55 protein-coding genes (2 of these 55 cut by a window edge) are annotated in these 56,767 nt (G+C 68.3%); 22 read left to right on the top strand and 33 right to left on the bottom strand.

The features are described from left to right. Positions 1-94 carry the beginning of a phosphoribosylformylglycinamidine synthase subunit PurS gene (gene purS / locus DL991_RS14730; protein WP_125784867.1) on the bottom strand. The gene continues 146 nt to the left of window position 1, outside the view, so the window shows 94 of its 240 coding nt (coding positions 1-94); the start codon lies at positions 92-94; its stop codon lies beyond the left edge, outside the window. 66 nt (positions 95-160) lie between these two features. On the opposite strand from purS, the gene DL991_RS14725 reads away from it, so the two are divergent. Beyond that, positions 161-949, top strand: a complete 789-nt coding sequence (locus tag DL991_RS14725; protein WP_125784866.1) for a hypothetical protein — start codon at positions 161-163, stop codon at positions 947-949. Between the two features lie 105 nt (positions 950-1,054). Beyond that, on the top strand, positions 1,055-2,635 hold the full coding sequence (locus tag DL991_RS14720) for a GMC family oxidoreductase (RefSeq protein WP_125784865.1): 1,581 nt from the start codon (positions 1,055-1,057) through the stop codon (positions 2,633-2,635). 102 nt (positions 2,636-2,737) lie between these two features. Here DL991_RS14720 and DL991_RS14715 read toward each other — a convergent pair whose 3' ends face one another. Both DL991_RS14715 and DL991_RS14710 read right to left on the bottom strand, forming a co-directional pair. Then, positions 2,738-4,240, bottom strand: a complete 1,503-nt coding sequence (locus DL991_RS14715; protein WP_125784864.1) for an aldehyde dehydrogenase family protein — start codon at positions 4,238-4,240, stop codon at positions 2,738-2,740. Between the two features lie 33 nt (positions 4,241-4,273). Further along, positions 4,274-5,416, bottom strand: a complete 1,143-nt coding sequence (locus DL991_RS14710; protein ID WP_125784863.1) for an MFS transporter — start codon at positions 5,414-5,416, stop codon at positions 4,274-4,276. A 61-nt stretch (positions 5,417-5,477) separates the two neighbouring features. Between DL991_RS14710 and DL991_RS14705 the strand changes: the two genes are divergently transcribed. Both DL991_RS14705 and DL991_RS14700 read left to right on the top strand, forming a co-directional pair. Further along, on the top strand, positions 5,478-6,422 hold the full coding sequence (locus DL991_RS14705; RefSeq protein WP_125784862.1) for a DUF5937 family protein: 945 nt from the start codon (positions 5,478-5,480) through the stop codon (positions 6,420-6,422). 33 nt (positions 6,423-6,455) lie between these two features. Continuing rightward, positions 6,456-7,091 (top strand): MBL fold metallo-hydrolase, encoded by a 636-nt coding sequence (locus DL991_RS14700; protein ID WP_125784861.1) that lies wholly within the window; start codon positions 6,456-6,458, stop codon positions 7,089-7,091. Here the strand turns inward: DL991_RS14700 and DL991_RS14695 are convergent. From DL991_RS14695 to DL991_RS14680, 4 genes are all read right to left on the bottom strand, one after another. Beyond that, a complete protein-coding gene (locus DL991_RS14695; protein WP_125784860.1) occupies positions 7,088-8,227 on the bottom strand; it encodes a DUF418 domain-containing protein in 1,140 nt (379 codons plus the stop codon). The two genes, DL991_RS14700 and DL991_RS14695, sit on opposite strands and share 4 nt — an antisense overlap. Positions 8,228-8,297: 70 nt before the next feature. Further along, positions 8,298-9,029: a TetR/AcrR family transcriptional regulator gene (locus tag DL991_RS14690; protein ID WP_125784859.1), complete on the bottom strand. Its 732-nt coding sequence runs from the start codon at positions 9,027-9,029 to the stop codon at positions 8,298-8,300. Beyond that, positions 9,026-9,742, bottom strand: a complete 717-nt coding sequence (locus tag DL991_RS14685) for a DUF2334 domain-containing protein (protein ID WP_199753950.1) — start codon at positions 9,740-9,742, stop codon at positions 9,026-9,028. Before DL991_RS14685 ends, DL991_RS14690 begins: the two co-directional genes overlap by 4 nt. Before the next feature lie 50 nt (positions 9,743-9,792). After that, on the bottom strand, positions 9,793-10,674 hold the full coding sequence (locus tag DL991_RS14680; protein ID WP_125784858.1) for a phosphoribosylaminoimidazolesuccinocarboxamide synthase: 882 nt from the start codon (positions 10,672-10,674) through the stop codon (positions 9,793-9,795). Positions 10,675-10,709: 35 nt separating this feature from the next. Between DL991_RS14680 and DL991_RS14675 the strand changes: the two genes are divergently transcribed. Next, the gene (locus DL991_RS14675) at positions 10,710-11,516 is read left to right on the top strand and encodes an S-adenosyl-l-methionine hydroxide adenosyltransferase family protein (RefSeq protein ID WP_125784857.1); all 807 of its coding nucleotides are present in this window, start codon (positions 10,710-10,712) and stop codon (positions 11,514-11,516) included. Here the strand turns inward: DL991_RS14675 and DL991_RS14670 are convergent. The 10 genes from DL991_RS14670 to DL991_RS14625 all read right to left on the bottom strand — a co-directional run bounded on the left by DL991_RS14670 (position 11,399) and on the right by DL991_RS14625 (position 20,088). After that, the gene (locus tag DL991_RS14670) at positions 11,399-12,286 is read right to left on the bottom strand and encodes an MOSC domain-containing protein (RefSeq protein ID WP_199753949.1); all 888 of its coding nucleotides are present in this window, start codon (positions 12,284-12,286) and stop codon (positions 11,399-11,401) included. The genes DL991_RS14675 and DL991_RS14670 overlap by 118 nt on opposite strands. Positions 12,287-12,690: 404 nt before the next feature. Next, positions 12,691-13,431, bottom strand: a complete 741-nt coding sequence (locus DL991_RS14665) for an amino acid ABC transporter ATP-binding protein (RefSeq protein ID WP_125784856.1) — start codon at positions 13,429-13,431, stop codon at positions 12,691-12,693. Then, positions 13,428-14,186, bottom strand: coding sequence for an amino acid ABC transporter permease (locus DL991_RS14660; protein ID WP_125784855.1), 759 nt, complete (start codon positions 14,184-14,186; stop codon positions 13,428-13,430). The genes DL991_RS14665 and DL991_RS14660 overlap by 4 nt, the downstream gene beginning before the upstream one ends. After that, a complete protein-coding gene (locus tag DL991_RS14655; RefSeq protein WP_125784854.1) occupies positions 14,187-14,969 on the bottom strand; it encodes an ABC transporter substrate-binding protein in 783 nt (260 codons plus the stop codon). An 8-nt stretch (positions 14,970-14,977) separates the two neighbouring features. Beyond that, positions 14,978-15,751: an ABC transporter substrate-binding protein gene (locus DL991_RS14650; protein WP_125784853.1), complete on the bottom strand. Its 774-nt coding sequence runs from the start codon at positions 15,749-15,751 to the stop codon at positions 14,978-14,980. A 5-nt stretch (positions 15,752-15,756) separates the two neighbouring features. After that, positions 15,757-16,584, bottom strand: a complete 828-nt coding sequence (locus DL991_RS14645) for an ABC transporter substrate-binding protein (RefSeq protein WP_125784852.1) — start codon at positions 16,582-16,584, stop codon at positions 15,757-15,759. A 163-nt stretch (positions 16,585-16,747) separates the two neighbouring features. Continuing rightward, entirely contained in the window at positions 16,748-18,178 is a 1,431-nt protein-coding gene (gene purB / locus DL991_RS14640; RefSeq protein WP_125784851.1) for an adenylosuccinate lyase, read from the bottom strand. Positions 18,179-18,252: 74 nt separating this feature from the next. Further along, positions 18,253-18,855 (bottom strand): TetR/AcrR family transcriptional regulator, encoded by a 603-nt coding sequence (locus tag DL991_RS14635; RefSeq protein ID WP_125784850.1) that lies wholly within the window; start codon positions 18,853-18,855, stop codon positions 18,253-18,255. A gap of 23 nt (positions 18,856-18,878) precedes the next feature. Further along, entirely contained in the window at positions 18,879-19,583 is a 705-nt protein-coding gene (locus DL991_RS14630) for a hypothetical protein (protein WP_125784849.1), read from the bottom strand. Then, positions 19,570-20,088, bottom strand: coding sequence for a SigE family RNA polymerase sigma factor (locus DL991_RS14625; RefSeq protein WP_125784848.1), 519 nt, complete (start codon positions 20,086-20,088; stop codon positions 19,570-19,572). The genes DL991_RS14630 and DL991_RS14625 overlap by 14 nt, the downstream gene beginning before the upstream one ends. A gap of 135 nt (positions 20,089-20,223) precedes the next feature. Between DL991_RS14625 and DL991_RS14620 the strand changes: the two genes are divergently transcribed. The 3 genes from DL991_RS14620 (at position 20,224) to DL991_RS14610 (ending at position 22,765) form a co-directional block, all read left to right on the top strand. Further along, positions 20,224-21,252, top strand: coding sequence for a low specificity L-threonine aldolase (locus DL991_RS14620; RefSeq protein ID WP_125784847.1), 1,029 nt, complete (start codon positions 20,224-20,226; stop codon positions 21,250-21,252). Positions 21,253-21,254: 2 nt separating this feature from the next. Beyond that, the gene (locus DL991_RS14615; protein ID WP_125784846.1) at positions 21,255-21,845 is read left to right on the top strand and encodes an HAD family phosphatase; all 591 of its coding nucleotides are present in this window, start codon (positions 21,255-21,257) and stop codon (positions 21,843-21,845) included. A 92-nt stretch (positions 21,846-21,937) separates the two neighbouring features. Next, positions 21,938-22,765: an SAM-dependent methyltransferase gene (locus tag DL991_RS14610; RefSeq protein ID WP_125784845.1), complete on the top strand. Its 828-nt coding sequence runs from the start codon at positions 21,938-21,940 to the stop codon at positions 22,763-22,765. On the opposite strand, the gene DL991_RS14605 is transcribed toward DL991_RS14610, so the two are convergent. The 9 genes from DL991_RS14605 to purD all read right to left on the bottom strand — a co-directional run bounded on the left by DL991_RS14605 (position 22,762) and on the right by purD (position 30,799). Then, positions 22,762-22,947 (bottom strand): hypothetical protein, encoded by a 186-nt coding sequence (locus DL991_RS14605; RefSeq protein WP_125784844.1) that lies wholly within the window; start codon positions 22,945-22,947, stop codon positions 22,762-22,764. The two genes, DL991_RS14610 and DL991_RS14605, sit on opposite strands and share 4 nt — an antisense overlap. An 85-nt stretch (positions 22,948-23,032) precedes the next feature. After that, entirely contained in the window at positions 23,033-24,220 is a 1,188-nt protein-coding gene (locus tag DL991_RS14600) for a pyridoxal phosphate-dependent aminotransferase (RefSeq protein ID WP_125784843.1), read from the bottom strand. A gap of 99 nt (positions 24,221-24,319) precedes the next feature. After that, positions 24,320-25,450, bottom strand: a complete 1,131-nt coding sequence (locus DL991_RS14595) for a transglycosylase SLT domain-containing protein (RefSeq protein ID WP_125784842.1) — start codon at positions 25,448-25,450, stop codon at positions 24,320-24,322. Between the two features lie 45 nt (positions 25,451-25,495). Further along, entirely contained in the window at positions 25,496-25,813 is a 318-nt protein-coding gene (locus tag DL991_RS14590) for a hypothetical protein (RefSeq protein WP_199746184.1), read from the bottom strand. Positions 25,814-25,980: 167 nt separating this feature from the next. Next, positions 25,981-26,751 carry an ESX secretion-associated protein EspG gene (locus tag DL991_RS14585; RefSeq protein WP_125784841.1) on the bottom strand — a complete coding sequence of 257 codons (771 nt, stop codon included), beginning with the start codon at positions 26,749-26,751 and terminating at the stop codon, positions 25,981-25,983. Positions 26,752-26,755: 4 nt separating this feature from the next. Beyond that, positions 26,756-28,411, bottom strand: a complete 1,656-nt coding sequence (locus tag DL991_RS14580; RefSeq protein WP_125784840.1) for a PPE domain-containing protein — start codon at positions 28,409-28,411, stop codon at positions 26,756-26,758. 10 nt (positions 28,412-28,421) lie between these two features. After that, positions 28,422-29,063 carry a DUF3558 domain-containing protein gene (locus DL991_RS14575; protein ID WP_233598853.1) on the bottom strand — a complete coding sequence of 214 codons (642 nt, stop codon included), beginning with the start codon at positions 29,061-29,063 and terminating at the stop codon, positions 28,422-28,424. Beyond that, positions 29,014-29,400 carry a PE domain-containing protein gene (locus DL991_RS14570; protein ID WP_125784839.1) on the bottom strand — a complete coding sequence of 129 codons (387 nt, stop codon included), beginning with the start codon at positions 29,398-29,400 and terminating at the stop codon, positions 29,014-29,016. Before DL991_RS14570 ends, DL991_RS14575 begins: the two co-directional genes overlap by 50 nt. Before the next feature lie 136 nt (positions 29,401-29,536). After that, entirely contained in the window at positions 29,537-30,799 is a 1,263-nt protein-coding gene (gene purD / locus DL991_RS14565) for a phosphoribosylamine--glycine ligase (protein WP_125784838.1), read from the bottom strand. 317 nt (positions 30,800-31,116) lie between these two features. On the opposite strand from purD, the gene DL991_RS14560 reads away from it, so the two are divergent. Both DL991_RS14560 and DL991_RS14555 read left to right on the top strand, forming a co-directional pair. Continuing rightward, on the top strand, positions 31,117-32,235 hold the full coding sequence (locus tag DL991_RS14560; RefSeq protein WP_125784837.1) for a glycerophosphodiester phosphodiesterase: 1,119 nt from the start codon (positions 31,117-31,119) through the stop codon (positions 32,233-32,235). A gap of 580 nt (positions 32,236-32,815) precedes the next feature. Continuing rightward, entirely contained in the window at positions 32,816-34,351 is a 1,536-nt protein-coding gene (locus tag DL991_RS14555; RefSeq protein ID WP_125784836.1) for an amino acid permease, read from the top strand. Here DL991_RS14555 and DL991_RS14550 read toward each other — a convergent pair. Together DL991_RS14550 and DL991_RS14545 are read right to left on the bottom strand one after the other, a co-directional pair. Continuing rightward, a complete protein-coding gene (locus tag DL991_RS14550; protein WP_125784835.1) occupies positions 34,335-35,552 on the bottom strand; it encodes an aromatic acid/H+ symport family MFS transporter in 1,218 nt (405 codons plus the stop codon). The genes DL991_RS14555 and DL991_RS14550 overlap by 17 nt on opposite strands. 138 nt (positions 35,553-35,690) lie before the next feature. Then, on the bottom strand, positions 35,691-36,626 hold the full coding sequence (locus DL991_RS14545) for an LLM class F420-dependent oxidoreductase (RefSeq protein ID WP_125784834.1): 936 nt from the start codon (positions 36,624-36,626) through the stop codon (positions 35,691-35,693). Between the two features lie 122 nt (positions 36,627-36,748). Here DL991_RS14545 and DL991_RS14540 point away from each other — a divergent pair, with 122 nt between their 5' ends. Next, on the top strand, positions 36,749-37,243 hold the full coding sequence (locus tag DL991_RS14540) for an OsmC family protein (RefSeq protein ID WP_038521494.1): 495 nt from the start codon (positions 36,749-36,751) through the stop codon (positions 37,241-37,243). 69 nt (positions 37,244-37,312) lie between these two features. Here DL991_RS14540 and DL991_RS14535 read toward each other — a convergent pair whose 3' ends face one another. Next, entirely contained in the window at positions 37,313-38,599 is a 1,287-nt protein-coding gene (locus DL991_RS14535) for an adenylosuccinate synthase (protein ID WP_125784833.1), read from the bottom strand. Between the two features lie 54 nt (positions 38,600-38,653). Here DL991_RS14535 and DL991_RS14530 point away from each other — a divergent pair, with 54 nt between their 5' ends. The 7 genes from DL991_RS14530 to DL991_RS14500 all read left to right on the top strand — a co-directional run bounded on the left by DL991_RS14530 (position 38,654) and on the right by DL991_RS14500 (position 46,510). Continuing rightward, positions 38,654-39,334: a hypothetical protein gene (locus DL991_RS14530; protein WP_233598852.1), complete on the top strand. Its 681-nt coding sequence runs from the start codon at positions 38,654-38,656 to the stop codon at positions 39,332-39,334. A 349-nt stretch (positions 39,335-39,683) separates the two neighbouring features. Further along, positions 39,684-40,322: a DUF1524 domain-containing protein gene (locus DL991_RS14525; RefSeq protein ID WP_125784832.1), complete on the top strand. Its 639-nt coding sequence runs from the start codon at positions 39,684-39,686 to the stop codon at positions 40,320-40,322. Between the two features lie 208 nt (positions 40,323-40,530). Beyond that, positions 40,531-42,138, top strand: coding sequence for an ABC transporter substrate-binding protein (locus DL991_RS14520; RefSeq protein ID WP_125784831.1), 1,608 nt, complete (start codon positions 40,531-40,533; stop codon positions 42,136-42,138). Then, positions 42,135-43,085: an ABC transporter permease gene (locus DL991_RS14515; RefSeq protein WP_125784830.1), complete on the top strand. Its 951-nt coding sequence runs from the start codon at positions 42,135-42,137 to the stop codon at positions 43,083-43,085. The genes DL991_RS14520 and DL991_RS14515 overlap by 4 nt, the downstream gene beginning before the upstream one ends. Then, on the top strand, positions 43,078-43,890 hold the full coding sequence (locus DL991_RS14510) for an ABC transporter permease (protein ID WP_125784829.1): 813 nt from the start codon (positions 43,078-43,080) through the stop codon (positions 43,888-43,890). The genes DL991_RS14515 and DL991_RS14510 overlap by 8 nt, the downstream gene beginning before the upstream one ends. After that, positions 43,887-45,464: an ABC transporter ATP-binding protein gene (locus DL991_RS14505; RefSeq protein ID WP_125784828.1), complete on the top strand. Its 1,578-nt coding sequence runs from the start codon at positions 43,887-43,889 to the stop codon at positions 45,462-45,464. The genes DL991_RS14510 and DL991_RS14505 overlap by 4 nt, the downstream gene beginning before the upstream one ends. After that, on the top strand, positions 45,461-46,510 hold the full coding sequence (locus DL991_RS14500; RefSeq protein ID WP_125784827.1) for an LLM class flavin-dependent oxidoreductase: 1,050 nt from the start codon (positions 45,461-45,463) through the stop codon (positions 46,508-46,510). Before DL991_RS14505 ends, DL991_RS14500 begins: the two co-directional genes overlap by 4 nt. A 349-nt stretch (positions 46,511-46,859) precedes the next feature. Here DL991_RS14500 and DL991_RS14495 read toward each other — a convergent pair whose 3' ends face one another. Further along, positions 46,860-48,755: an FAD/NAD(P)-binding domain-containing protein gene (locus DL991_RS14495; RefSeq protein WP_233598851.1), complete on the bottom strand. Its 1,896-nt coding sequence runs from the start codon at positions 48,753-48,755 to the stop codon at positions 46,860-46,862. Positions 48,756-49,248: 493 nt separating this feature from the next. On the opposite strand from DL991_RS14495, the gene DL991_RS14490 reads away from it, so the two are divergent. After that, positions 49,249-50,502: an MFS transporter gene (locus tag DL991_RS14490; RefSeq protein ID WP_125784826.1), complete on the top strand. Its 1,254-nt coding sequence runs from the start codon at positions 49,249-49,251 to the stop codon at positions 50,500-50,502. Between the two features lie 202 nt (positions 50,503-50,704). After that, complete coding sequence (locus tag DL991_RS14485; RefSeq protein ID WP_125784825.1) at positions 50,705-52,024, top strand: GGDEF domain-containing protein; 1,320 nt, start codon at positions 50,705-50,707, stop codon at positions 52,022-52,024. Here DL991_RS14485 and DL991_RS14480 read toward each other — a convergent pair. Then, the gene (locus DL991_RS14480) at positions 52,021-52,602 is read right to left on the bottom strand and encodes a TetR/AcrR family transcriptional regulator (RefSeq protein WP_199746205.1); all 582 of its coding nucleotides are present in this window, start codon (positions 52,600-52,602) and stop codon (positions 52,021-52,023) included. The two genes, DL991_RS14485 and DL991_RS14480, sit on opposite strands and share 4 nt — an antisense overlap. Positions 52,603-52,736: 134 nt before the next feature. On the opposite strand from DL991_RS14480, the gene DL991_RS14475 reads away from it, so the two are divergent. After that, a complete protein-coding gene (locus DL991_RS14475; RefSeq protein WP_125784823.1) occupies positions 52,737-53,963 on the top strand; it encodes a lipase family protein in 1,227 nt (408 codons plus the stop codon). A gap of 68 nt (positions 53,964-54,031) precedes the next feature. On the opposite strand, the gene DL991_RS14470 is transcribed toward DL991_RS14475, so the two are convergent. Next, positions 54,032-54,439 carry a DUF3151 domain-containing protein gene (locus DL991_RS14470; RefSeq protein ID WP_125784822.1) on the bottom strand — a complete coding sequence of 136 codons (408 nt, stop codon included), beginning with the start codon at positions 54,437-54,439 and terminating at the stop codon, positions 54,032-54,034. A 231-nt stretch (positions 54,440-54,670) separates the two neighbouring features. Here DL991_RS14470 and DL991_RS14465 point away from each other — a divergent pair, with 231 nt between their 5' ends. Continuing rightward, on the top strand, positions 54,671-55,888 hold the full coding sequence (locus tag DL991_RS14465) for a hypothetical protein (protein WP_125784821.1): 1,218 nt from the start codon (positions 54,671-54,673) through the stop codon (positions 55,886-55,888). 355 nt (positions 55,889-56,243) lie between these two features. On the opposite strand, the gene fbaA is transcribed toward DL991_RS14465, so the two are convergent. Further along, positions 56,244-56,767 carry the 3' portion of a class II fructose-bisphosphate aldolase gene (gene fbaA / locus DL991_RS14460; protein WP_125784820.1) on the bottom strand. The gene runs 505 nt beyond the window's last position, so 524 of the gene's 1,029 nt are visible here — the last part of the coding sequence; the start codon falls outside the window, past its right edge; the stop codon is at positions 56,244-56,246.

Genomic DNA, 56,767 nt, shown 5'->3' with positions numbered 1-56,767 from the left:
TGAAGCCGAGACGACCGGCGGCGCCGAGCGCGGCCTGCCCCTGCGGGTCGAGGATTTCGGGCTTGGGCATGACGTCGACAACGACTCGGGCCACGGCAGGCTGCTCCTTATTCACGCAGGTCGTGGGTACCGCCCGAGCCTACTTCACTACGGTTGCCGCATGACCTACGGGCAACCGCAGTACGGGTACAACCCGCCGCCGAAGAAGTCGAAGGCCTGGCTTTGGATCACTCTCGTGCTGGTCTTCGTCCTGATCGCGGGCGGTGTCGCGTTCACCGGCTTCGTCTCGCCGGGGTTCTTCAAGGCCAAGGCGGACACCACCTCGCGCGCGACGCCGGAGCAGCTGAGCCAGTCGTTCGTGAACGGCGTCGCCGAAGACCGTGTCAGTCAGCTCTGGTGCTCGATCCGCTCGAAGCGGTCCTACACCTTCGAGCAGACCATGGCCGTCTCGGACGGCGCACAGTTGAGCACGCCCGCGCACCAGCGTGCGGCGCAGGAGTACTCGGCCGCGTTCACCGCCGCGGGTCAGACCGTCGGGATCGCGATGATCCCCGGCGAGGGCGGCTGGTGCGTGCGTGACGCCAAGGTCGGCGGCGAGCCCGAGCCGCTGCCGGGCATCGAGACGAAGCCGTCGCCGCGGCCCGACGTCAAGACCGGGGAAGAGGCGGGTAACAAGTTCGTCGACGCGATCAACACGCGTGACATCCCGGCGGCGTTGTCCGTGCTGTGCGAGAAGGTGCCCGACACGACCCGCGACGGCGTGCAGCAGATCATCCACGGCGAGGCCAGGTACACCGTCGGGAAGGCCGACCTGCTGACCACGGCCGAGCAGACGATCCTGCATCTCGCGGGCGAGGTCGACGGCGTCCGGCGGCCCGGGCGGATCGAGACCGACGACAGTGCCGAAGGCGGGCCCTGCGTGGCTTCTTTTTCACCCGACTCCGACTGAGCTCGCATCAGTCCTTCGACTGGGGGATGCTCGGAGCGCGTCGCTGGGCGAAGATGAGCCCATTGGCAGCACGCCAACACCGGGTGAGCAGCAGCAGGAGGCACCGTGGCCGATCAGGACTCCTTCGACTACGTCATCGTCGGCGCGGGCAGCGCGGGATGCGTGCTGGCGAACCGGCTGAGTGAGGATCCGTCAGCGCGGGTGCTGCTGCTCGAAGCGGGTGGCGAGGACGACGCGGACGAAATCCACATCCCCGCGGCGTTCCCCGGTCTGTTCAAGACGAAGTGGGACTGGAACTACGAGACGGTCGAGCAGAAGCACACCGGCAAGACCCTGTACTGGCCGCGCGGGAAGACGCTCGGCGGCTGTTCCTCGATCAACGCGATGATCTACATCCGCGGCAACCGCGCGGACTACGACGGCTGGCGTGACGGACACGGCGCCGAGGGCTGGGGTTTCGACGACGTCCTGCCGTACTTCAAACGGGCGGAAGGCAACCAGCGGCTCGGCGGACCGCTGCACGGGACCGACGGGCCGCTGCATGTCGAGGACCGCCGCTTCACCCACGAGCTGTCCCACGCCTGGGTGGATTCCGCGGTCGCCTGGGGCCTCAAGCGCACCGACGACTTCAACGGCGAGTCGCAGGAAGGCGCCGGCGTCTACCAGGTGACCTGCAAGAAGGGCCGCCGCTGGTCGACGGCCGACGCGTACCTGCGGCCCGCGTTGTCGCGTCCGAACCTCACCGTGCGGACCAACGCCCAAGCCACGCGCGTGGTGTTCGAAGGTACCCGCGCCATCGGTGTGTCCTATTTGGACGAAGGTGTCGAGACGACGGCGCGCGCGTCGGCCGAAGTCCTGCTGAGCGGCGGCGCGGTGAACTCGCCGCAGCTGCTGATGCTCTCCGGGGTCGGCCCGGCGGAACACCTGCGGGAACACGGGATCGACGTCGTGGCCGCGCTTCCCGGTGTCGGCGAAAACCTGCACGACCACCCCGCCTGCGGGATCATCTGGTCGACCCGCGGCACCACCGACCTGGTGGACGCGGCGACGCCGGGCGGACTGGTGCGCTACCAGCTCACCAAACGCGGGCCGCTGGCCTCGAACATCGGCGAGGCGGGCGCCTTCTTCCCCGCGGCGGACGGCGTCTCACCGCCGGACATGCAGATCCACGTCGCGCCGACGTTGTTCTACGACAACGGAATGCGCGAGCCGACGGTACCCGGCTTCACGTCGGCGGCGACCCTGGTGGACGTCGCGAGCCGAGGGCGGCTGCGGTTGAAGTCGTCGAATCCCCTGTGGAAGCCCGAAATCGATCCGGCTTACTACGCCGAGTCCGTGGACATGGAGAAGATGCTGGCCGGGATGCGGGCGCTGGTGGAGATCGGGAAGTCCGGTCCGCTCGCGCGGTACCTGGACAAGCCGTTCCTGCCGGAGCGCCACGACCTGACCGACAGCGAACTGGCCGACTACGTGCGCGAGAAGACGCAGACGCTGTACCACCCTGTCGGGACCTGCTCGATGGGAACGGGCGAGAACGCCGTCGTCGACCCGTCGCTGAAGGTGCGCGGGGTGGACGGGCTGCGAGTGGTGGACGCGTCGGTGATGCCCGTGGTGCCGCGCGGGAACACGAACGCGCCGACGATCATGGTGGCGGAGAAGGCCGCGGACCTCATCCGGGGTTCGTGACGTTCCCTTTCACGCCTCCGTAAATGCTAGGAACGGTCCTTTCCTTGCAAATTTCGCAAGGAAAGGACCGTTCCTAGCACGAGGGGGTTGACAGGCGGCAGGTCAGCGTTTCCCGTGCAGCACCGTGATCAGCTTCGCCACCAGCGCGTCGGTCTTTTCCTTGCGGGAGAACGAGGTCAGCACGATCGGCGCGGTGAAGCGCTGCCGCGCGACGGCCTTCGGCCGGGCGAATTCGCGCAGGCCTTCCGGGCCGTGGATCCGGCCGAAGCCCGAGTCGCCGACGCCGCCGAAGGGCAGCGAAGCGATACCGGCGAAGGAAAGCGGCGCGTTGATCGACGTCATGCCGGTGCGCAGGCGGGCGGCCAGTTCCAGGCCGCGCGACTTCGAGAACACCGTCGAACCGAGGCCGTACTTCGTGTCGTTGGCCTTCTCGACGGCCTCGTCCATGTCGCGGACCTTGGCGATGGTGACGGTCGGGCCGAACGTCTCCTCCTTGACCGCCGAGGAGTCCTCCGGCACGTCGACGAGCACCGTCGGCTGCACGTAGCGGTCGCCGACCGCGTCGACGCCGCCGACCAGCGCCTTGCCGCCACGTTCGATGGCGTCCGCGATGTGGCGTTTGATCACCGCGAGCTGCGAAGGCATCGTCACCGGGCCGTACTGCGCGGCCGCGTCCGAACCGGCCCGCACGTCCTTCGACTTCTCGACGACCTTCGCGACGAACTCGTCGTGCACGCGTTCGTGGACGTACACGCGCTCGACACCGATGCAGGTCTGGCCCGAGTTGGAGAACGCGCCCCAGACGGTCGCGTCGGCGGCGGCCTCGAGGTCGGCGTCCGCGTCGACCAGGACCGCGTCCTTGCCGCCCGCCTCGATGATCACCGGGGTCAGCGTCTCGGCGGCCGCGGCCATGATCTTCTTGCCCGTGCCGGTCGAACCGGTGAAGGCGATCTTGTCGACGCCTCCGCTGACGAGCGATGCGCCGGTCTCGCCGAAGCCGGTGATCAGCTGCAGCACCGGCCATTCCGGGACGACCTCGTTGAAGGCGTCGACCAGCCATTTCCCGACGCCGGGTGTGTACTCGCTCGGCTTGAAGACGACGGCGTTGCCGGCGGCGAGGGCGTAGGCGATGGAGCCGAGCGGTGTGAACACCGGGTAGTTCCAGGGGCCGATCACGCCCACGACGCCGAGCGGCTGGTATTCGACCGTCGCCGCCTGGTTCGACATCATCAGCCCGGCCGCGCGGCGCTGCTTGCCGAGGATCTTGCGCGCGTGCTTGCCCGCCCACGCGATGTGCTCGATGGCGAGGACGCTCTCCAGCTGGGCGTCGGCGATCGGCTTCCCGGTCTCGTCGCGCACGACCTGGCACAGCTGCGGCAGCCTGCGGGTGATGACGCCCTTCCAGCGGCGCAGGCGTTCGGCGCGGCCGTCGAAGCCGAGCCCGGCCCACCATTCGGCGGCGTCCTTCGCGCGGGCGATGGCGGCGCGGACGTCCTCCCTGGTGTGCACCGGGTAGGTGCCCACGACCTCGTCGGTCGCCGGGCTGAGGGAATCGAAGGTCTCCCCCACGCTGTGCGCGGTCGGCTTCGGCTGGACTGCGGTCATCGACTTCTCCCGTGTCTCGGCTCAAAGCCCAGGCTACGACGTTACTGACGGCGTGCCAATAGCTCGCCTGGGGCGTGCCACCAGCATCGCACAGGAGACGAGGGCCGCAAGGACACCGAGGAGCGGGGCCAGCCAGACCGGCAGCACCCCGATCGCCAGCGAGCCCAGCCCGAAGCCCGACGCCTGCACGGTGAAGGCCAGCGAGAACCCCTCCGACCGGCGGCGTTCCGGCAGCAGCTTCTGCAGATTGACCGACGAGACGGCCATCAGCGGACCGGTGCAGAGCCCGATCAGCGCGACCCCGCCGAGCAGCCCGGCCCAGCCGAAGCCCGCCGAAACCACGATCCCGCCGAGCACGAAACCGGCAAGGAACAGCCGCGGATCGCCGGCCTTCCCCAGCGCCGCGTAGAGCGCGCTCCCGCCGAGGCTGGCGCCGCACAGCACCACGATGACGATCGCCGTCGCCGAGTCGGGTGCGCCGAGACGCTGGACGAGCGGCAGCAGGCCGACCTCGATGGTCGACAGCAGGAGCCCGACGGTGAACAATCCCGCCAGCCAGGGCACACAAGCGGCGACCGGGATCGACTGGCGCTCGACTGTCCTTTGTGGAGCCCTAGGGGCGTTTCGCCGAGGTACGAGCAACGCCGCGAGCAGCGCGACGACGGCCATCGCGAGAATCGGGACGACCGGACCGGACGTCGCCAGGAGCGCCACCAGCAGCGGTCCGCCGACGATGACCCCTTCGAGGATCATCGCGTCCACCGAAACCGCCCTGGGCAGTTCCTCGTCGGTCACCGTCGCGGCGAGCAGTGTCCGGAAACCGCCGTTCAACCCGCCCGCGACCAGCCCCGGCGGGATCGCCAGCGCGAGCAGCACCCAGTCCGGGGCTCCGGCGGAAGCGACCGCGGCCAGCAGGAACAGTCCCGCGGCGACCAGCGGAAGCAGCACGACGAGACCGCGCGCGGGGCCGACGCGGTCGAGCAGCCGTCCCGTCGGCACGGCGCCGACCATCTCGGCGGCGACGAAAACGGCCATCATGATCCCGCCGAGCCGGTACGAACCGGTCGTCGCGGTGGTCAGCACCGTGAAGGCCAGTGGCGCCATCATGCCGGGCAGCCGGTTCAGCTGCACCCCCGCCGACCAGCGCCAATACCCGGAATTACGCAGCAACGTCATGCCACGAACACTGCCGAACACAGTCTGGTGCCGACCATTGATTAGGGCATAGCCTAATCCGATGATCGAGCTGATCCTGACCGCCGAGAGCGCCAACCGCGTCCGCTTCGGCATCTCCCCGCTCGACGAGACCATGGGCGCGATGCAGACGCTGCTCGGACGGCGCGGGCATCCCAGTCATCTGCCATGGCTGCGCGAGGCCGCCGCGAAACTGCCGGACCTGCCCATCGACGGCTTCGCGAAGGTGATGAGCGCGCGGCACTACATCACCGACTTCCTCAGCCCGCCGCCGAGCGGGCCGGAGACCACCGCGTCCGCCCAGCTGGCCGAAATCCGCCGCACGCCACCGGAGCAGGTCGCGCACGAACTGTCCAAAGTAGACGCGGACCTGAGCGGCCTGCCCGAAGATCCCGGCGAGGCAAGGGATCTACTGGCCTGCCAGATGGAGATCGCCTGGACCGAGCTGGTCGAGCCGCACTGGCCACGGATGCGCCGCTTCCTCGTCGCCGACATCGAGGAGCGCTCGCGACGACTGGCCGCCGGCGGGATCGCACTGGTATGCGAAGACATCCACCCGCGCGTGCGGCTCGTCGACGACGTCCTGGTGATCGAGATGAAGGAACGCGGCCGCGTCCACCTCGACCGACGCGGATTGCTGCTGATCCCCGGCGTCTTCGCGTGGCCTTCGGTCGGGGTGATCACGATGGAGCCGTGGCAGCCTTCGCTGCTGTACCCGGCGCGCGGGGTGGCCGAACTCTGGTCGGATCCCGAACGCCCGCCCGACGCGCTCGCGGGAGTGCTCGGCCGGACGAAGGCCGCCTTGCTGACGACGCTCAACGAACCCGCGAGCACCACCGAACTGGCGCGCAGGCTGGGCTTCTCCGCGCCGACGGTCTCTCAGCATCTGACCGCGATGCGCGCGGCGGGCCTGCTCGACACGCGGCGGCGCGGCCGCGAAGTGCGCTACCTGCGCACCGAACTTGGCGACGCCCTGATCCGGGCATAGGCTGGAAATGACCGACCGCGAAGGAGAACCCTGATGCGTATTGTCCATTTTGGACACGCTTGCACCCTTCTGGAGACCGAGGGCGCGCGGATCCTGATCGACCCCGGCACCTTCTCGGCGGGCTTCGAAGGCGAGCGTGAGCTCGACGCCATCCTGATCACCCACCAGCATTTCGACCACCTCGACGTGGACAGGCTGCCCGCGCTGCTGGCGGCGAATCCCGGCGTGCGGCTGATCGTCGACCCCGGTTCCGCCGAGGCGGTGGGGAAGCTCGGCGCCGAGTTCCAGATCGCGAACCCCGGCGACGCCTTCGAAATCGGTTCCAGCGCCGTCAACGTCGTCGGCGGCCGGCACGCGGTGATCCACGAGGAGATCCCGGTGATCCCGAACGTCGGCTACCTCGTCGACCACGGCGCGTTCTACCACCCCGGCGACTCGTTCTTCGTGCCGGAACAGAAGATCGACGTCCTCGGCCTGCCCACCGGTGCCCCGTGGCTCAAGGCAGGCGAGGCGGTCGACTACCTGCGTGCGGTGTCGCCGCGCCTCGCCGTCCCGATCCACGAAGCCGTCCTGGCGCGGCCGCAGATGCACTACGGCCTGTTCACCAACCTCGCCCCGGAAGGCACCGAGGTGAAGGTGCTGGATGTCGGGGAGCCGGTGAAGCTCTAGCGGTAAGCCAGTTTCCGCACCAGGATCTCCGCCGGTCCCCGATACGACCGCCGGTGCATCAGGTACGCGACGACGACCGTCAGCAGCCACACGCCGAGCCCGCAGGCGGCCGCCACGAACGTCTCACCGCCCAGCCCCAGCATGAACGGCGGCGCGAGGATCAGCCACGCCACCGACTGGAACAGGTACGCGCTCAGCGTGCGCTGGCCGAGGGCGGAGATCGCGGTGACCACGACGCCGCGGCGTTTCTTCCCGACGGCCATGCCGATGAGACCGAACAGGCTGATGTAGCCGATCGCGCCGAACAGGCCCGCGCCCTCGTACATCAGCTTGGCGAGCCCGGCGGTTTCCTCGTCCATGCCGAGGTAGTCGCCGGCGAAGAGCCCCATCGGCAACGCGCCCGCGATCGCGACACCGAAGCCGCCGAACAGGCCGAAGAGGAGAAGCCTTCGATTCGGTTCCTCCAAGACGCGCTTCTTCGCGGCCCAAGCGCCCACCCAGACGAAGAGGATCGACGACAGCAGGATCGCCGTGGTCATCGGCCATTCCGTGAGCCGCTCGCGCACGGCGTCGCCGTACGTCGGCGCCAGGAAGGACGGGTCCTCGACGGAGGGGAACGCCGCCGCGCCGCCAGTGTTCCCGCTGATCACCAGGTACATCAGCACCGCGAGGTAGCAGAGGCCGAAGCACAGGTACAGCACCGGAAGCCGATAGAAACCCTTGCCACGCCTCAAAAGCAGCAGGGTGAACACCATGCCGATCACACCGTACGCGCCGAGCACGTCGCCGGAGAACAACAGCACCCCGTCGACAGCGCCGAACACCAGCAGCCACGCGTGACGGCGGAGCAGTACTCCGCGCGTCCGCGGCCACGGCTGCCCCAGCGCCTCCTGCCGATCGGCGAACTGCACGATCCCGTAGCCGAGCATCATGCCGAACAACGGCAGCGCGCACGCGTGGACGAGCACGAACAGCGCCACGAAGTACGGCCGTTCCAGGCCCTGCGGCGTCTGGTCGACGCCCGGCGTGTTGCCGAGGAAGACGCTCGCGGTATGCGCCAGCGCGACGAGCAGGAGCGCGAATCCCCTGGCCAGGTCCGGTGCGAGCACGCGCTCGCTCGTCGGTATCGATGTCATGGATCCCCCTTTAGTATCCAACGTACACTAATTAATGTCCGTCGGATACTAATGATGGGAGGGGCGCTTGTCAGCCGGCGTCGACGAGCGCGGCGATGCCGTTGAGGACGACGTCGAGACCGAAGTCGAAGTCGGAGTTCTGTTCGGAGCCACCGAGTCCCGAGGTCAGGAAGCCCGCGGCGTCGGGGAAACGCCCGGGGTCGATCAGCTCGGCGAGGCCCCTACCGTAGGCCTGCTCGGCCTGATCCTGGCTCAATCCACTGTCCTTCCTGCCCTCGGCGAGCTGGATGGCCTGCGCGCACGCGAGGCGGACGTACCCGCCGACCAGCACCAGGATTCCGCCTTTGGTGCCCCAGTCGAGACCGGTGTCGCGCAGCGTGCGCAGGATCGCGTCCATCCAGGCGACCGCGTGCGGGCCCGCCGGCGGACCGGAAAGCGGCAGCTCGACCAGCCACGGGTGCTTCATCAGGACATCGCGGTTGGCCTCGGCCAACGTGGTCAGCTCCGCCCGCCAATCGCCGGTGGGCTCCACCGGCGGCGGATCGCCGATGGCGAAGTCGGCCATCAGCTCCAGCAGCTCCGCCTTCGAACCGATGTGGCGGTACAGCGACATCTTCGTGACGCCCAGGTCCTTCGCCACACTCGCCAGCGTCACATTCACGACGCCTTCGCGATCGGCGAGGGCCACCGCGGCCGCCACGACACCGTCGATGTCGAGCACCGACGGCCTGCCGCGCGTCGGGCGCTCCGCTCGCCGCCAGAGCCGCAACAGCGTCGCCGGTGCGTCACCCTGGTCGGTCATCCCGACAATTTAACCCGCGTTCGCGAGAGCGAGCCGTAGGTGGTTCCGAAAGCGCGGTTCTCCAGCGAGACGTCGACCGCGTCGAGGAACGCCTGCCGCAGCCCCGGCCGGGCGAGGTCCGCCGCGTCGATGCCGAGCCGCACCAGCCCGCCGCGGCGCGCGGCCCTCGCGGCGGCCAGCACCAGCGCGAAACACCGGACGGTCTCCGTCCGGTGCGACGGCCCGCCGAACTCCTGCACCCTGGCTCGCTGGACCTGGCCGGACACCAGATCCCGCACCGAGACCAGATCCGCGCACAGCCGGAACCCGTGCTCACGAAGGGCCTGCAGGGTGCCCTCCGACGCGATCCAGCGCGGCGGCGCGAATCCGTCGACGGCCATGCCGTTGGCGTCGAGCGCCGCCTTCGCCGCGATCAGCCGCAGCCGCGCCTCATGCGCGGGAAGAGCCGCGAACTCGGCGCGTTTGCCCAGGTGGACGGCGCGATGGGTGGGTGGGATCCGGTGGTCGTAACCGTGCAGGAGGACGGAGTCGCCGTTCTCGCGGCGCGTCCGGATCCACTCGGTTACAGGGCCCTCGCCGGTCCTGGCGGCGTAGAGCACGGACATCGGGACCTTGCGCCGGTCGAGCTCGGCCGCGAGGTCGGCACAGCGGTGCAACGTCCGGGTGGTCACGCCGGACAGGGAAACCAGCAAACGTGCGTCCACGGTCCCCATTGCGCCAGCCCGGGCTTGCGGCGGACTGACAACGGGATGAACGCGGCCGGTCAGGCGGGCCAATCCTGCAGCGACCGGCCGGTGATGCGTTCGTACGACTCGATGTACCTCGCCCGCGTGGCGGCGACGATGTCCTCGGGCAAGGGTGGTGACCCCGGTCTGTCCCGGCGGTGCCAGCCGGACGCCGGACTGGTGAGCCAGTCCCGCAGCGGCTGCTTGTCGAACGAAGGCTGCGGGCTGTCCGGCGCGTAGCCGCCGGCAGGCCAGTAACGCGACGAATCCGGGGTCAGGACCTCGTCGGCGAGCACGAGGTTCCCCTCACGGTCGATGCCGAATTCGAGCTTCGTGTCCGCGAGCAGGATGCCGCGTTCGGCGGCGAACTCCGCGCCCCGGCGATACACCGCCAACGTCGCCTCCCGGACTTCCTCGGCCCGCTCGCGGCCGAGCTGCCCGACCACGTCGGAGAAGGCGATGTTCTCGTCGTGCGAGCCGCGGTCGGCCTTGGTCGCGGGGGTGAAGATGGGTTCGGGGAGCCGGGAGGAATCGGTCAGGCCAGGAGGAAGTTCGACGCCGCAAACCGTGCCGCGCGCGCGATAATCGGCGAGACCGGTACCGGTGAGATAACCGCGGGCGACGGCTTCGAACGGCAGCATCGCCAGCCGCCGCACCAGCAGCGCGCGGCCGCGGACCTCGGCGGGGATGCGTTCGTCTTCGTAGGAGACCAGGTGGTTGGGGAGGACATCGGAGAGCAGGGAGAACCAGAACACGCTCATCGCGGTGAGCACTCGCCCTTTGTCCGGGATGGGCGTGTCGAAGACGACGTCGTAGGCGGAGATCCGGTCCGAAGTGACGAGCAGCAGATGCTCGTCATCGACGGCGTAGAGCTCACGGATCTTGCCGGCGGCGATCTTCGGGTATTCGAGCGTCGTCACGGCTGCACCCTAGCGATCAAGGATGATGGCTGATCATGCCGATCCACTGCGTTTCGTTCACGACCGACTACGGACTGTGCGACGGTTTCGTGGCCGCGTGCCACGGGGTGATCGCGCGGATCGCGCCGTCCGTCCGGGTGATCGACGTGAGCCACGGGATCCCTCCGCAGCAGGTCAGGACCGGCGCCGAGGTACTCGCCCAGACCGTGCCGTACCTGCCGGAGTCCGTCCATCTCGCCGTCGTGGATCCCGGCGTCGGCACGGCGCGGCGCGGCGTCGTGGTGGTCACTGAACGCGGAATGCTCGTCGGCCCGGACAACGGGCTCCTCATTCCCGCCGCCGAAACACTCAGCGGGGTGATAGCCGCGTACGAACTAGCGGCACCGGATTACCGCCTTCCGGTGACTTCGTCGACGTTCCACGGTCGCGATGTCTTCGCCCCCGCGGTGGCGCATCTCGCGCTCGGGGTCGCTCCGGAGGAGTTCGGGCCGCGCGTCGACGACCTCGTGCGGCTGCCGGACCCGTTCGTCGCGGTGTTCCCCGGCAAACTGGTGACCGAGGTGCTCACGGTCGACCACTTCGGCAACGTCCAGCTGGCCGCGAGCCCCGCCGACCTCGAACTGGCCGGGCTGTCCGGCACGGTCTCGGTCAGCAGCGAACACGTCCTGGTGAAAGCGCTGATCGGCGACACCTTCGGCACGGTGCCGCCGGGCCGGAACGTGCTCTACACCGATTCCGCGGGACGGCTCGCGGTCGCCGTGAACGGCGGCTCGGCGTCGGCCGTGCTCGGGCTGGGGCCCGCCCAGGAGTGCACGATCACCTCGTCGCCGACGGACACCTGACCCGGCCCGGTCACCGCCATCTTGATCCCGAACGAGACGCCGCCCTCCGGTTCGCGGCGGTAGTCGGCGAGCGAACGGATCGGCTCGGGACCGGCCTTCTTTCCGGTGTCCTGGTCGACCATCGGCACCGTGCAGCGGACGCAGACCTTGGCGTACCCGAGTTCGAGGCCGCCGGCGGCGAGCGAGCGGACGTCGTCCTCGCGGTGCGCCTCCGGCCAGCCCGCGACGACGATGTTGGGCCGGAATCGGTCCATCGGCACGGCTTCGGCTCCGCGTGACGCGATCCGCTCGTTCAGACCGTCCAAAGAGGACTCGGAGGTGAGCAGGATCGCGTGCGCGTCGGCGAAGGCCGCGGTGCCGGGGATCTCGCCGTTGGTGACGCGCTCGTGCTCCGGCGTGAGCCCGACGAGCACCGACGGCAGGCCGAGGACGTCGGAGAACCACTCGGCGGCCTCGTCACCTTGGTGGACGCCCTTGCCCTGCCAGGTGAACGTCGCCGCGGAATGCCGCGGGCCGTCGGCGACCGTCTCGACCAGGAGATCTTCGACGCCGGGAGCGGCGAGCCGCAGACGGGCGCCGTCGCCGGTCACCTCGGCCCGGATCGAGGCCATCACCGGCTGCTTCCGCTGGCTACGGAACTCGCCGTCGGCCGACACGACCATCCAGGCACGGTCGAACCTGAGGCCCGCCGGGGTGACGTCGGCCGTTTTCACCGACGTCCCCGCGCAGCCCTTGACGGGGTAATAGACCAGCTTCGCCACTCTCGCCATGACCGCAGGTTAGCGAGTCAGACCTCGTGAGTGGTAAGCGACGGTTCGCGGCTTCGGTACAGGTGGTCGTGAGTGGCGAGGATGAGCGGGCTGCTGCTTCAGTGCTTCCGATGGGGCCGCCGTCGAGCCCTTATGTCGTGAAGGGCCCCTTTGAGACCTTCAACGTCTCAAAGGGGCCCTTCACGACATCCCCACGACCGCGAAAACTCACGTGAGCGCCTGACTGGAGGCCTTCAGGTACTCAGGGAGGGCCTTCGCGCGCAACTGTTGTGACTGCTGGTGCTTGTGGGGCGAACGTGGCGGTCACCGAGTCCGTGCTGGGGGATCAACCGCAGCCGGAACCCACGTAGATACCTAAGGCACTCTTGGCTCTAACCCGATCGCCACGGCCGACCCCAACCGGTTCACAGCACCTGCGACAGGAACCTCTGAAGCCGCTCGCTACGCGGAGCGTCGAAGATTGCCTCCGGAGCCCCCTGTTCGACGATCTTCCCGTCGTCCATGAACGCGACCTCGTCGGCGACGCCGCGCGCGAACCCCATCTCGTGGGTGACCACGAGCAGCGTCAGGCCGCGCTCGGCAAGCCCCGCCATCAGGGTGAGGACGCCCTTGACCAGCTCCGGGTCCAGCGCGCTGGTCGCCTCGTCGAACAGCATGACCTCGGGCTCCATGGCGAGCGCACGCGCGATCGCGACCCGCTGCTGCTGCCCGCCCGAGAGCGCGCTCGGCCGGTACGGCGCCTTGTCGGCGAGGCCGACCTCGGCGAGCCGGGCGTGCGCGATCTCCGCGGCCTCCGCCTTGCCGAGTTTGCGGACGCTGCGCAGCGGCAGGGTGATGTTGTCCAGCACGCTGCGATGCCCGAACAGGTTGAAGTGCTGGAACACCATCCCGACCCGCTGGCGCAGCGCGTCCGGATCGGACGAGATGACGCTCTCGCCGCCCAGCAGCAGGTCGCCCGAATCCGGCTCTTGTAGCCGGTTCACACAGCGCAGCAGGGTCGATTTGCCGGAACCGGACGGCCCGATGACGCAGGTCGTGCGGCCCTTCTCGACCTTGAGATTCACCCCCTTCAACACTTCGAGGGTGCCGAAGGAGACATGGATGTCGCGGAGTTCGACGCTCGAAGAACGTACGGCGGTCGTCATGACATCGGCACCTTTCCGCTGTTCAGGAGGCCCAGTTCGCCGCCGTCGTCGTCGACGCGGATCTTCCTGCCGGTGCGCAGCTTCTTGTCGATGTAGTTGACCAGATGCGTCAGCGGCACGGTGATCACCAGGTAGAAGAACCCGGCCGCGACCAACGGCGACAGGTTCCCGGTGTTGGCCGCGAGGTCCTGCCCGATCCGGAACAGGTCACGCTGCTCGGCGAGGAAGCCGAGGAAGTACACCAGGCTGGAGTCCTTGATCAGCGCGATGAACTGGTTCACCAGCGCGGGCAGCACCCGCCGCACGCCCTGCGGGATGACGACGAGCGTCATCGCCTTGGTGTAGCTCATGCCCAGCGCGCGGCTGGCCTCCATCTGTCCTTTTTCGACACTCTGGATGCCGGCGCGGAAGATCTCGCCGATGTAGGCGGCCGCGATCAGGCTGAGCGCCAGAATGCCGAGCGGGTAGGTGTTCCTCGCCATCGACGGGATGAGGATCCCGCCGCCCTGCCCGATCACCAGGATGGTCAGGATCGCGGGCAGGCCGCGGAAGATGTCGGTGTACACCCGGGCGGGCCAGCGCAGCCACACCTTGCTGGACAGGCCCATCGTGGCCAGCACCATGCCGAGCACGGTGCCGATCAGCGCCGAGAACACCGACATGATCAGCGTGTTCAGCAGGCCGGTCCCGAGGAGGTCCGGGAAGACCTCCCAGATGTACTCCCAATTCAGGAAGGTGTTGAGGAAATCGTCCACTTACTTCTGCCCGGCCTTGAATTCCACGGGCACCGGCGCGTTCGGTTCGAACCGCCGGTGCACCCTTTCCCATGTCCCGTCGGCGATGACCGCCTTGAGACCCGCGTTGATCTTGCCCGCGAGTTCGGTGTTGCCCTTCTTCACGGCGAATCCGTGCGGGATGGTCGTGGTGATCGCCTTGACCACCTTGAGCTTCGAGTCCGGGTTCTTCGCCGCGTAGTCCTCGGCGGTCGCCTGGTCGAAGATCGCGCCGTCGATCGCGCCCGATTTGAGCGCGGCCAGTGTCGCGGCGTCCTGCGGGAACCGCACGGCCTGCGCGGCGGGCGCGTTGGCCGCCAGCCAGCTGTCCGACACCGTGCCCTGGACGACACCGATCCGCTTGCCCGCCAACGAGTTCTCGTCGGTGATGCCGACGCCCTCGCGGGTCTCGATGCCGAGTGACTGGTAGTTGTACGGCGCCGAGAAGTCGACCGTCCTACGGCGTTCGTCGGTCTGCGAGATACCGGAACTGCCGATGTCGAACTTGCCGTTCGCGACCTGGCTCAGCAGGGCCGAGAATTCCGTGGAGACGAACTCGAGCTTCAGGTTCTGGTGCGCGGCGATGGCCTTCAGCAGCTCGTTGTCGAAGCCGGTGAACACGCCGTTTTCCTGATAGGCGTTGGGTTTCGAGTCGCTGAGGGTGCCGACGCGCAGCGTGTTGCCGCTCGCGTTCTCGCCGCCGCCGCACGCCGCCAGCACCGCCACAAGGGCTGCACCGACGACGGCGGCGAGTGACTTCTTCATCGTGATCCTCACGCCTTGAACTGATCCGGGACCGGGGCCGTCGGCAGGAACTTCTCGTGCAGTTTGACCCAGGTGCCGTCGGCGATGACCTGCTTCAGGCCCTCGTTGATCTTGGTGAGCAGCTCCGCGTTGCCCTTCTTCACCGCGAAGCCGTGGGGCACGTCGGTGGTGAAGGACTTGACGATCTTGAGCTTCACGTCGGCGCTGTCCTTGACGTTCGTCTCGGCGATCGCCTGGTCGAGGACGTAGGCGTCGACGGCACCGCTCTTGAGCGCGGCCAGCGCCGGGGCGTACCCGGGGAAGCGCACGGCCTGCGCGTCCGGCACGGTCGAGGTCAGCCACTTGTCGCCGACGGTCGCCTGGATGACCGCGACCCGCTTGCCGGACAAGGCCTTCTCGTCGGTGATCGGCGAGCCGTCCTTGGTCTGGATACTCATCACTTCGAAGTTGTACGGGCTGGAGAAGTCGACGTTCTTCTTGCGCTCGTCGGTCTGCGCGATGGCCGAGCTGCCGATGTCGAACTGGTTGTTCGCGACCTGGCCCAGCAGCGACGAGAAGTCGGTCGAGGCGAACTCGAGCTTCAGGTTCTGCTTGGCGGCGATGGCCTTGAGCAACTCGTTGTCGAAGCCGGTGTAGTTGCCGTTCTCGACGTAGATGTTCGGCGGCGCGTCGCTCAGCGTCCCGACGCGCAGGGTCTTCTCGGTGGCGGACTCGCCGCCACCGCAGGCGGCGAGCACGGCGACGAGGCCGGCGGCCAGCGTGGTGAGGAAGGCTTTCTTCATGGTGTTCAGACCCCCGCGTTCTGGACGGGCAGGCCGGGGCCGCCCTTTTCGAGTTCCTTGGGCAGCGGCTCGGTCTTGAAGAACTGAGCGTGCAGGCGGGCGACGGTGCCGTCCGCCACGGCCTTCGCGAGGCCGTCGTTGAGCTTCTTCAGCAGGTCCTTGTTGTCCTTGCGGACGGCGAACGCGGACGGCGTGTCCTTGGTCTCGACGGTGTAGCCGAACTCCAGCGGCACGCCCGGATTCTGATCGATGTACTTCTGCCCGATGTCCTTCGGCACGACCCACCCGTCCAGGCTGCCCGCTTTCAGCTGCGCGAAACCCGCGTTGTAGTCGGGGAAGCGCACGACGTTGGCGCCGGGCACCTTGCCGGTGGCGAAGTCGTCCTGGACGGACGCCTGCACGACGCCGAGCCGCTTGCCGTTGAAGGCGCCGACGTCCTTGAGGGCAGCGCCCTTCTTGGTGAGGATCGTGGTGAACCCGGTGCTGTAGCCGTTGCTGAACGCGACGGTCTTCTTGCGGGCCTCGGTGGTGGAGATCGTGGAGCTGCCGATGTCGAACTTGTTGGTGGCGACGGCGGCCAGCAGGCCGGCGAACTCGGTGCCGACGAACTCGACCTCGAAGCCCTCGCGCTTCGCGATGTCGCGCAGCAGTTCGTTGTCGTAGCCGGTGAAGGTGCCGTTCTCCAGGTAGATGGACGGCGGCGCGTCGGTCAGGGTGCCGACCCGCAGCTTCTGGGCGGTCGAGCCCGCGTCACCGGAGCCGCAGGCGGCGAGGGCGAGGGTGGCCGCTCCGGCCGTGACGACGGCGACGAATTTCGACAGCGTGGATCTCATCGCTTCTTCCGTGGGGTTCGGCGCGCAGGGCGCGATACAAACACGCCAGGCCGCCTCATGGGCGGCCTGGCGCTCCGGGTTCAGCGATCGAGATTAGGCATTTCGCCCGATCGAGTAACTTCGTCTCACTCTGTGAACGCCCCGCGGTGGGGCTGATCACAGGTCAGAGGATCGGGGCCGGCGAGTAGTTCGCCGCCTCCGGGAAACGCGCCAGGACGCCTTCGACACGCGACGCGATCGCGGCCACCTGGCGGGGCGCGACACCGGTGAACGAGATCCGGTCGGCGAGGAGTTTGTCCAGCTCACCGCGGTCGAGCGGGATGCGTTCGTCGGCGGCGAGCCGGTCGAGGAGGTCGTTCTCCGCGAGCCCCCGCTCCCGCATCGCGAGCGCGACGCCGACGGCGTTCTCCTTGATCGCCTCGTGAGCGGTTTCACGCCCGACCCCCGCGCGGACCGAGGCCATGAGCACCTTGGTGGTCGCGAGGAACGGCAGATAGCGATCGAGCTCACGCGAAATGACCGCCGGGAAGGCGCCGAACTCGGCCAGCACCGTGAGGAACGTCTCCAGCAGACCGTCGAGCGCGAAGAACGCGTCGGGCAGCGCGACCCGGCGGACGACGGAGTCGGACACGTCGCCTTCGTTCCACTGGTCGCCGGCGAGCTCGCCGATCATCGACAGGTAGCCGCGCAGCACCACGGCGAGCCCGTTGACCCGCTCGCACGAACGCGTGTTCATCTTGTGCGGCATGGCCGACGAGCCGACCTGGCCCGGTTTGAAGCCCTCGGTGACCAGTTCGTGGCCCGCCATCAGGCGGATCGTCTTCGCCAGGCTCGACGGCGCCGCGGCCAGCTGGACCACGGTGGACAGCACGTCGAAGTCGAGCGAGCGCGGGTACACCTGGCCGACGCTGGTGAACACGTTCTCGAAGCCGAGGTGGGCCGCGACCCGCGACTCCAGTTCGTCCAAAGTGGACTCGTCACCGAGCAGGTCGAGCATGTCCTGCGCGGTGCCGACCGGGCCCTTGATGCCGCGCAGCGGGTACCGCTCGATCAGGTTCTCGAGCCGGTCGAACGCGACGAGCAGTTCGTCGGCGGCGGTGGCGAACCGCTTGCCAAGGGTCGTCGCCTGCGCGGCGACGTTGTGCGAACGGCCCGCCATCACCGTGTCGGCGTGTTCGACCGCGATCGCGGCGAGCCGGGCGAGCACCGCGCCGACCCGCGAGCGCACCAGCTCGAGCGAGCGCCGCACCTGCAGCTGCTCGACGTTCTCGGTGAGGTCACGCGACGTCATGCCCTTGTGGACGTGTTCGTGTCCGGCGAGCGCGTTGAACTCCTCGATGCGGGCCTTCACGTCGTGCCGGGTGACGCGCTCGCGCGCGGCGATCGAGTCGAGGTCGACCTGCTCCAGCACGCGTTCGTAGTCGGCGACGACACCGTCCGGCACCTCGACGCCGAGGTCGGCCTGCGCGCGGAGCACGGCGAGCCAGAGCTCGCGCTCCAGCACGACCTTGCGTTCCGGGGACCACAGTTCGACCAGCTCAGGCGAGGCGTAGCGGCCGGCGAGCACGTTGGGGATGCGGGGCTTGTCCGTCACGCGGCCAGACTAACCCCCCGCAATTCGTCACCTACTTGCGCCACAAAACGCTCGCCCCGAACGCAAGTAGGTGACTAATCGCGGGGGTCGAGGGCGCGTTGGAGCATGCGCGAGGCGGCGGCACGAGGCTCCGGGTCGACCTCGATCAGCGCGTTGACCACGGCGCCGTCGACGAGGGCGACCAGCCGCTCCAGTTCGACGGTGGCCACAGGGGTGCCGGAGCGCGCGAAGATCTCGTGAAGCAGCTCGTACAGCTGCGCGGACAGCGTCCGCATCAGGGGCCGAAGGTACGGGCGACGGCCTGTCCCGACGAGGCGTTCGTAGCGCAGAAGGACCGCTTCGGCGTCGGCCTCGCGATCCGGGCGAAGCGGCCCGAGGAGCATGTCCAGCACCAGGTCGACGGTGGCCTCGACACCGCGGTTGCGGGTCGCCAGCTCGTCGAGGCGCTGCCGTCCGGTCTCCAATTCCACCTTCGCGTGGTGTTCCACGGCGGCGGTGACGAGCTCGTCGAGCGAATCGAAGTAGTACGTCGTCGAGGCCAGCGGCAGCCCGGCGCGTTCGGCGACCGCACGATGCCGCACGGCGTCGAATCCGCCCTCGGCCAGCAACGACGCGGCGGCCTCGATGAGCTCGGCACGGCGTCGCTCACCCTTCGGCGTTGTCGCTGCGGCGGTCATGGCGGGCTATTTTGCCAGGTCGGTCAGTAGCGGGCGGCGAGCACGCCGACAAGCCTGTCGACGTCGGACTCGGAGAAGGCGGGCCTGCCCGAGCCGTCGCCGAGGCTCACCACGACCACCAGCGAACCCTTGCCGGTGGTCCGCTGCGCGCTGGACGCGCCGGCCGGCAGCGACGGGACGGCCGCGCCCGCGGGGAAGACCGCCGCGGAGACCGTGCCGCCGGGCACTTGGAACCCCGCGGACCTGGCTCCCGTCGTACAGATGTCGCCGGGCGTCGACTTGGCGACATCCACGGGGACCGGGAGCTCGCCAGCGAGGGCGGTGGCGAGCTCCCGGTCCACCTGGTCGCACCCGTAGGTGCCTTCGGCCGTCATCTGGCCGGTCCTCTCTGGCCCGTCGCCCCCCTGCTGAGGCGGCGGGTTCGAGAAGTTCGAGGGGTCCCCGCTGTCAAGAGGACGTGCGGACGCGGCCCCGGGTTGCCCGGCGGTCGCCGCTTCTTGATCGGATTTGGCCCCGCTCCCCAGCTGGAGGTCGGTTCCGCCGAGCACGCCGAACATGCCCGCTCCGGCCAAGACCAAAACCACCGCACTACAGGCCACCGCGATACCGTTTCGGCGTCGGGCAGTGGCGCGTTTGGAGGCGCGGACGACGTCGGAAGTGTCGAAGGTCGGCGACGGCGCGTCGCCGGGGGCGTCACGGAACAACGCCTTCAGGTCATTCTCGTCCATCCCGTGCCACCTCCTCCTTCTCCATGACCTGCCTGAGGTTCGCCAGCCCCCGCGCGGTCTGGCTCTTCACGTTTCCTTCGCTGCACCCGAGGGCCTTCGCCGCCGCACCGACGTCGAGCCCCTCGAAGAACCGCAGCACCAGCACGGCCCGCTGTTTCGGGGGCACTTCGCGCAACGCGGCCAGCAGGTGTTCCCTGGTGACGACCTGTTCGCCGAGGTCGAAGCCGTCCTGCGGCGGTTCGGGCAGCTCTTCGGTCTGCCACTCCCGCCGCCACGGCCGCCTCGACTCGTCGATGGCCGCCCTTACCAGCGTCTTCCGCATGTAGGCGTCGGTCGCCGCCCGTTCTCTGATCTTCTTCCACCTCCGGTGCAGCGCGACGAACGCCGTCTGCGCGAGATCGTCCGCGCGATGCCAGTCACCGCAGAGCATGTACGCGGTCCTGCGCACGGAGTCCCGCTTCGCGGCGAAGTACTCCGCGAACTCTTGTTCGTCGCGCTGGTTCACGCGGGTTTTGTCTCCGCTCTTGCCTCGTCGGTGGGTAGGACGGAACCGGGGGCGTCCACGGTTGCATGAGCGGGCGCGGGGGACCAGCCGGGGAGGAGATTCATGGCGGGCCCGACGATGTGATGTGATCGTACCGTGACCTCGCGCTCTCTCCCGTTGATCGATTTCCGCTCCGACACCGTGACCCGGCCGGACGACGTCATGCGCCAGGCGATGGCGGATGCCGAGGTCGGCGACAACGTCCTCGACGGCGATCCGACCGTCGGCGCGCTGGAACAGCGCGCCGCGAAACTGCTCGGCATGCCCGCGGCGCTCTGGACGCCGAGCGGGACCATGGCGAACCTGATCGCGTTGAGCATCCATCTCCAGCGTGGCGACCGGTTCCTCGCGCCGCGCGGCGCGCACGTGATCACCGACGAACTCGGTTCCGCCGCCTGGCTCGCGGGTGGCATGCCGGAGCCGCTGGAGCACGACGCCGGACCGGGACGGCCGACGCCCGAATCGCTTTCGGCCGCGATCGGCAACCCGCGCGGGCCGTACTACGCGCTGCACACCCCGCTGCTGTGCCTGGAGAACACGCACAACTCCGCGGGCGGCGCCGTCACTCCGCCGGACGAGCACGCGCGACTCGTCGCGGTGGCGAAGGAGGCCGGGCTGACCGTGCACCTCGACGGTGCCCGCCTCTGGCACGCGGCCGTCGCGCTGGAGGTCCCGCCCGCGGCGCTCACGGTCGGCGTCGACACCGTCTCCGCCTGCTTCTCCAAGGGGCTCGGCGCACCCGTCGGCTCGGTGGTGGCGGGCAGCCCGGAGTTCATCGGGAAGGCGCGGCGGATGCGTCAGATGCTCGGCGGCGGCATCCGCCAGGGCGGTGTGCTGGCCGCGGCCTGCATGGTCGCGCTGGACCGTGTCGGCGATCTTGCCGAGACCCACGAGAACGCCACACGGCTCGCGACCGGGCTCGCCGAGCACGGCTGGGAGGTCAACACTCCCGACACCAACATCGTGCAGGTCACCGCGCCCGACCTCGAAGGACGGCTGGCGTGGCTGGCCGGGCTCGGCATCCGGACGCTGCCCAGTTCGGGCAAGATCCGCTTCGTGGCGCACCGGGACCTCTCGGCGGCCGACATCGAAGAAACCCTTCAACGCATCAAGACCGGGGGCTGAACGTGAACTGGATCGTCTTCGACTACGGCGACGTCATCAGCGCGCACACCGACGCGCTGCCCACACTGGCCAAGGCCTTCGACCGCGAAGTCGCCGACTTCGAACCGCACTACTGGGCCGAACGGGACCGGTACGACTCCGGCGGCTCGGATCTCGAGTACTGGCAGAGCGTCGGCCGCGCGCTGGATTTCCCGGTCGACAAGGCCTTCGCCGACGAACTGACCAGCATCGACGTCACCGGCTGGACACACGTCGAACCGGACGTTCTCGATCTGCTGGAAGGACTGCACGAAGCGGGCGCGGCACTCGCGCTGCTCTCGAACGCTTCGTCGACCTTCGGACGCTGGGTGCGCGAGCAGGAATGGGCGAACCTGTTCCGCGTGAAGCTCTTCTCCGGCGACCTGGGCTGTATGAAGCCCGACGCGAAGATCTACCGGATCCTGCTCGCCGAACTCGGCGCCGAGCCGGCCGACTGCCTGTTCTTCGACGACCGACAGTCCAATGTGGACGGTGCGCGCGCGGTGGGGATGAAGGCGGAACGCTGGGTCGGCGTGACAACAGCGAAATCTGCTTTCGGCTCTTCGGAGGAATAATTCACCCTCGCCGCTCATCCGCTTACGCGGGGTGAAGCGGATGACCTAAGCTGGTTCGCGTCCCGAACCGAGATTTCCCACGGTAGGTGCCCATGCCTGGTCCAGACGGCCGGCGGCCGCTCGTGCCCGTCGATTTCGATCGGCCGAGTATCGCGCGGGTCTTCGACGCGCTCATGGGCGGCCAGGACAACTACGAGGCCGACCGGGTCGTGCTGCGGCAGGTCCTGGAACTCGCGCCGGATGCCAGGGTCATGGCCAAGGAGGTCCGGCACTGGCTGGTCCGGACGGTGCGGTACCTGACCGACCGGGAAGGCATCGACCAGTTCCTCGACCTCGGTTCCGGCTTCCCGACCTCGGACAACACGCATCAGGTCGCGCAGCGGTACAACCCCGAGGCGCGGGTCGTCTACGTCGACCACGATCCGGTGGTCCAGGCGCACGGCCGCGCGATGCTCGCGGCGAACGACTTCGCACATATGGCGGCCGCCGACCTCACCAAACCGGACGAGGTCATCGAGGAACTCGCGCGCACCCACCGGCTGGAATTCGAGCGACCGGTCGGGTTGATCCTGTGTGCGATCGTCCACCACATCCAGGACCTCGACGAGGCGCGGAAAATCGTCCGCGCCTACGTCGACGCGCTGGCCCCAGGCTCGTTCGTCGCACTGCTGCACCAGCACAATCCCGCCGACGGCACCGAAGCCGCCGACATCGCGACGTCACTCGAAAAACGCTTCAACGGCACAGGGCTGGACACCCTGCACCGGACGCGCGAGGAGATCGAGTCGTTCTTCGAGGGAGTCGACCTCATGGAGCCCGGGCTGACGTACCCGCACCTGTGGTGGCCCGACGGCCCGCGCTTCACCCCGCCTTCGCCCGTGAATTTCACGTCGCTCGGCGGGGTGGCGCGTAAGCCTTAGCGGCGAAGCTGCTTCGGGGTGCCCTTGCCCTTGATGGCGCCGTACGCGGCCGTGCCGAGGAAGACCGCGCCGCCGATGATGGCGATCCAAAAGACGGCCTTCACGAGGAAACCGAGCACGGAACCGAGCACCATGAAGGCCACCCAAGCCAGAATCAGGCCGCCGACGATCTTCCAGAACATGGCATCCTCCGATTGCCTCACCGTGCCCGAGCGGGCCCGGTGAGTCCAGGTTGTCAGGCGGGAGTCGTGAGCGCCTTCTTTCCGGCTAACGTTCAGGGAGAACTCCGGGTTCCCCCTGAACTGTGAGCCAGTCGCCCAGCCTGCGGACGCCCTCGTCGATGTCCTCGCGCGAGCCCGCGAAGGAGAACCGGACGAACCGGCCACCGTCGACAGGATCGAAGTCGATACCCGGGGCGATCGCGACACCGGTCTCGGCGAGGAGCCGCTGGCACCAACTAAGACTGTCGTTCGTGTACGCGGAGACGTCGGCGTAGGCGTAGAAGGCGCCTTCGGCCGGCGCGAGCCTGTCGATGCCGATGCCCTTGAGACCGCTGAAGAGCACGTCGCGGTTGGCCCGGTAACGCTCGACATGGCCATCGGCCTCCGCGTACCCCTCCGGAGTGAACGCGGCGATCGCGGCGTGCTGCGAGACCGCGGGCGGGCAGATGGTGAAGTTGCCGGTCAGGACGTCGATCGCGCGATGCAGCCGCTGGGGCGCGAGCATCCAGCCGAGCCGCCAGCCCGTCATGGCGAAATACTTCGAGAACGAACCCAGGACGAGCGCTTCGTGGCCGTACTGCCAGGCGCAATCGAGCCCGGCGCCGTAGGAGATCCCGTGGTAGATCTCGTCGCTGATCAACTGCACGCCGCGTGACGCGCACCAGCCGCTGATCGCGGCCAGTTCACCCCGCGGCAGGACGGTGCCGGTGGGGTTGCTCGGACTGGCCACGATCAGTCCCTTGATCGGCCCCAGTTCGTCGAGCAACGCGACGGTGGGCTGGAAGTTCGTCCCCGCCCCGGTGGCGAACTCGACCACCTCGCAACCGAGCACCTTCAGCAGGTTGCGGTAGGCCGGGTAGCCGGGGCGCGCCATCGCGACCCGGTCACCGGCCTCGAAGGCGCTGAGGAACGAGAGCAGGAAGCCGCCGGAGGAACCGGTCGTGATGATGACGTCCTGCGGGCTCACGTCGACCGGATACGTGCGGTTGTAGTGCGCCGCGACGGCCTCACGCAGTTCCGGGACGCCGAGTTGCTCGGTGTAGCCGAGGGTGTGGTCCTTCAGTGCCCGCTGCGCGGCCTCGAGCACGGGGCGCGGCGCGGGCGCGGACGGCTGCCCCGCGAGCAGCGGGACGAGGTCGCCGTGGCTGCGCTGCCGGGCCTGCGCTGCCGAAAGGACGTCCATGACGTGGAACGGCGGGACGTCGGAACGTGTTGCGGGACCAGGGAAAGACATGGGGGTGAGGCTAGCTCGTGGTCGGTACAGGTGGTCGTGAGTGGCGATTCGGGTTAGAACCCGAATCGCCACTCACGACCACCGCGACCACCGCGACCGCTAGTAGCCCTGGTAACCGCCGCCACCGGCCATGGACTTCAGCCCCGGGTGCCCCTCGAAGCCGCCGTACCGCGAGAACGTGTACCGGACGCCCGCGATGATGTTGTCCACCGGGTTGTAGATGTCGTCGTGCCCGGGAAGCTTGTGCGCGTTGAAGGTCGGGTCGATGCACTGCATCAAACCCTTCGACGGCGTGCCCTTCGCCGCGTTGGAGTCCCAGTCGTTGATGGCGTTGGGGTTACCGCCGGACTCCTTCTCGATGATCGTCCAGATCTTCTGGATGTCCGCCTCGGTCACGGGGATCCCGGCGGCCTGCAGGATCTTGATGGCCTCCTGGATCCACTGCTGGACGTTGCCCGGCGGCGTCGTCGACGGCGGACCGCCGCTGGGGCCGAGGCCGCCGCCCCCACCGCCGCCGCCTCCTCCGCCTCCGCCTCCACCGCCGCCACCGCCACCGCCGGTATGGAGACCGCCGGTGCGCTTGGGGACGCTGCCGTCCTTGCCGGGCATCGGGACCGTCGCGTAGCCACCGCCCTCGATGTCCTTCTTCATCAGCTGCTGCGACTTGCTGATCAACCCGTCCGCCTGAGTCAACAGCCCGGTGATGCTTTCGGCGGCCGAACTGGCGGTCTTCTGGTTGGCGGCATTCGCCGCGGTGATGATCTGTTCCGCGGTCGGATTCGGCGGCTGGATCTTTTTGTCCGGATCCGCCGCGTCGGCCGCTTGCTTACGAGCCGCCGCGACCTTCGGCGTCTCCGTGTCGATGCACGTCTGGATGGTCTTCTGCGCCGTCTTGGCGGCGTCGTCGATCTTGCCTTTGATGTCGCTCAGCTGGACTTGGAGTTCGCCGAGGTCCTTGCTGATCTCCTCCAGGTGCCCCTTGACCCGGTCGCCCGCGGAGGTGATCTGTTTGACGTAATCGAAGAAGGCGTCGGCGGCGGGACCTTTCCAGACACCGCCGTTCAACGCGTCGGTCGACGACTTCAGCGAGGCACTGTGGTCGCCTGCCTGCGACGCGGCGGCGTGGAACTGATCCGCGGCCTTCTGAATGGCTTCCGGCTTGATGCCCTCGACTTGTTTGGCCTTGTCCGTGACCTGTGACCAGTTCGGCGGGAAGTCAATATCGCCCACAACGCCCCCTAGAAATCAGGCCCGCCGGGGCCGGCTTTCGTGTGCTCACTGCTTGCCGTGCTCGTGCAGCTTCAGATTGTCCACGTGCACGGCTTCGGTCTCCTGGATCAAGCCGGCGGCCTTCCGCAGCACGAAGGCGGTGGCCTCCATCAGCTTTCCGGCGGAATCGAACTCGTTGTGCACGCCGTCCTTGAAGGAGCCCACGGCGCCGTGGACGTCACCCGAACCGCCCATCGCCCCGAACGGGCTTTCCTTTTCGTCGTCGACGCCGGTGACCTGCTTCTTGGACTTTTCGAACTCGTCCTTGAGCCTTTCCACCTGACCGGCGGCGATCCCCATCGACTCCGGGTCGTACACAGGCACGGTTCGTCATCCCCTTCACGGAAAACTCGTATCGCCTCCGATCAGACGCGCTGCCGATCAGGACGGTTCCCGCGCATACTTTAAGACCTCGGCAGTGGGCCGTGTGCGTATCCACGCCAACTTCCACCCCGCCGATTTCGACTTCGTGAACAGTCGAATCGGGCGAATCAGAAATCGGCGACTTCCCGGATCCGCGTCGCCAGCAGCTGGTTGTCCGCCGGGGTGATGGTCGCCCAATCCCGTCCGTCCCGGTTCCGCGCGACCTGGAACAGGTACCGTCCCGCGTCCGTGTCGTAGAAGGCGACCACACTTTCCGCGCGGCGGGGGCGGCCATCGCGGCCCGCGCGTTCGACACCGAACTGGCCACGCGCCTCCTGGCCGAGCAGCATGCCCGCCACCTCTTGGGCCTGCCACAGTGGCACGTCCAGGTCTTCCAGGGCGGTGACCATTGCTTTCGCGTCGCCGCGGGCGGCGGCGTCGGCATCGCGGAGGATGTCGTGCGGGATGCTGACCGACTGGCCGACGCCGGGACCGAGATCGCCCGCGACCGAGACGGCGGCCTCGGCGAGGGAGCTCTCCCTGGCGGGGATCAGCCACACCTGGCCGGAGTCGATCACGCCGAGCAACGCCTGGTTGCCGACGCTGACCGCCTGGCCCTTGATCTCGCGGTCGGTCCACACCCAGACGTCGATCGCGACCCTGGGGTGCGCGAACAGGTTCAGCATGTCGACCAGTTCGCCCGACGCCTGGTGTCCCCGCGCGAGCCCTCGCGCGCGCAGGGATTCCCAGGCCTCTTCGATCAGTGCCGCCCGCTCCGTGTGGGTCGTTCCGGGACTCGGCACGTCGAGTGCGACATGGCGGCGGGGCAGCCGTTCGGCTTCCCAGAGCATTTCGAACTCGAGTGCGGACAGCACCAGGCTGCCGTTGTCGTTCGGCACAGGTTCAGCGCGCTTCGGGGTTGCCGTGGTCACCGATCACGTCGGGCGACACCATGCGCTCGTCCGTGAACAGGTCCTTGTCGTCGACGCCGTAACGCCTGATGTGCTCCGCATCGTCTTCGACGTCCTGAGTGGCCGCACGTTCCATGAACTTCGACTCCGGCTTCGGCTGTTTCGCGCCGATCTTCTCCGAACGCTTCATGGCCTCTTCTTCGGGAAGCTCGCCGATCGGCAGCTGACGGGTCGGCTTCCCGCCGCCTTCCTGACGAGGACGGCGGTCGCGTTCCTTGTCACCGCTCAGTGCCCCACCCGCGACTCCGGCGCCGAGCGCGGCGGCACCCGCACCGAGGTCGCCGGCCGCCGGGCCGGTGATCTTCGGGACGGCGGGGAAGCCGCGGCCGGATTCATTGCCGGGAGCCAACGGCGTCTGCGGTCCGGCGCCGACCGAACGGCCCTTGCCGAGCGCCTGGTCACCACCGGCGCCACCGCCGACGTTGCCGAAGACACCGGGGCCGGAACTGGAGCCGGGGCCCTTGCCGAGAGCGCTGTCGGCACCGGGCCCGGTGCCGAACGACTTGACGGCGGGCTGCGCCGACGTGGTGCTGTTCGGCGGCACGCTGCCGGTGGACGGGCCCGGCGGGACGCCCGGGGTGTTCGGCGCACCCGGCGGGATGAACGGCGGCGTGGCGGGCGAGCCGGTGACCGGGTACGACGGCCTGCCCTGTTCCGGCTGCGGAGCGGGCCGGTTCGGCGTCACCCAGCCACTGCCCGGTGCGGGTACCGGCCTCGAAGTGCCGGACGGCGTGGTCGGAGCCGCGGCCGCCGGAGCGGTGACACTGGAGTGGGGCGCCGACGCGCCGGTCTTGCGGGCCACACCGCCGCCCATCGCGACGCCGTAGGCCGGGGTCGGGGCGTCGTAGGACGGCGCCTTCGGATTGCTGACGGGCTGCACGACCGGCGGCACGTACTTCGACTCGACGGCGGCCGACGCGGGTCGCACACTGCCGTCCGGAGTGAGCTCGGTGGCCGTGCCCGCGAGGTCGAGCGCGCCGGAACCGCCGCCCACTCCGGCGGCGGTGGTGGTCTGGGACAGGTTCATCGCCTGCGGGTCGGCCAAGGTGTCGGTCGACAGCAGGTTCTCACCGCTCGTCTTGGCGTAGTCGTTCAACGCCTCCTGCGCCTGCGCCCGGGCGTTGTTCGCGGCGCCGACGCTCTTGGCGTGGTCGGTCTCGAACCCGATGAGGCTCAGCACGACGTCGCCGACGGTCAACCCGCCGGCGCCCTTCCGGACCACTTCCGGATCCGGGAGCTTGTGCAACGTCCGGTTGAAGGCCTCACCCTGGGCGAAGATCATCTCCGCGGAGTGCGAGACCTTCGAGTTCGCGTCCTGGGAAAAGCCCGCCTGCTCGGTGAACACCTGGCCGGCGGCGCCACCCGCCTCGCTCTGCCATTCCACGCCGAGCTTGCCCAGCTCGTCGCGCAGTGTCTTGTCGGTGTCGGCGAGCGCGCCCGCCACGGCCTTCAGCGCGTCGACGGCGATGCCGATGCTGCCGGTGCCGTCACCGCTGCGGAAGCGTTCGATCTCGGTCGCGATCCCGGTGTCGGTGTAGCCGTCGAACCGAAGATCGCGGAGCCTGCCCGCGAGGTCGGAAACGTTCACGCCGCCCTCCCTAGTTGCGTGCTTTCAAGGTCTGCAAAGCCGAATCGGCCGCCCGTGCGGACATTTCGCACAGCTGCGGCATGGTGAACCCACCGGCGGTGACGGCGACTGCCCGCACCGCCAGCGTCTGTCCTCGAGCGACACCGACGAGCGTTTCGCAGTCACCCGGCGTCCCGCCGTCACGGTGGTTCTTGATGGCGGGGAACCCGCCGACCGCCGTCGGTTCCGTGGTCATGCTGTTCTTGCGGCGCTTGCCGGTGAACCACTCTTCGACGTCCGCGGTGATCGTGCGGACGTAGTAGCTGTGGAAGGGCTGCGCGGCGTCCGCGTCGAGGACACAGGTCGGACCGTCGATCGGTTCCGCGGCCGCGCGCGGTTTGCTGTTGATCTTGAGCTGATCGAGCTGGGGATCGGTGAGCAGGGCACACGGATCGACGCCCTGCAGGCTCAACTCGGCGGGCCTGGCAGGCAGCGCGGACGCCTTGGCGCCCTGCGTGACCGAAGCCAGCGCGGGCTCGTCGGGAAACGCCTGGCCGCCCGTCCCCGTGGTGCATCCGGCCAGCGCGAGGGTGAGCACTCCGCCGGACACCAGCACACGGGGCCTACGCCCGGTGAACACCACGGTCCCCGAACGCGGCGGCCTTGTCCGCATCACTGGTCTTGTACTCCTTGGCCGCCGTGCGGAGCTGGTTGACCAGGCTCCGCAGACCGGCCACGTACGCCCGGACCTGCGCGGCGTACGACTGGTCGCCATCGGCCACGAGTTCGTTCCAGACACCGGTCGCCTGCGTGCTCACGGTGTCGTTGGCCGGGGTGTCGATGCGCAGCTGGTCGAGCCGCGTCATGAGCTTGTCCTGCAACGCGTCGATCTGCTCTTCGACGATCTTCGCCACTTCGAGCAGCTTCGACGGGTCGACTCTGATGTCGGCCACCGACGGTGGCGTCGGGACCGCCGACGTGAGGTCCTGGACCTTGTCCGATACTGCCATTCCCCACCCCTTGGACACTGCGCACGGTGACCGTTCGTCCCGCCTGAGGCTACCAACGCGGATGTATCGGCTGCCTAAGCTTTGCGGGAAATACCGGGTTGGACGCACCCGGAACCGCGACGGTTCCGCCGGGAATTCACGAGACCGGGGTGGCGATCTCTCCCTTGGCCGCGAGCAGGGCGATGTCGGTGCGGTGATGCGAGCCGGCCAGGTGGACCTTCTCGACCGTCGCGTAGGCGTCCTTGCGGGCGGCCTTCAGGTTCTTGCCGGTGCCGACGACCGACAGCACACGGCCGCCGGAGGAGACCACGGCGCCGTCGTCGCGGCGCCGGGTGCCGGCGTGGAGCACGCCTTCGAGCTCACCACCGGTGATGACGTCGCCGGTCCTCGGCTTGCCGGGGTAACCGTCCGCGGCCAGCACGACGGTGACCGCCGCGCCCGAATCCCAGTCCAGCGGCGGCAGGTCGGCGAGCTTGCCGGTCGCCGTCGCGTGCAGGACCTTGCCGAGCGGGCTGCGCAGCAGCGCCAGGACGACCTGGGTCTCCGGGTCGCCGAACCGGCAGTTGAATTCGATGACCTGCGGGCCCTCGGAAGTCAGCGCGAGACCGGCGTAGAGCAGACCGGAGAAAGTGGCGCCGCGGTTGTCGAGCTCGTCGACCACGGGCTGGACGATCCGCTCGACGACGTCGTCGACCAGGTCCTTCGGCGCCCACGGCAACGGCGCGTACGCCCCCATACCGCCGGTGTTGGGACCCGCGTCGCCGTCGCCGACGCGCTTGAAGTCCTGCGCGGGCAGCATCGGGACGACCGTGCGGCCGTCGACGAAGCAGAAGAGAGATGCCTCCGGGCCGTCGAGGAAGGACTCGAGGAGCACGGGGTGTCCGCCGTCGAGCAGCATCAGGGCGTGCTTGCGCGCGACATCGACGTCCGTGGTGACCACGACGCCCTTGCCCGCGGCGAGGCCGTCGTCCTTGACCACCCAAGTGGGACCGAAACGGCCGAGCGCGGCGTCGAGGCGGGCCGGGTTGTCGACGACCTCACAGTGCGCCGTCGGCACCTTCGCGGCCGCCATGACGTCCTTCGCGAACGCCTTGGAGCCCTCGATCCTGGCCGCGGACGCGGACGGGCCGAAGCAGGCGATGCCCGCCTTCCGGACCGCGTCGGCGACACCCGCCACCAGCGGGACCTCGGGGCCGACCACCACCAGGTCCGCCTGCCATTGCTTGGCGAGGGCGGCGACCGATTCGGGATCGGCCGCGTCCACGCCGAGCTGCTCGGCCACCGAAGAGGTGCCGGCATTGCCCGGGGCACAAGCCAGCGCGGTGACGGAAGGGTCTTCCGCGACCGCGAGGACGAGTGCATGCTCACGGGCGCCGGACCCGATTACCAGTACGCGCACGACGCACAGGGTAACCGTGCCGGAGACGACCTGTTGGCGGAGCCACGTGAAACCCGCCCCGGCCGGAGGCCCCGCCATCGTGGCGGCGGGGCACCATGACGTCTGACCTGCGAAAACACGAACCTGCCCCGGCGACGCGATCGCGGTCGCGGGTTCACCGATCGACACAGTCCGAACACGTCGCGTCCTCGAGCGGGTGGTTCCATCCGGCGTTCACCCGGCGGTCAGCGCTCCGCCGGTCCGTCTTCGCCGATCGGACGCCTCCTGCGTCAAGGGTTGCGCGGTACCCCGAGTTCAAGCGAAAGAGGTCAACCACCATGCGAAAGCGCCTGGGCGTGCTCGCCCTGTCCGGACTCGCCGTACTCAGCGTCACAGGGCTGGCAGGCGCCGCCGAGCCGAGCGCCCAAGATGTGTCGGCGCTGGCGAAGGGCCACGATGGGCCGGTGATCGTCGGACATCGCGGCGCCCCCGGCTACCGCCCGGAGCACACGCTCGCCTCGTATGAGCTCGCCTACCGCCAGGGCGTCGACTGGGTCGACGTCGACCTCGTGCCCACCAAGGACGGCCAGCTGGTCGCCCGGCACGAGAACGAGATCGGCGGGACCACCGACGTCGCGAAGCACCCCGAGTTCGCGAACCGGAAGACGACGAAGGTCATCGACGGCGCGTCGTTCACCGGCTGGTTCACCGAGGACTTCACCCTCGCCGAGCTGAAGACCCTGCGCGCCACCGAGCGGATCCCGCAGCTGCGGCCGAACAACAGGATCTACGACGGCCGCTACCAGATCGCCACCTACCAGGAGGTGCTCGACCTGACGCGCCGGCTGGGCCGCGAACTGCGCCGTGAGCTGGGGACGTACCCGGAGATCAAGCACTCGACGTACTTCTCTTCGATCAAGAACCCGACCGAGCCGAAGCTCGTCGAGCTGATCAAGCGCAACGGGCTCAACCACCCGAAGGCGCCGGTGATCATCCAGTCGTTCGAGGTGTCGAACCTGATCGCGCTTTCGCGTCAGGTGCGGGTGCCGCTGCTGCAGCTGACCTCCGCGACCGGCGCTCCGGCCGACTTCGTCGCGAAGGGCGACCCGCGGACGTACGCCGACCTCGTCACGCCTGCGGGCCTGAAGGAGATCTCGAAGTACGCGGACTACCTGGGCCCGGAGAAGGCGCAGGTCATCCCGGTGGTGAACGGCGCGCTGGGACAGCCGACCAAGCTGGTCGCCGACGCGCACCAGGCCGGGCTGAAGGTCGGGCCGTACACGTTCCGCAACGAGAACAACTTCCTCCCGCAGAACCTGCGCTCGTCGGCGAACCCCGCCGAGTACGGCAACGCGTTCGCCGAGCAGGAGGCGTTCCTCAAGGCGGGCGTCGACGGCTACTTCGCCGACCACCCGGACACGGCGCTGGAGGCTGTGAAGGCTTTCCGGGGGCGCTGAGTTCTCGGGGTCGTGAGTGGCGATTCGGGTTCTAACCCGCTTTACCGCTCACGAGGGTTCGACCGGCTCGGCACCAGTGACCTTGCCCTCCCGAGGTACGTGAAGGACCCCTTCCTTGCGCCTGGCGCAAGGAAGGGGTCCTTCATGCACTCGGCAAGGTGTGAAGGATGCCTTCACGCGCCACTGTTGTGACTGCTGGTGCCTGTGGGGCCAACGTGGTGATGCCCGAGTCCGTGAAGGACTCCTTGAGGGACCCAGAGTCCCTCAAGGAGTCCTTCACGGACCGGGCCTGGCACCAACCCACAGCCGGAACCACGTAGGCACCTAAGACACCCTTGGCTCTAACCCGAATCGCCACTCACGACCAACCTGACCCGGGCTCTCTGCTCGCGTCACCGTCCTCGCCCTGCGGCGGCGAGTGCCATGAAAGGTCCTTTCCTTGCAAAATTTGCAAGGAAAGGACCTTTCATGGCGTCCGGAGGGGGTGCGGTCTTGACGGGACCTTGACATCCGCAGGTCGGCGGGCCTAATTTCGGCGGATCTCAATGGTCTGTCCGCATACCTTTTAAGTGGGTGCCCGATGGATGTCTCAGACAAGCAGGCCGAACCCGCCGACGAAGACAGTGCCCGGCTCCACCAGCTCGGCTACGCGCAGGAACTCCGGCGCACGATGTCGACCTTCTCGAACTTCGCTGTCTCCTTCACGATCATCTCGATCCTCTCCGGCTGCCTGACCCTCTACGGGTTCGGCATGAAGACCGGCGGGCCCGCCGCGATGATCTGGGGCTGGCCGCTGGTCGGCCTGTTCGTCATCCTCGTCGGACTGGGCATGGCGGAGGTCTGTTCCAGCTATCCGACCGCGGGCGGCCTCTACTACTGGGCCGCGAAGCTCGCGCCGAGCAACGGCGCGGCGTGGTCGTGGTTCACCGGCTGGTTCAACCTCATCGGGCAGATCGCCGTCACCGCCGGGATCGACTTCGGCGCCGCGCTGTTCCTCAACGCCTTCCTCGACCTGCAGTTCGGCTTCGCGGCGACGCCGGGCCACACGATCCTGCTGCTGGGGATCATCCTCGTGATCCACGGGCTGCTGAACACCTTCGGCGTCAAGATCGTGGCACTGCTGAACAGCATCAGCGTGTGGTGGCATCTGGTGGGCGTGCTGGTGATCGTCGGGGTGCTGATCGTCGTTCCCGAGAAGCACCAGGACGCGTCCTTCGTCTTCGGCGAGTTCGTGAACAAGACCGGCTGGGCTTCACCGGTTTACGTCTTCTTACTGGGGCTCCTCGTCGCGCAGTACACGTTGACCGGCTACGACGCCTCGGCACATATGACCGAGGAGACCAAGAACGCGGCGAAGGCCGGGCCGCGCGGCATCATCAACTCGATCCTCGTCTCACTGGTCGCCGGCTGGGTCCTGCTGATCGGCCTCACGTTCGCCATTCAGGACTACGACGGCGCCGTCGGCTCCGCGACCGGGGTGCCGCCCGCGCAGATCTTCATCGACGCGACCGGCGCGACGACCGGCAAGTTCCTCCTGCTGATCTGTATCGGCGCGCAGCTGTTCTGCGGGATGGCGTCGGTGACCGCGAACTCGCGGATGATCTACGCCTTCGCCCGTGACGGCGCGATCCCGGGTTCGAAGTTCTGGCACCGCATCAACAAGCGCACCCAGACGCCGACCAACGCGGTGTGGCTGGCCGCGGGCGGCGCGTTCCTGCTCGCCCTGCCATATCTGTGGAGCCAAACCGCCTACGCGGCGGTGACCTCGATCGCCGTCGTCGGCCTCTACGTGGCCTATGTGATCCCGGTGTTCCTGCGGGTGCGCAAGGGCGACGACTTCGAACCCGGACCGTGGAACCTCGGCCGTTGGGGCAAGCTCATCGGGACCATCGCGACCGTCTGGGTGTGCTTCATCTTCGTACTGTTCATGCTCCCGCAGGGATCACCGATCACCATCGACAGTTTCAACTACACGCCTATCGCCTTCCTCGTCGTACTCGGTGGTGCGGCGGTGTGGTGGTTCGTCTCGGCCCGCAAGTGGTTCACGGGCCCGAAGGTGCAGGGTTCCGAAGCGGAACTCGCCGCCGTGGAAAGGGAACTCAAGGAGCTGGGGTAGCGGCCTCCCGGGAGCGGCCGGCGCGGACTCCGGTCACCGCGGCCGCTCCCAACGCCCCCACTGCGGCGAAGGCGTAGAAACCCCACGGGTACGCGATTCCGGCGGTCAGCAGCGCGCCGCCGAGGATCGGGCCGCTGATCGCGCCGACGCGGCCGACGCCCGCCGCCCAGCCGATTCCGGTGGCGCGTTGCCAATCCGGGTACGTCTTGCCGATGTAGGCGTAGACGAGCACCTGCGCACTGAACACGAACCCGCCGGTGAGGAACACGGCCACGTACAAACCGACCGCGGGCAGCTTCACGCTCAGCAGGGCCAGGAACAGCGCCGCGCCGAGGAACCAGAAGATCACCGCCGGCCGCACGCCGACCTTGTCCGCCACCCGGCCCGCGACGAGCAGGCCGACGACGCCGCCCAGGTTCAGCGTGAGCAGCAGCCCGAGCGCCGCGCCCAGCGGATAGCCTGCCTGGCGCATGATCTCCGGCAGCCAGGTGTTGAGCCCGTAGACCAGCAGCAGTCCCATGAACGACGTCACCCAGAACGCGATGGTGGCGCGCAGGAGCCCGCCTCGGAACAACCCGCCGACAACTTGTGTCGCCGACTTCTCTTGCGTGTCCCGCACCCGCTCGAAGGATTCGGATTCGGGCAGGTACTTGATCATCAGCGGTACCAGCACGAGCGCCGGCAGCGCGCCCGCGACGAACATCGCACGCCAGCCGAGCGGCTGGATCAGCCAGATGCCGAGCAGGGCGGTGAGCACCGCGCCGACGTGATAGCCGGTCATCACCGTGGTGGTCGCGCTGCTGCCCTTCCCCTTGCGGGCGTACTCGGTGACCAGCGCGATCGCCGTCGGGAGACAACCGCCGAGACCGAGCCCGGCGAGGAAGCGGAACAGCCCGAAGAAGAACGCGGAAGGCGCGATCGCGCAAAGCGCGGTGCACACCGAGAAGGCGGTGACCGCGATGATCAGCGCCTTGCGGCGGCCGATGACGTCGGTGATCGTGCCGATCGCCATCGCGCCGATCATCATGCCGATCAGGCCGAACGTCGAGATCACCGACGCCGTGCCCGGCGTCAGCCCCCAGACGTGGTCACGGAGCAACGCGGGCAGCACCGTGCCCAGGACGACCAGGTCGAATCCGTCGAGCAGTACCGCCGTCCAGGCGAGTGGAACCACCCACGAACGGGCCGCGGCAGTGGGCATGGGGACCTCCAGCTGTGTTCGCAATGCGCACGAGTATGCACAATCCGAACGCTGTGAGCAAGGCCACGGGTACCCTGGATGTCAGGAAAGGGGCGTTCAAGACGAAAATGTCCTGAACGCCCCTTTCCTGACACGGGGTCAACGCTTGACGAGGTCTCCGAGGACGCTCCAGGTACGAAGCCGCTCTTCGCTGTTCCGGATGCCGCTCTGCGTCGCGACCACCTCGGTCGCCCCGGCGTCGAAGTACCGCCGGATCTCGGCCGCGACGGTCTCCTCGTCCCCGGCGATCACCAGCTCACCGGCGGAATCCACGCCCTGGGCGTCGAAGACCGCCCGGTAGGACGGGATGTCGCGGAAGAACGCGTACTGCCGGTCGACCTGGGCGCGGACGGCGTCGGGATCGTCGGTCACGACGACCGGGACCATCGCGATGATCCGCGGCGCCGGACGACCGGCGGCTGCCTTGGTGATCTCCGGGACGATCCCCTCGGAAAGGGCTTTGGGCCCAGCGAGGAACGGGATCGTGCCGTCGGCGAGTTCGCCGGTGACGCGCAGCGCCTGCCGTCCCATCGCGGCGATGATCACCGGGATGTCCGAAGACCCGGCGACAGAAAGCGAAGCCGCGAAGCCCTTGGCCTGCGCCCGAACAGTCTCGCCTTGGAAGTCGACTTCGCCGCCGTCGAGTACCTGACGGAGGATCGTCAGGTACTCGCGAAGGTGCTTGATCGGCGACGGGTACTCGATGCCGTACGCCGGTTCGAGCCAGTTCTTCGCGCCGGTTCCGAGGCCGAGGACGAACCGGCCCCCGGTGGCGGCCTGCGCCGTCTGCGCGAGACCGGTGATCAGCAACGGATGTCGCGGGTAGATCGGGACGACGCCGGTCCCGACGGTGATTCCCGGGACCGCACGGCCGGCGAGGGCGGCGACGGTGATCGCGTCGTGCTCCATCTGCTGGGAGAACCAGACGGACGTCAGGCCCGCGTCGGCGGCCTGCCGGGTCTGCGTGACGAGTTCATCGACGATGTTGACGGCGTCCGCGGTGTCCCCGGACGGGAGTGCCACTCCGATGGTCATGTTCAACGCCAACCGCGCCGTCGAAAGGATATTTCGCCGTTCACCAGATGAGATCACGCGCGCGGTCGCGCGGGTTGCCGCACCCTGGGCGGCGTCCGACACCTCGATCCTGGAGAGACCCGATGTCGCTGACCGATGTCATCGAAGGAACCAAGACCGCCGTCGACGCCGACCCGCGCAACGCCGCCGTCTCGTTCAGCGTCGCCAACGCGCTGAACCCCGGAACCGCGACGCGGGTGGACGTGCGGGTGCGGGACCACTCGTTCGCCGTCGACGAACCCGCCGCGCTCGGCGGCACCGACACCGCGGCGAACCCGGTCGAATACGCGCTCGCCGCGCTGGGCTCGTGCCAGGTGATCACGTACCAGTTCTGGGCGGCGAAGCTCGGTGTGCCACTCGAAGGTGTGCAGGTGACCGTGGACGGTGACATCGACCTTCACGGATTCTTCGGGTTCTCGGAGACTCGCCCCGGCTTCGGCGATGTGCGGGTCTCGGTGGAGCTGAGCGGGCCCGCGGGGGCGGAGGTCTACGAGGACCTGAAGCGGCAGGTCGACGAGCACTGCCCGGTGCTGGACCTGTTCCGGAACCCGACGCCGGTGAAGACCTCGCTCGCCTGAGACGCCATGAAAGGCCCCTTCATTGCAAAATTTGCAATGAAGGGGCCTTTCATGGCACGTGTAAGGGGGTCAGACGAACTCGTGACGCACGATCGTCTGCTCCCGGCCCGGTCCGACGCCGATCGCCGAGATCCGCGCGCCCGAGAGCTCTTCGAGCCGCTCGACGTAGGCGCGCGCATTCGCCGGCAGCTCTTCGAAGGTGCGGCAGCCCGAGATGTCCTCGAACCAGCCCGGCAGCTCTTCGTAGATCGGCAGCGCGTGGTGCACGTCGGTCTGCGTCATCGGCATGTCGTAGGTACGGAAGCCGTCGACCTCGTAGCCGACGCACACCGGCACCTTCTCCAGCCCGGACAGCACGTCCAGTTTGGTGAGGAAGTAGTCGGTGATGCCGTTGACCCGCACCGCGTAGCGCGCGATGACGGCGTCGAACCAGCCGGTGCGCCGCGAGCGGCCGGTGGTGACGCCGAACTCGCCGCCCTGTTTGCGCAGGTACTCGCCGGACTCGTCGTCCAGCTCGGTCGGGAACGGGCCGGAGCCGACGCGCGTGGTGTAGGCCTTGAGGATGCCCAGCACGGTGCCGATCTTGCCGGGGCCGATGCCCGAACCCGCGCTCGCGCCGCCGGAGGTCGGGTTCGACGACGTCACGAACGGGTACGTGCCGTGATCGACGTCGAGCAGGGTGCCCTGCGAGCCTTCGAGCAGCACGGTCTCGCCGCGTTCGAGGGCCTGGTTCAGCTGAAGGCGCGTGTCGGCGATGCGGTGCGCGAACTTCTCGCCCGCGGCCAGCACCTCGTCGGCGACCTGGTCGGCGTCGAGCGCCTTGCGGTTGTAGACCTTGACCAGCACCTGGTTCTTGAACTCCAGTGCCGACTCGACCTTCTGCCGGAAGATCTTCTCGTCGAGCAGGTCCTGCACGCGGACGCCGACGCGGGCGATCTTGTCCTGGTAGCAGGGGCCGATGCCGCGGCCGGTGGTGCCGATCTTGCGGCTGCCGAGGTAACGCTCGGTGACCTTATCGATCGCCACGTGGTACGGCATGATCAAGTGCGCGTCGGCGGAGATCAGCAGTTTGCTGGTGTCGACGTCGCGTTCCTCCAGCCCGGCGAGTTCGTCGAGCAGCACGCCCGGGTCGATGACGACGCCGTTGCCGATGACGTTGGTGACGCCCGGCGTGAGGATCCCGGACGGGATCAGGTGGAGGGCGAAGTTCTGCCCGTCGGGAAGGACTACGGTGTGGCCCGCGTTGTTACCGCCTTGGTAACGCACGATCCACTGGACGCGGTCGCCGAGCAGGTCGGTGGCCTTGCCCTTGCCCTCGTCCCCCCATTGGGCCCCGATCAGCACGATGGCCGGCATGTGACACTCCAGGTGTTCGGCGACTTGTGGTTTGGCGCTGGTAAATGCCGGTGCATGAGCGTAACGGAGGGCCTTCGGGTGCGCGGAATAGTGGTGGTCTGTCCCGAGGGCGAGCCCACACTCCCGGAGATCGACGACGTCGAAATGGTGCGCGTTCCGAGCCGCCCTGGCAAGGCGGATATCGACCCCTTGCTGGGGGAACACGATCACCTGGTGGTCGCGGGCACCGACGCGGACCTCGCGGCCGTCGCGCTGCGGCTGTTACGAAAAGAACAGCTCTCGGGCGTGTCGCTCGGATTCGTGCCGTCGTCGCCGGACTCCGACGTCGCCCGCATCTGGAGCCTGCCGACGCAGCCGCTGCGTGCCCTCTCGCTCGCCCTCCGTGGTGAGGTCGATCCGGTGCCGCTGATCCGCGACGACAACGGCGGGGTGCTGGTCGGGCGAGGGGTGCTCGGGATGATCCGCGGGGTGGCCTACTGCGACGAGCACACCGTCCTGCGCGGGCCCGCGCGCTCGATCGAGGTCGAGCCGGACGCTAGCGGGCCGGGGCTGATGGTCCGGGTGACCAAGGGGACGCTGTTCAAACGGCCTTCGACGCAGTACGCGCGGGCGTTCCAGCTCGGCTGCATCCCGACCCAGCCGAGCAGCGACGGCGTCGTCCATCCACGCGCGATGAGCCGCTGGACCTGGTATCGGCACACCGAGGACCTCCGGCTGGTCCGCGGCCTGGACTAGGCCGTGTCCGGTAAGTCATGTTCGCGGTCTTCGCGCCCAGGTGGTCCTTGACGGCACGGGCGGATGCGGCCGAGTGCGACCCGGTACGAGGCCGATCCGCCCGCACCGCCAGGAACCACCTGGATCACGAAGCCCATCGAACAGACTCACCGGACACGGCCTAGGCCGTTCGGCTCAGAACCATCAGCTGGACTTTCCGAAAATTTTTCGGCGGCGTACACCGGGTCCTACCTGCTCGTGACACCCTCCGTTCACGAATAGCCAGCAGAGTGTCATCCGATGGTGTTGCGTGGGTCATATCCGTCCCGCATGGTGACCAGGTCCCCAAACCTGACACGGAGGCGGCAATATGCCAACCGCGCTTGCTGTTCGTCGCTCCTTCACTGTTCTCGCCGTCTCGGCGATCGTCTCGGCAGGCGTCGTCGGCGTCGCCGAAGCGACGCCCCCGGGCATCCCCTCGACCGACACCGCCAAGACCCAGCTCGCCGGGTTGACCGTCAAGCCGGACGGTTCGTCGACCGGGTACAGCCGCGACAAGTTCCCGCACTGGTCCGATCAGGGCAACAGCTGCAACACCCGTGAGGTCGTGCTGAAGCGGGACGGCACGAACGTCCAGCAGGACAGCAGCTGCGCCGCCGTCTCCGGCAGCTGGTTCAGCCCGTACGACGGCGCCACCTGGACCGCGGCGTCCGATGTGGACATCGACCACGTCGTGCCGCTGTCCGCCGCGTGGCGCACCGGGGCGTCGTCGTGGACCACCTCGCAGCGGCAGGCGTTCGCGAACGACCTCAGCGCGCCGCAGCTGATCGCCGTCACCGACAACGTCAACCAGGAGAAGGGCGACAAGTCGCCGGACGCCTGGAAGCCGCCGACCGTCGGCTACTGGTGCACCTACGCGAAGATGTGGACCACGGTGAAGTACAAGTACAAGCTCTCCATCAAGTCGGCGGAGAAGACCGCGCTGACGGACATGCTCAACCGCTGCTAGACCCCGTAAGTACATGAAGGCCCCCTTCCTTGCGCCTAGGTACATGAAGGGGGCCTTCACGTACTTTCAGTGCTGTCAAGCGGAAAGGTGGGACGTTTCGCGGGCTGGGAGCCGGACTCAGTATGTGGGCGGTCCTCAAGGTCGTGATTAGCGTGAATCGGGTAGGCGCAAGCAAAAGCGCCCCCCGTTCCCCGCTGGAGGCCACCCGGTGTCCCGTACCGCCGCCACTTCTTTACTCGCGCTCACCGCACTTTTCGTCACAGCCTGCTCTTCCGCGGGCGGTTCGACGGGTGCCGACGCCGGGCCGCCCAAACCCGGCGGCACGTTGCGCCTCGGGATCTCGTCGAGTCCGGACTGTGTCGATCCGCAGCAGGTCGGCACCAACGCTTCGCTCAACGTCGGCCGTCAGCTGGTCGATTCGCTGACCGACCAGGACCCGGCCACCGGTGAGATCAAGCCGTGGCTGGCCGAAAGGTGGGAGAGCAACGCGGATTCGACCGCGTTCACCTTCCACCTGCGCGACGGCGCGACCTTCTCCGACGGCAGCCCTGTCGACGCCGCCGCAGTCAAGACGAGCTTCGACGCGGTCAAGGCACTCGGCCCGAAATCGCAGCTCGGCTCCGGCTATCTGGCCGTCTACAAGGGAACGACGGTCGTCGACCCGAAGACGGTCAAGATCGGGTTCTCCGTTCCCAGCGCCCAGTTCCTCCAGGCCAGCTCGACGATGTCGCTCGGCGTACTCGCGCCCGCCGCGTACCGGAAGACCGCCGATCAGCGCTGCCAGGGCGACGGACTGATCGGCTCGGGCCCGTTCGTCTTCGAAAGCCTCAAGCAGAACCAGGAAATCGTCCTCGCCAAACGCAAGGGCTACCGCTGGGGTTCGTCGCTGTTCAAGCACCAGGGCGAGGCGTACCTCGACAAGATCGCCTACAAGATCGTGCCGGAACCCGGCGTGCGCACCGGAAGTCTCGCTTCCGCGCAGCTCGACGCCATCACCGACGTCCAGCCCGTCGACGAACCGCAGTTCACCGGCGACGGGTTCACCGAGCCCACCCGCCCGAATCCCGGTGTGGTGTTCAACCTGCACGCCAACGTCACGAAGGGCGTGCTCATCGACGAGAAGGTCCGCCAGGCGGTGGTCAAGGGCATCAACCGGCCCGAGGTCACGAACACCGTGCTGACACCGAACTACAAACCCGCCACCAGCATTCTCGGCTCGGCGACGCCGTTCTACACCGACCTGTCGTCGCTGCTCGCCTACGATCCCGCCGGGGCGACGTCGTTGCTGGAGAGCGCGGGCTGGCTGCCCGGCCCCGACGGGATCCGGACGAAGAACGGGCAGCGGCTGACCGCCAAGGTCGTCTTCTCCCTGGTGTTCAACCAGAACAAGAGCGTTCTCGAACTCGTCCAGCAGCAACTGCGGAAGATCGGCTTCGACCTTCAGATCGAGCAACGCACGACGGCCGAAAGCGTGCAGATCACGCAAAGCGGGAACTACGAGTACCTCTGGTACAACACCACCCGCGCGGATCCGGACATCCTGCGCAACCTGTTCTCCACCAAGGCGAACAACCGCAGCAAGCTGCCTGCGGAGAACCCGGTCGACGCGCCGCTCGACGCCCAGTCGTCCACTGTGGACCCCGCCAAGCGGAAGCCCGCGGCCGAGGCGGCCCAGCGTGCGATCATCGAGCGCGGCTACTCGGCTCCGGTGTTCGAGCTGACCCAGGTGCTGGCGCACGGGCCGAACGCGCACGGCGTCGGTTTCGAGGCGTCGTCCCGGTTGCAGCTGTTCGACGCCTGGGTGTCGGGCTCGTGAGGCGGTACCTGCTCCGGCGGATCCTGCAGGCGGTCTTCGTCCTGTGGGCCGCGTTCACCGTGTCGTTCGTGATCCTCTACCTCCTGCCGGGTGACGCGGTCAGCGCGAAGCTCGGCGGGGGCGAGGCCGGCCTTTCCGTGACGCCGGAACAACTGGCCGCGGCGAAGGCGGAGTACGGACTCGACGACCCGTTGCCACTCCAGTACGGAAAACGACTGCTCGCCGCGCTGCAAGGCGACTTCGGCCGCTCGATCGCCACCGGGGACGACGCCACGAACATGGTCGTCTCCGCCCTGCCACCGACGCTCGCGGTGACCGGATTCGCGCTGGTGCTCGCGATCCTGTTCGGGGGCGGGATCGCGATCGCGGGCACCGTCACCCGGCATCGCCGGCTGGGCAACCTCCTGCTCGCGTTGCCACCGCTGGGGATCTCACTGCCGTCGTTCTGGGTCGGCTTGGTGCTCATCCAGTTCTTTTCCTTCCAGCTCAAGCTGCTACCCGCGCTGGGCTCGAACGGCTTCGAGTCGCTGATCCTGCCCGCGATCACCCTCGCCATCCCGACCGGCGCGATCATCGGGCAGGTGCTGGCGAAGAGCCTCCGCACGCAACTCGCCGAGCCCTACGCCGAGATCGCGCTGGCCAAAGGGGCGAGCCGGTCGAGAGTCCACTTCGGACATCTCCTGCGCAACGCGGCGGTGCCCACGCTGACCATCGCCGGAGTGGTCGCGGGCAACCTGATCGCGGGCTCGGTGATCACCGAGACGGTGTTCTCCCGTGACGGCCTCGGGCGCGTGACGTCGTCGGCGGTCACCGCGCAGGACATCCCGGTGGTACAGGCGGTGATCGTGCTCGCCGCGCTGGTGTTCGTCGGCATCAACCTGCTCGTCGACCTCGTTTATCCGCTGCTGGACCCGCGGATCCGACACCGGGAGACGGCCGATGCCTGAGGTTCTCGTGCACACCAGGCGACCGGGCCTGCTCCTCGCGATCGCCGTCCTGGCCTTCGCTCTGCTGGCGGCGCTCGTCCCGGGCCTCTTCACCGGGCAGGACCCGCTCGCCGGTGTCCCCGCCGAGAAGATGCAGGGCCCTTCGATCGGCCACCTCTTCGGCACCGACGAAACCGGGCGGGACATCTTCGCGCGAGTGGTGCATGGCGCCGCGCTTTCGTTGCAGGCGACGGTGATCGCCGTCGTCGTCGCGCTCGTCGCCGGTTCTGCGCTCGGCCTGCTCGCCGGATTCCGGGGCGGCGCCCTCGATTCGGCGATCATGCGCTGCGTCGACGTCCTGCTGGCGATTCCCTCGATCCTGCTGTCGCTGGCGCTGGTCACGGCGCTCGGCTTCGGTACGACCAACGTCGCGATCGCCGTCGGTGTCGCGAATCTCGCGCAGTTCGCCCGGCTGATGCGCGCCGAAGTGTTACGTGTGCGCAGTGGCGTGTTCGTCGAGGCCGCCCGCGCGGGAGGCGTCCGCTGGACCGGGGTGCTCGGACGGCATGTGCTTCCCAACGCGCTCGGCCCGGTGCTCGCGCTCGCCACGCTCACCTTCGGCACCGCCGTACTGGAGGTGTCCGCGCTGAGCTTCCTCGGCTACGGCGCCACCCCGCCGACCCCGGAATGGGGCTCGCTCGTGGCGGGCGGGCGCGGCTTCCTCGCCACCGCCTGGTGGATGACGACCTTCCCCGGACTCACCGTCGCGGCCGTGGTGCTGTCCGCGAACCGGCTGTCCAGAGCCATCGAAGGAGACGTGCGATGAGCGACCTGCTCACCATCCGCGACCTGGCGGTTTCCTACAAGTCCGTCCCCGCCGTGGATGGCGTCTCGCTATCTGTCCACAAGGGACAGATCGTCGCGGTGGTCGGCGAGTCCGGCTCCGGCAAGAGCACGACGGCGCACGCGGCCATCGGCCTGCTGCCACGCGGCGGGCGGATCGAGCGCGGCGAGATCACCTTCGACGGCCGGGACCTCACGAAACTCTCCGACCGCGCTTGGCGTTCCGTGCGCGGCCGCGAGATCGCGCTGGTCCCCCAGGATCCGACGGTTTCGCTCAATCCCGTGCACCGGATCGGCGATCAGGTCGCGGAAGTGCTGCTGATCCACGGCCTGGCGGACAAACGAACCGCCGGCGCGGAGGCGGTGAAGCTACTGCGCAAGGCCGGGATCGCGGATCCGGAGGCGCGGGCGCGGCAGTATCCGCACGAGCTGTCCGGCGGGCTGCGCCAGCGTGCGCTGATCGCCGCCGCGCTGGCCGGGCGACCGAAACTCGTCATCGCCGACGAACCGACCAGCGCGCTCGACGTCACCGTGCAGCGGCAGATCCTCGACCACCTCGAAGAACTCGCCTCCGAGGCGGGCACCGCCGTCCTGCTGATCACGCACGACCTCGGCGTCGCGTCCGATCGGGCGTCGCGGATCGTGGTGCTGTCCCAGGGGACCGTGGTCGAGGAAGGAACGACCGGCGAGATCCTCGTCGCACCAACCCAGAAGTACACGCGGGATCTACTCGCCGCCGCGCCGAGCCTGTCCGACACCCCGTCGCGCGAGCCGAAACCGCCGTCGTCCGACGTCCTGGTCTCGGTCCGCGGCCTCGGCAAGATCTTCGGGACCGTCCGCGCCGTGGACGGCGTTTCGTTCGACATCGCCCGTGGCCGGACGCTCGCGCTGGTCGGCGAGTCCGGTTCGGGCAAGTCGACCACCGCGCGGATGATCCTGCGGCTGGAGACGCCGACCGACGGCGTCGTCGAGTTCGACGGCGAGGACATCACGGCGCTGCGCGGCGAAGAACTGCGACGGCTGCGGCGCCGGTTCCAGCTGGTGTACCAGAACCCGTACGCGTCGCTGAACCCCAAGTTCAGCATCGAAGACGTCATCTCCGAGCCGCTGCGGGCGTTCGGTGTCGGCACGAAAGCGGAACGCCGGGCACGGGCGGCGGAACTCGTCGACCAGGTCGCGCTGCCGTCTTCGGTGCTGAAGCGCAAACCCGCCGAACTGTCCGGCGGGCAACGGCAACGGGCGGCCATCGCGCGGGCGCTCGCGCTGCGTCCCGAGCTGATCGTCGCGGACGAACCCGTCTCCGCGCTGGACGTCTCGGTGCAGGCGCAGATCCTGCGGCTGCTCGCCGGCCTTCAGGACGAACTCGGGCTGACGTATTTGTTCATCTCGCATGATCTCGCCGTGGTCCGGCAGATCGCGGACACCGTCGGCGTGCTCCGCGGCGGCGAACTCGTCGAACTCGGCCCCGCTCAGGACGTCCTCGAACGGCCGGGCGCGGACTACACCCGCGAGCTGCTCGCCGCCATTCCGGGCCGGAAACCGTTGGAGGCACGATGAAATTCGGGCTCTTCTCCCTCGTCGCGAATCATCCCGACCCGGCGACCGGCGAGACACCGACCCAGCACGAACGACTGCGCCGAGTCGTCGACGAAGCTGTCTTCGCCGAAGAACTAGGCTTCGACGCGTACGGCGTCGGCGAACGGCACGGCGAGCCGTTCCTCTCCTCGGCGCCGCCGGTGATCCTGGCCGCCGTGGCCGAACGCACCCGTCGCGTCCGGCTGCTGACCACCTTGACCGTGATCAGCGTGCTCGACCCGGTCCGCGTCGCCGAGGACTACGCGACGCTCGACCAGCTTTCCGGCGGCCGGCTGGACCTCATGATCGGGAAGGGCAACGATCCCCGGCACTTCCCGCTGTTCGGCCTCGAAGAGGAACGGCAATGGGAGTACCAGGCGGAGAAGTTCGCCCTGCTGCGCAGGCTGTTCCTGGAGGAAGGCGTGACTTGGGAGGGCGAATTCCGCGCGCCGCTGACCGCCGTTACGACGCAACCGCGGCCGTTCCACGCGCGGCCGCGGATCTGGCACGGGAGCGCGTCGAGCACCGAGTCGACCGAGCTGGCGGCGAAGTTCGGCGACCCGCTGTTCACCGCGAACGGCTTCCATCCCAAGAAGAAGTACGCGGACCTGATCGGCCACTACCGGCGGCGGTGGGCGGATCACGGCCACGATCCGGCGGACGCGCTCGTCGGTTCCGGCGCGGGCGGGCTGTACGTCGCGAAGACCTCGCAGGAGGCGCTGGACGGCTACCGGCCGCACTTCGAGGCGCTGATGAAGACACCCGCGTATCAGCACAACAAGTCGGAGTTCACCACGTTGGAGGACAAGATCGCCAACGGTTCCGCGCTGGTCGGAAGTCCGGAGCAGGTCATCGACAAGATCGGCGACTACCACGCTTCCTTCGGGCACGAGGTGCAGGCGGTCTCAGTGGACGGCCTGAAATCCGAGGAGGCACGGAAAGTCCTGGAGCTCTTCGCCTCCGACGTCATCCCGATCGTGCGGAAAGAGCTGCCCTCGCGGGTGTGGGAGGACGGTTTTGAGGGGTAAGTCGAAGGTGTCGAGTCTCGGGGATTCGGTCGCGGCCGTGGGGCGACTGTGTTGCGAAAGCCACTTTCGCAACCTCAGGCGTCGCGAAGGTGGCTTTCGCGACGCATCTCGACCACGGGTGTCAACGACGGTGCCGGTGTTGCGAAAGCCACTTTCGCAACGTTGAAGGTTGCGAAAGTGGCTTTCGCAACCTGCCACCATGCTCGCGCCTTCGGAGGCCGTCCGAGTGCTGGAGGAGGTCGCGGGTCTTGCGTGATTGAAGGCGACACTCGCGTGATTGAAGGCGACACTCGCGTGATTGGAGGCGTGACTCGCGTGATCACGCGTGACACGCCTCCGTCCCCATCATTCACGAGACGGCCAGCCGCAGGATCTCCCGCGCCACGATGTCGTTCTGCCGGAAGGGAATCGCGTTGGTCCGCGGCCGCGTGAACGCCCCGGCGGACCGCGCGGACGTATGCGGCCCGAGCGCGAACCGGCGCGGATGCGGGCAGCCCTCGCCGTCGAGCATCCGGCCGTCGGAGACGCGGGTGTGGATGCGGCCGGCGAGCAGCCGGTCGCCGGTGACCGGGTCGACCACGGCTTCCTCGCCGAGCGCGCCACTGTCGCGCAACTGTCGCAAAAGGACATCGGACGCCCGGGTGATGCTCGGCTCGGGCAACCGCGCCTCGACGAGTGTCCGCGCCTCGGTCTCGCCGGGGAAGCTCGCGCCGGTAGCGACGAACGACCGGCGTTCCTCGTCGGCCGAAATCCGCATTTCGGCGCCCAGGAAGGAGACGAGGCCAGCTTCCTGGAGTGCGAGCAGTTCTTCGAGGCGCCGCGGAGGCGGCCCGCTGGCGAAGTACGAGAAGAAACCGAGGAACCATCCGTCCAAATCGGACAGTTGCGAGGCCGCGTCGAGCCGCCCGGTCTGAATCAGCGCGGGAAGCTGGCCCATCACGGACAGCAACGCTATGAACGCGCCCAGATCCGCGCTGTACTCCGAGTCCGACCGGCGGCTCAGGTCCGCTTCGACGTACTCGCGCAGTTCCTTGCCGTACTCCTCGGCGGTGCCGAATTCGGCGCCCGCCATCGGCCGGTCGAGCCGGTCCAGGTCGAGCCGGTCGTCCTGCGCCGGGACCGCACGCGCCACCAGCGCGGCGAGTTCGTCCGGCGCCGCGTCCGCGAAAGCGTCGGCGAAGACGGCGAAGTCCATGCGCACCCGTTCGGGATGGGCGGTGAACAGTTCGCTGTAGTACGCCCAGGCGATCTCCTTCGAGATCAGCGGCCAGACGTCGTGGCGGAAGTCGATCCGGCCGGGTACGGCGCAAAGCCTTTCGATGGCGTAGGCGTCGAAGAACCTCGGCAGTCGCAACGGTTTGCCGCGCGGGCGGTAGCCGATTTTCGCGTGGTACGGCACTCCGCGACGCGAACCGATGTGCAGCACGGGCTCGGCGCCGCTGGGGTGGTACTTCAGCCCACCGCACGCCTGCTCCTCGAAACGGCCGCCGCGGCCTTCGGTCAGCAGTAGCATCAGATCCACGAACGCGAGGCCGAATCCGCGTACCAGCACGGTTTCCCCCGGTCCGATCGCCGAATAGCCGACGTCTGCGGTGTAGCCGGCCGGGTAGTACGCGAGGTCGTGGCGGGCGGCGAAGTCCGCGAGTGCGGTCTCGCGTTCGTCCGGTTCCGCGTCGAGATGCCCGACGGTGAACAGGACCGCGTCCACTTCGAGGGGTTCCGCGCGATCCTCCAGCCAGAGCGACTGCGGCTCGCCGTCTTCGAGCCGCACCGCGCGGGTCCGGTGCTCGACGACCTCGATCCCGCCCGGGAGTTCGGCCAGGACCTTGCGGTGGAACCAGGTGAGGTACGCGCTCTGCAACCGTCGCGTCGGGAAGTGATCGCTTTGCAGCGCCTCGAGTTCGGCGCGCAGGCTGTCATCGACCTCGGCGTCGAGGGCGCCCGCGCGAACCAGCCGCGCCCACTCGATCAGCGAGGGCCCCGGCCGGATCGGGCCGTCGACCTTCACGGTGTCGTCGGTGAAGACCGTGACGTCCTCGGGCATGGAGTTCATCCGCAGCAGCGGCGACTGCTCGAACCGCCAGACCCGTCCCGCCCCGGCGGGGAAGGGGTCGATGAGATGCACCACCAGACGACGTCCTCCGAGCAGTTCGGCGGCGTTCGCGCCGAGCCGTTCGAGCACGCCCACTCCGCGCGGACCGGCACCGACCACCGCGAGCACGTAGGGACGCTCTGCGGTACTCACGAGGCCGAAGCTACGCCCGGATTCCGGGGCACGTTCGGCTTCTCAAAGAGCGGAACCGTCGCGCGGAGGGCCCGAAAGGGAAGACTGAGCCGTTCACTCCTCCGGACGCGGGCCGCTCAACCATTCGGCCCAGCGTTTCGGCTGCGCTCCGTGGCGATCGAACACCTGCCGCGCGGGCTCATCCGGCCCGTCTCGACCACACGGGGATTCCGGCCCCTGACGAGGCGGCCACATCCGGATTTCACCGGCCGAAGGCACGAAAAGGGCGAAAGCCGCAGGTCTAGACCTCGGTACCGGCCATCGGGACATCTTCGCGAACGACCGCTCGTCCACGAAAAAGATCTCCAACTCCAGAAACCCGGCGAAAGAACCTAGCCAATCACCAACAGTCAGGAGACACTTACGTGAACGAATGACGCTTCGTGACGAGCTCGTGACCGCGTTACTCTCGGTCACGAGTTTGTCGCGTAATAAGGACCCTATTGGGGGCAACATGGCTTCGGCCGGACGGGTCACTTACCGAGAAGTGTTCGGGGTAGCCGAGTTCCGTTCGCTCTGGTTCGCCGAGCTGTTCTCGATCTTCGGCGATCAACTCGCCAGGGTCGCCCTCTCCGTCCTCGTCTTCACCGAAACCCGCTCCGCGACCCTGACCGGTCTCACCTACGCGCTGACGTACGCCCCTTCGCTGCTCGGCGGAATCTTCCTCACCGGGTTCGCGGACCGGTTCCCCCGGCGAACCGTGATGGTGGTCGTGGACCTGTTACGGGCGGCGCTGATCGCGCTGGTCGCGGTCCCGGTGCTGCCGTTCTGGGTCCTGTGCGTCCTCGTCGGCGCCGTCTCGCTGCTGAACCCGCCGTTCAAAGCGGCGCAGCTGGCCTTGCTGCCCCAGATCCTCGAAGGCGATCGCTTCGTCGTCGGCATGGCGATCCGCAGCATGACCGTCCAATCGGCGCAGCTGGCCGGATTCGCGGGCGGCGGCCTTCTGCTGACCGCACTCGAACCCCACATCGCCCTCGCGCTGGACGCGGTCACCTTTTTGATCTCGGCGCTGTTCGTCCGGTTCGGGCTGAAGTCACGTCCGGCCGCGGCCACCGGCGAGAAGCGCAAGTCGTTCTTCGCGTCGATCGGCTCGGGCGGGAAGATCGTCTTCGCCAGCTCCGGGCTGCGCTCGCTGCTGTTGTTCACCTGGCTGATGGGCCTGCTGCCGGTGTACGAGGGCATCGCGGCGCCGTACGTCGCCTCGTCGGGCGGCGGCCCCGAGATCATCGGCCTGTTGCTGGCCGCCGATCCGATCGGCAGCGTGATCGGGGCGTTCATCTACTCGCGCTGGGTGCCGGCACACCTCCGGCCGAAGCTGATCGGGCCGCTTTCGGCGCTGACGGCGGTCCCGCTGCTGCTGTGCTTCCTGCAGCCGGGTCCGCTGTCGTCGATCGTGTTGTTCGTGTTCTGCGGCGCCTTCGGCACCGTGGCGCTGATGCAGGCGACCGCCTCACTGACACTGGCCGTGCCGGACGAGAGCCGGGCACAGGTCATGGGCCTCTCGAACACCGGCCTGACCACGACGATGGGCGTGAGTCCCCTGCTCGGCGGCATCCTGGCCGATCAGGTGGGCCCGCAGTCGACTGTCGGCGTCTTCGGGCTTGCGGGATTGATACTGACCGTCCCGCTGGCCCTGAGCTGGTGGCGGACCCTCAGCCGCGACCCCGAACGATGGCAGGAGAAAGACGCCGCACGCGCAGAACATTGAGGTGTTCCGCGCGCCGGCCCGATCGCGCGGACGTCTGGCGCGCGCCCCAGTTCACTGATCCCTACCGGCCATCGCTGGCACCTTTCCCTCGACCTCTCAGAGAAAAGTACACACCTAGGGAGCTTGTCGACAGCCCGCAAGTCGGTAGAAGCTGTCCGTAAGTAGGGGGTTTCGGAGAATGACGCAAGAGTCAGGGGGAAAGATGATCACATCGGAGGAACACGCTGGACATCGTTCGGCTCTCACGGTAGCGACGTGGGAGCTGTGGAAGAGGCCTCGACACTGGATCGCCTACACCGGGCTGTCCGTCGCGACGATGCTGGCACTGACGGGGGTCTTCGCCGCATCCATCGCCATCACGTCTTCGCAGGTCCTGCTGTGTTTCCTGCTCGCCGGACTCGCCATCGCGCACACCGAGGCGACCCGCCGGATCGAGCGGCAGCGACGCAGCATGAGCGTCACCCCGCACATCAACATGACCTCGGTCTGGGTGCTACCCGGTGCGATTCTGCTTCCGCCGCAGTTGACGGCGCTTCTCGTAACCGTCATCTATCTCCACCTCGGATACCGCAGCTGGGCGGGCCTCCGCACGGTCAACCCCCATCGAACTGTGGCGAACGCCACATCGATGACGCTGACCGCGTTCGCCGCCTGGGCGGCCGTACAGGTCGTCGGCGCCGACGCGGCGTCGGTGACGTCGATCTGTGCCGCGAGCCTCGCCTTCTTCCTCATGAACGCCGTCTTCACCGGTACCGGCCTGTACTTCGCGGCGCCTGACAAGGCGACGATCCAGGCGCTCCTCGGCTCTTGGGACGACAACATCCTCGAAGCCTCGACGGTCTGCATCGGCGCGCTGGTGCTCGCCGTCATGCCGCATCAGCCGGTGCTGGTGCTGCTCGTCTTCCTGCCGCTGTACCTGCTGCAGCGTTCGGTGCTGATCAAGCAGCTGGAAGAACTCGCCACCACCGATCAGAAGACCCAGCTGCTCAACGCCACGACCTGGCAGCAGGGCGCCATCCGCGAGGTCGCCCGCGCCGAACGCGAAAACGGCCAGTTCGGCACGCTGATGATCGACCTCGACCACTTCAAGAGCATCAACGACACCTACGGTCACCTGGCGGGCGACGACGTGCTCAAGGGGGTCGCGGCGCTGGTCAAGGCCGAAACGCGCACGCAGGACCTCGCCGGCCGCTTCGGCGGTGAGGAGTTCGTCGTGCTCCTGACATCGTCGTCGAAGCAGGAGTCCGTCGCGGTCGCCGAGCGGATCCGGCAACGGATCAGCGAAATGGTCATCAAGACCCAGGACAACGAGGGCAATCCCGTGGTCATCGAGCAGCGGACGGCGTCGGTCGGCGTCGCGAACTTCCCGCTCGACGGCCGGACGATGGACGAGGTCATGGCCTCGGCCGACGCTTCCGTCTACGCGGCGAAACGCAACGGCCGGAACCGGGTCGTCTCGTCACCGGACCTGGCGGCGGTCGCCGAAGTGGCTGGAAAGTCTCTGGAGGCCGTCGCGGCCTAGCGCAACCGCTCCATCACGTCCGCGGCCGCGGTCCGAAGGCGGACCACGCCCCCGACGGTGAATTCGGTGAGCAGGTCGATGAGCGCGTCCGCGTCGGGCGGCTCACCGTCCCAGCTCGCCTGGACGAGTGCCTCGGTCATCGCGAAGAACAGCGTGACCAGGGCCTTGTCCGCGCGGCCGGAATCGACCCCGTGGCTGGCCCAGCGCTGCCTGCTCGCCTCGGTGTAGACCCGCGCGAGCCGCTCACGGAGCCGGGTGAGGGCGGGGTCGCCCATGCGCTCGGCCTCGCGCAGCACGGGGAACGCCTCGGGATTCGCCGCGACGAAGGCGAACATGTTGGCGTAGTTGCCGCGCGCCCAGGAGCGGAGCTCCGGCTGTGAGAGATCGATGGCCGGCGCGCCGATCGCCTCGAAGGCCCGCTCCTCGATATCCGCCACGACCTGGGAGAACAGTGTCGTGCGGTCGCCGAACTGCTCGTAGACGGCCTGCCGGGAAACGCCCGCGCGCCGGGCGATCTGCTCGATCGTCGCGGCCTGCGCGCCGTGCACCGCGAAGACCCCGGCAGCCGCACTCAGCACCCGTGCGCGTTGCTCGCCGAGCGGGAGTTTGCGGGGTCGCCCTCTCGGCGCCGGACTTGACATTGTGCGCCACCTCACTGACTCTCTTTTTCGACACGTCTGTCGAAAATGTTTGTGCTCAACGAGGAGCAAGCATGCGTCCAGGATCCCGGCGCGGTGTGTCCGCCGCCGTCTCAGCGGCCACCATCGCGGCCCTGCTGACCTTCGGGGCACAGCAGGCCAACGCCGCACCGTCCTTCTACGACCCCCCGTCGCCACTGCCCGCGGGTGCTCCCGGCGACATCATCCGGCACGAACCGGCCACCTTCTACGTCGATCCCGTGAAACTCATCAAGGCCGACGCCGATGTCCAGCGGATCATGTACCGCAGCACCGACACGCACGGCAAAGCCAACGCCGTGACCGGCACCGTCCTGACCCCGAAGAAGGCGTGGACCGGCGCGGGCGAGCGGCCGGTCATCGGCTACGCGGCCGGGACGCAGGGTGTCGGCGACCAGTGCGCGCCGTCGAAAGCCCTCGCCGCGGGCATGGAGTACGAAGGCCCCTTCATCGCCGGACTGCTGCTTCGCGGCTACGGCGTCGTCGTCACCGACTACGAAGGCCTCGGCACCCCCGGCGTCCACACGTACGTCAACCGTGCCGCCGAAGGCAACGCCGTCCTCGACTCGATCCGCGCGGCGCAGCGCCTGCCCGAAGCGAATCTGCCGGACAACGGCCCCGTCGCGACCGCGGGCTACTCGCAGGGCGGCGGCGCGTCGGCGTCGGCCGCCGAATTGCAGCCGTCGTACGCACCCGAACTCAAACTGAAGGGCTCGTACGCGGGCGCCGTCCCGGCCGACCTGGCCGAGGTCGGCGAGAACATCGACGGGCACTACGCCTTCGGATTCCTCGGATTCACGCTGGTCAGCATGGACGCGGCCTATCCGGAGCTGAACATCCCGGCCCTGCTGAACGCGAAGGGCGTCGAAGCGTTCGAGAAGGTCAAGCAGGAGTGCACCGCGGACGCGATCTTCGCGCACGCGTTCACGCAGTCGAAGGATCTGACCAAGGACGGCAGGCCACTGACCGCGTACCTCGGCGAAGAGCCGTTCAAGACGCGCGTCGGCGAACAGCTCATCGGGGCGCGGAAGCCGGGTGTGCCGACGCTGGTCGTCCACAGCGCTCTCGACGACATCGTCCCCTACGCGCAGGGGCGGACCATGGCGCGCTCGTGGTGTGCGAAGGGCGCGAAGGTGCAGTTCTCGACTTCGCTGGTTCCTACGCACGTCGGCGGAGCCATCAGGGCTTTCCCGGAGGCTTTCGCTTGGCTTGAGGGACGCTTCGCGGGGCTGCCTGCCGTGGGGAACTGCGGGCTGTTCTAGGGGTCACCAAGTGCTATGAAGGACGCTTTCATTGCAAATTTTGCAATGAAAGCGTCCTTCATAGCGCGCTACTTGAGGCCGGTGGCTTCCGCGGCGGCGGGGTCCGAGTCACCGAGGAACGTCCGGCACCGGTCGTACTCCTCGGTCTCGCCGATCTTGCCGGCGGCCTTGCCGAGGACGGCGAGGGAACGCAGGAAGCCCTGGTTCGGGCGGTGCGACCACGGCACCGGACCGTGTCCCTTCCAGCCGGCGCGGCGGAGCTGGTCGAGGCCGCGGTGGTAGCCGGTTCGGGCGTACGCGTACGCGGCGACGGTCTCGCCGGCTTCCAGGGCCCTCTCGGCGAGGGCGGCCCACGCTTCGCTGTAGTCGGGGTGCTCGGCGGCGACGGCGGTCGGGTCGGTCCCGGCGTCCAACGCCGCCTGCGCGGCGGTGTGCTCGGGGAGATGCGTCGGCTGGGGGCCGAGGAGGTTCGTCATACGGGCCATTGTGCCGACCCCGTGCGACTAGAAGAACAGGCTCCCGAGAATGCCCCCACCGGCCAGCACCAGAGCGGCGACGAGGACCGCCGCGACGAGTCGTTTCGGCATCATGGCGGCACACCTTGCCCTGTTCCGCACGCCGACCGCAAATCCGCCACCCCTACGGGTGAACCCCGATTTTGGACCCCGAATGCCCGTCTCGTGACCTGGAGCAGGGAAGATATCCGCATGACAAAGGCGACAGAAGTGACCGGGGACCTTTCGCCGGGTGTCATCCCCCGCAGCCCCATCGCCAAGACGAGGCTGTTCTTCCAGCTCCACTGGCACCGCGGCGCACCGGGACAGGCGACGCCGGACTGGGTGCTGAACTTCTGCTACTCGATGTGGCTGGCGGCGTTCGCCTTCAAGATGGTGGGCTCGTCGTGGGACATGTCGTGGCATTTCATGTGGTTGCGGGACGACCTCGCCCCGCCGCACCTGATCAACACCGTCGGCACGGTGATCATCATGGTGCTGGTGGCGATCCACAGCTACACCGGGATGGGCGCCGATCGGCGTTCGCTCCGGTTGATGCAGATCGGGCTCGTGGTCTTCCTCATCGCGGCGCCGCTGGACGTCATCAACCACCGCGTCAACGGTCTCGACCTGACCGCGTGGAGCCCGTCGCACATGATGCTCTACATCGGCACGGGCATCATGCAGGCCGGCGTGATCATGGGCTGGCTGAAGTACGCCAAGCCCGGCCGGACGCGCACCGGTGTCCTGATCGGACTGTGGGTCTTCTTCCTGGAGAACACGTTCTTCCCGAACGGCCAGCAGGAGTACGGCATCCTCGGCCTGCGCGCCTGGGAACGCGGCACTCCCGAGGCCGAGCCGGAACTGCTGAACTTCGCCGCCGGCCAGATCGGGCATCCGGTCGACCAGGTGGCCGTCGAGTACTTCACGATGCCGATCGACGACTGGGTGTACCCGCTCTGGGGCATCGGCGTGATGGCCCTGATCTTCGCGCTGGCGCGGTACACGACCGGCTTCCGCTGGGCGGGGACGACCGTCGCCGCGGCGTACCTCGGCTACCGGCTGGTGATGTGGCCGCTGCTGCTCGGGATGGGCTTCCCGATCTCGACCGTGCCGTTCTACCTGCTGGCCGTCGGCCTCGCCGTCGACCTGGCGTTCCGCATCGGCCGCGGTCATCCGCTGCTGACGGCGGGCACCGGCGCGCTGCTGGCGACGGCGTTCGGCTACGGGATGCTGTGGGTGCAGTCGCAGTTCCGGCCGTGGATCCTCGGCGACGCGCATACGGAGTCGGCACCGCCGGTGGCCTACTGGACGGCCGTTGTCTGCCTGGCCGGGGTCGGTGCGCTGTGGGCCGCCGCCGGACCGGGGACGCGAGCGGTGAACTCGCTACTGGAGAAGCGCCGGGAGAAGACGACGCTCCCGGCCGTCTGAGGCTCTGAGTGAGGGTTAACGCAAAGGTGCGGTCGTGGGCATGTCCTGAAGGTCCCCTTTGAGACGGTGAAGGTCTTCAAGGGGACCTTTGGGACACCGAACGAGCCGACCTTCCCGGCTTGAGGCTCGCGCAATGCGCAGCGAAGGGGGCCTTCACGTACTCAGGCGACAGGGCCGCACCGACATTTCACAGAGCCTTGGACCGACAGAACGCTGATCTTGGTCTCGCTGGGCACTACCGTCCGCCTGAGCCTCTGAGGGGACGAAGGGAGCTCTCCCCGCATGCCATGCGGGAAAAGCTCCCTTCGCCGCGTGAGATGCGGGGAAAGTCCCCTTCAGCCCATGCAGAAACAGGTCAGAGCTTCTTGCCGGCCGAACCCAGCGACTGAGCGGCCTCGACGATGCGCGCGGCCATACCGGCCTCGGCGGCCTTCAGGTAGCTACGCGGGTCGTAGACCTTCTTGTTGCCGACCTCGCCGTCGATCTTCAGGACGCCGTCGTAGTTCTTGAAGAAGTGCTCCGCGATGGGCCGGGTGAAGGCGTACTGCGTGTCGGTGTCGACGTTCATCTTCACGACGCCGTAGGACACCGCCTCGCGGATCTCCTCCGGCAGCGAGCCGGAACCGCCGTGGAAGACCAGCTCGAACGGCTTCGAACCGGCCGGGAGGCCGAGCTTCTTCGAGGCCGCCTCCTGGCCGCCCTTGAGCACGTCCGGGCGCAGCTTCACGTTGCCGGGCTTGTAGACGCCGTGCACGTTGCCGAAGGTCGCGGCCAGCAGGTAGCGGCCGTTCTCGCCGGAGCCGAGCGCGTCGATCGTCTTCAGGAAGTCGCCCTCGGCGGTGTACAGCTTCTCGTTGATCTCGGCTTCGACGCCGTCTT

Source organism: Amycolatopsis sp. WAC 01375, from assembly GCF_003947325.1.
In the GTDB taxonomy this organism is placed as follows: Bacteria; Actinomycetota; Actinomycetes; order Mycobacteriales; family Pseudonocardiaceae; genus Amycolatopsis.
The sequence above is the reverse complement of the archived record's forward strand: the minus strand, read 5'-3'. Positions and strand labels throughout refer to the sequence as shown.

Excerpts from the sequence above, each read along its gene's own strand:
- DL991_RS14485 (WP_125784825.1), top strand. The coding sequence starts at position 50,705 with ATGATCACATCGGAGGAACACGCTGGACATCGTTCGGCTCTCACGGTA.
- DL991_RS14665 (WP_125784856.1), bottom strand. The coding sequence starts at position 13,431 with ATGACGACCGCCGTACGTTCTTCGAGCGTCGAACTCCGCGACATCCAT.
- DL991_RS14610 (WP_125784845.1), top strand. The coding sequence starts at position 21,938 with ATGCCTGGTCCAGACGGCCGGCGGCCGCTCGTGCCCGTCGATTTCGAT.
- DL991_RS14475 (WP_125784823.1), top strand. The coding sequence starts at position 52,737 with ATGCGTCCAGGATCCCGGCGCGGTGTGTCCGCCGCCGTCTCAGCGGCC.
- DL991_RS14710 (WP_125784863.1), bottom strand. The coding sequence starts at position 5,416 with ATGACGTTGCTGCGTAATTCCGGGTATTGGCGCTGGTCGGCGGGGGTG.
- DL991_RS14570 (WP_125784839.1), bottom strand. The coding sequence starts at position 29,400 with ATGGCAGTATCGGACAAGGTCCAGGACCTCACGTCGGCGGTCCCGACG.
- DL991_RS14535 (WP_125784833.1), bottom strand. The coding sequence starts at position 38,599 with ATGCCGGCCATCGTGCTGATCGGGGCCCAATGGGGGGACGAGGGCAAG.
- DL991_RS14575 (WP_233598853.1), bottom strand. The coding sequence starts at position 29,063 with ATGCGGACAAGGCCGCCGCGTTCGGGGACCGTGGTGTTCACCGGGCGT.
- DL991_RS14705 (WP_125784862.1), top strand. The coding sequence starts at position 5,478 with ATGATCGAGCTGATCCTGACCGCCGAGAGCGCCAACCGCGTCCGCTTC.
- DL991_RS14655 (WP_125784854.1), bottom strand. The coding sequence starts at position 14,969 with ATGAAGAAGTCACTCGCCGCCGTCGTCGGTGCAGCCCTTGTGGCGGTG.
- DL991_RS14550 (WP_125784835.1), bottom strand. The coding sequence starts at position 35,552 with ATGCCCACTGCCGCGGCCCGTTCGTGGGTGGTTCCACTCGCCTGGACG.
- DL991_RS14560 (WP_125784837.1), top strand. The coding sequence starts at position 31,117 with ATGCGAAAGCGCCTGGGCGTGCTCGCCCTGTCCGGACTCGCCGTACTC.
- DL991_RS14700 (WP_125784861.1), top strand. The coding sequence starts at position 6,456 with ATGCGTATTGTCCATTTTGGACACGCTTGCACCCTTCTGGAGACCGAG.
- DL991_RS14540 (WP_038521494.1), top strand. The coding sequence starts at position 36,749 with ATGTCGCTGACCGATGTCATCGAAGGAACCAAGACCGCCGTCGACGCC.
- DL991_RS14600 (WP_125784843.1), bottom strand. The coding sequence starts at position 24,220 with ATGTCTTTCCCTGGTCCCGCAACACGTTCCGACGTCCCGCCGTTCCAC.
- DL991_RS14725 (WP_125784866.1), top strand. The coding sequence starts at position 161 with ATGACCTACGGGCAACCGCAGTACGGGTACAACCCGCCGCCGAAGAAG.
- DL991_RS14635 (WP_125784850.1), bottom strand. The coding sequence starts at position 18,855 with ATGACCGCCGCAGCGACAACGCCGAAGGGTGAGCGACGCCGTGCCGAG.
- DL991_RS14645 (WP_125784852.1), bottom strand. The coding sequence starts at position 16,584 with ATGAGATCCACGCTGTCGAAATTCGTCGCCGTCGTCACGGCCGGAGCG.
- DL991_RS14670 (WP_199753949.1), bottom strand. The coding sequence starts at position 12,286 with ATGGCGAGAGTGGCGAAGCTGGTCTATTACCCCGTCAAGGGCTGCGCG.
- DL991_RS14555 (WP_125784836.1), top strand. The coding sequence starts at position 32,816 with ATGGATGTCTCAGACAAGCAGGCCGAACCCGCCGACGAAGACAGTGCC.
- DL991_RS14695 (WP_125784860.1), bottom strand. The coding sequence starts at position 8,227 with ATGACATCGATACCGACGAGCGAGCGCGTGCTCGCACCGGACCTGGCC.
- DL991_RS14530 (WP_233598852.1), top strand. The coding sequence starts at position 38,654 with ATGAGCGTAACGGAGGGCCTTCGGGTGCGCGGAATAGTGGTGGTCTGT.
- DL991_RS14490 (WP_125784826.1), top strand. The coding sequence starts at position 49,249 with ATGGCTTCGGCCGGACGGGTCACTTACCGAGAAGTGTTCGGGGTAGCC.
- DL991_RS14505 (WP_125784828.1), top strand. The coding sequence starts at position 43,887 with ATGAGCGACCTGCTCACCATCCGCGACCTGGCGGTTTCCTACAAGTCC.
- DL991_RS14690 (WP_125784859.1), bottom strand. The coding sequence starts at position 9,029 with ATGACCGACCAGGGTGACGCACCGGCGACGCTGTTGCGGCTCTGGCGG.
- DL991_RS14715 (WP_125784864.1), bottom strand. The coding sequence starts at position 4,240 with ATGACCGCAGTCCAGCCGAAGCCGACCGCGCACAGCGTGGGGGAGACC.
- DL991_RS14465 (WP_125784821.1), top strand. The coding sequence starts at position 54,671 with ATGACAAAGGCGACAGAAGTGACCGGGGACCTTTCGCCGGGTGTCATC.
- DL991_RS14685 (WP_199753950.1), bottom strand. The coding sequence starts at position 9,742 with ATGGGGACCGTGGACGCACGTTTGCTGGTTTCCCTGTCCGGCGTGACC.
- DL991_RS14525 (WP_125784832.1), top strand. The coding sequence starts at position 39,684 with ATGCCAACCGCGCTTGCTGTTCGTCGCTCCTTCACTGTTCTCGCCGTC.
- DL991_RS14650 (WP_125784853.1), bottom strand. The coding sequence starts at position 15,751 with ATGAAGAAAGCCTTCCTCACCACGCTGGCCGCCGGCCTCGTCGCCGTG.
- DL991_RS14500 (WP_125784827.1), top strand. The coding sequence starts at position 45,461 with ATGAAATTCGGGCTCTTCTCCCTCGTCGCGAATCATCCCGACCCGGCG.
- DL991_RS14675 (WP_125784857.1), top strand. The coding sequence starts at position 10,710 with ATGCCGATCCACTGCGTTTCGTTCACGACCGACTACGGACTGTGCGAC.
- DL991_RS14630 (WP_125784849.1), bottom strand. The coding sequence starts at position 19,583 with ATGGACGAGAATGACCTGAAGGCGTTGTTCCGTGACGCCCCCGGCGAC.
- DL991_RS14605 (WP_125784844.1), bottom strand. The coding sequence starts at position 22,947 with ATGTTCTGGAAGATCGTCGGCGGCCTGATTCTGGCTTGGGTGGCCTTC.
- DL991_RS14470 (WP_125784822.1), bottom strand. The coding sequence starts at position 54,439 with ATGACGAACCTCCTCGGCCCCCAGCCGACGCATCTCCCCGAGCACACC.
- DL991_RS14545 (WP_125784834.1), bottom strand. The coding sequence starts at position 36,626 with ATGACCATCGGAGTGGCACTCCCGTCCGGGGACACCGCGGACGCCGTC.
- DL991_RS14510 (WP_125784829.1), top strand. The coding sequence starts at position 43,078 with ATGCCTGAGGTTCTCGTGCACACCAGGCGACCGGGCCTGCTCCTCGCG.